Below are 49187 nucleotides of genomic sequence, written 5' to 3'. Positions count from 1 at the left end.
GAGATCGAGCAGGCGCTGACCGGGGCCGACATGGTCTTCGTGACGGCGGGAGAGGGTGGCGGTACCGGAACCGGCGGGGCGCCCGTCGTGGCACGCATCGCGAAGTCCATCGGCGCCCTCACCATCGGTGTCGTGACCAAACCGTTCTCCTTCGAGGGTCGCCGTCGCCAGAGCCAGGCCGAGGCCGGCGTCTCCAAGCTCAAGGAAGAGGTCGACACCCTCATCGTGGTGCCGAACGACCGTCTCCTCGAGATCAGCGACCGCGGTATCTCGATGATCGAGGCGTTCGCCACGGCCGACCAGGTACTCCTCGCCGGTGTGCAGGGCATCACGGATCTCATCACGACCCCCGGTCTCATCAACCTCGACTTCGCCGACGTCAAGTCCGTGATGCAGGGAGCAGGCTCCGCGCTCATGGGCATCGGCTCCGCTCGCGGTGCAGATCGCGCGATCAAGGCCGCAGAGCTGGCTGTGGAGTCCCCGCTCCTCGAAGCGAGCATCGAGGGTGCGCACGGCGTTCTGCTGTCGATCCAGGGTGGTTCCAACCTCGGTATCTTCGAGATCCATGACGCGGCAGACCTCGTCAAGGAAGCCGCTCACCCCGAGGCAAACATCATCTTCGGTACCGTCATCGACGACACGCTCGGCGACGAGGTGCGCGTGACCGTGATCGCAGCAGGCTTCGACGGCGGTGAGCCCTCGCTGCGGCTGGACCCGATGGTCGTCTCCCGGCCCTCGACGACTCCGCTCCCCGAGGTGGCGCTCGACGAGGAGACGGACAACAAGCCTGAGCCGGTCAAGCCCGAGCCGATCCAGCAGCGCGTTCCGACCACCAGCATCGAGCCGGCTTTCGCGGACGACGACATCGACATCCCTGAATTCCTGAAGTGACCTCTCCGGTCGACGGCCCTGGGCTCGCACCTCTGGCTACGCGGCTGTCGGCGATCGATGACAGGATCGCCGCAGCCGCGCAAGCCGTGGGACGCAATCACGACGAGATCACCAGGATCGTGGTGACGAAGTTCCATCCGGCGTCGCTGGTGCGTGATCTGCACGAGCTCGGAGTGCGCGACGTCGGCGAGAACCGTCAGCAGGAGCTGTCGGCGAAGGAGAGCGAGCTCACCGAGCTGGATCTGCGATGGCATTTCATCGGCCAGGGCCAGACCAACAAGGCGAGTGCGATCCGACGGAGCGCGTCAGTCGTGCATTCGGTCGATCGCGACCGCTTCGCCGACGCCCTGCACCGCGCGGCCGATGATGACGATCAGCTCGATGTGCTGGTGCAGATCAACCTCACCGACGATCCCGGCCGCGGGGGAGCGGCGCCGGCGCAGGCGGTCGCTCTCGCGGAGCACGTCCTCTCGCTGCCGTCGTTGCGCCTGCGCGGCGTGATGGCGGTGGCGCCGCTCGACGAGGAGCCTGCCTCCGCCTTCGCACGATTGCACGGCATCGCGGAGAGCGTCCGTGCGATCGACCCTTCGGCATCGTGGATCTCTGCCGGGATGACGGGGGACTTCGTCGAGGCGATCGCCGCCGGCGCGACACACCTGCGGATCGGTTCCGCAATCACCGGCCCCCGGCCTGACCGGGGTTAACCTGTGAACAGACCAGCCCGACACGTTCGAACCGGAGGACACGATGGGTAACCCACTGAAGAAGACCATGGTGTATCTCGGCCTCGCCGACGAGGAAGAGGTCTACGAAGAAGAAGCGCAGGCGCCCGCCCGCGCTCACCGCGAACGCGATCGTGACCGCGAGGAGCCGGCACCGGCCCCCGTCACGCCGCTTCGCCGCCCCGTCGCCGTCCGCCAGCCGTCTGCAGGAGCCGTGAACGAGATCCTCACCGTCCACCCGAAGCAGTACCGTGACGCCCAGTTGATCGCGGAGAGCTTCCGCGAGGGTGTCCCGGTCATCATCAACCTCTCGCAGATGAGCGATGCCGATGCGCGTCGCCTCATCGACTTCGCGAGTGGGCTCTCGCTCGGCCTCTACGGCCGGATCGAGCGCGTGACCTCGAAGGTGTTCCTGCTGTCGCCGGAGAACATCGCGGTCTCGGGTCACGGGGGCATCGCACACGCAGACGCCGAGTCTGCGAGCTTCGACCAGTCGTAGCCCGTGCAGCTGGTCTCGGTCCTCGCGAGCATCGTTCATCTGGTGCTCCTCCTGTACGTCATCGTGCTCTTCGCGCGGCTGATCCTGGACTACATCCCGATGTTCAATCGGGAATGGAGGCCCAAGGGCTTCGGCCTCGTCGCCGCCGAGGCGGTCTACACGCTCACCGATCCCCCCATCCGGTTCTTCCGACGGATCATCCCGCCGCTGCGGATCGGCTCGCTGTCGCTCGACTTCGGGTTCGCACTCACACTGCTGATCGTCCTGATTCTGATGAACATCGTCCGACTGTTCGTCCGCTGAATCACCGGCGTGTCCCGTGTTCCGGCTCCGGTGAGTTCCCGCTCTCTGAGTGTCGTGACATCGCGGCACCGATGCGCGGGGGCTATGCTGGCACCCAGGTGCGCGCCCCGGGTTCGCGCCACATCACGACCACGCCATACATCGATACTGGCAATCGAACTCATCGAAAGAGGAGCCACCCATGGCACTTACCCCGGATGACGTCGTCACCAAGCAGTTCCAGCACGTCCGCTTCAAGGACGGCTTCGACCCGGACGAGGTGGACGACTTCCTCGACGAGATCGTCATCGAGTGGCGCAAGGCTCTCGAGGAGAACGTCGAGCTGAAGGCCAAGCTGGCCGCGTACGAGTCCGGTGCTGCCCCTGAGGCCGCCGCTCCCGCTGCCGAGGCCCCCGCCGCAGGTCCTGTCGCCGAGGCTCCGGCAGAGCCGGCTCCGACCGGATCCGCGACCGCCACCGCCGGCATCATCGAGCTCGCGCAGCGTCTGCACGACGAGCACGTGGCCGAGGGCGAGGCCAAGCGCAACCAGCTCATCTCCGAGGCTGAGACCGAGGTGGCTCGCATCCGCACCGAGGCCGAGGCCAAGCAGCGCGAAGAGACCGCACGTCTCGAGCGCGAGCGCAACACGCTTGAGGCTCGGATCACCGAGCTCCGCAACTTCGAGCGCGACTACCGCTCGCAGCTGCGCGGCTACATCGAGGGCCAGCTCCGCGAGCTCGACGAGAAGTCGACCTCCACGGACTCGACCCCTGTCTCCGCGATCGGTCTGTAAGGCGCCCTCTTGTCAGGACGCCGTCCCCTTCCTCGGTCGGCGGCCGGCGCGATCGTTGCGATTCTCGCAGCGCTCGTGCTGGCCGCCGATCAGTTTGTGAAGTACCTCACCATCGAGAACCTGCCCTATCAGGAGCCGGTCCCCGTGCTCGGCGAGTTCCTTCAGCTGTATTACGTGCGCAATCCCGGAGCTGCTTTCTCGCTCGGGTCCGAAGTCACGTGGATCTTCACCATCGCCCTCGCGGTCGTGGCAGGCGTGATCGTCTGGAAGGCATTCGGTCTGAAGTCCCGGCTGTGGGCTGTCGTTCTCGGTTGCCTTCTCGGCGGAGTGCTCGGCAATCTCAGCGACCGTCTTTTCCGCGAGCCCGGCTTCCCTATGGGACATGTCGTCGACATGATCTCGATGCCGTGGATGATGCCGGCGATCTTCAACGTCGCGGACGTCTTCATCGTGACGGGGATGATCTCCGTGGCGCTGCTCGTCGTGGTCGGCCTGCGCTTCGACGGGACGCGGGAACGCGATCACCAGCTCGTGCAGACCGAGGCCGAGGCCGAGGCTGCAGCGGCGGTCGAGGCGACCGACACCGATGACGACATGGTCGACGCAGCCGACGCGGCGCCCCTGCGAAAGGTCGATGACGACACGCCTTCGGAGGGCGCGGCACCCGCAGCGGAGGGACGTTGACCGTGGAGTCGCGGTCACTGCCTGTACCCGACGGTCTCGACGGCTCGCGTGTCGATGCTGCCCTGGCGAAGCTGATGGGTTTCTCCCGCACCTTCGCTGCTGACGTCGCCGCCGCCGGGGGAGTGCGTCTCGACGGCGTCACGCTCGACAAGTCCGATCGCTTGCGAGGAGGCGGCTGGCTCGACATCGAATGGCAGCCGAAGGAGGCGCCGAAGATCGTCCCGATCGCGGTGCCGGAGCTCGGCATCGTCTACGACGATGACGACATCGTCGTCGTCGACAAGCCGACGGGCGTCGCCGCTCATCCTTCCCTCGGCTGGGAGGGGCCCACCGTTGTCGGTGCCCTCGCCGCGGCGGGCTTCCGTGTCTCGACCAGCGGAGCGCCGGAGCGCCAGGGCGTGGTGCACCGGCTGGACGTGGGCACGAGCGGCCTGATGGTCGTGGCGAAATCGGAGCACGCCTACACGGTGCTGAAGCAGGCGTTCAAGGACCGTACGGTCGAGAAGATCTATCACGCCGTCGTCCAAGGGCACCCGGACCCGCTCGCCGGCACGATCGACGCTCCGATCGGGCGCCACCCCAATCACTCCTGGAAGTTCGCCGTCGTCCCGGATGGGAAGCCGTCCGTCACGCACTACGAGACCCTCGAGGCTTTTCCCGGCGCATCGCTGCTCGAGATCCACCTCGAGACCGGCCGCACGCATCAGATCCGCGTGCACATGGCTGCGCACCGGCACCCGTGCGTCGGCGACCCCCTGTACGGCGCCGACCCGACGCTGTCGGCGCGGCTGGGGCTCACCCGCCAGTGGCTGCATGCGCATCAGCTCGCCTTCGCGCACCCGACGACGGGTGACTGGGTGCAGTTCGAGTCTCCCTATCCCGCGGATTTCGAGCACGCTCTGGATGTGCTGCGCGGTGAATGATCCCCGTGTCTCGCCGGACATGTGTCCGTGAGGTGCGCGACACTGGGCGCATGACCATCGAGGTTCGTCCCGCGACCGATTTCGACGACGTCGCCACACTCGTCGGGCCGAGGAAGCCGACATCGAACGTGTGCTTCTGCCTGAGCTATCGCATCGGAAACAAGGAGAATGTTGCGCTGAGGGGTCAGGCCCGTGCCGATCGCGTGCGCGAACTCTGCCATCAAGATCCTCCTCCCGGAGTGATCGCGTACCTGGACGGGAAACCGGTCGGATGGGCGGCCCTCCAGCCGCGTCGGGAGACGAGCTTCGCCCGAAACCGGCTGATCCCGCACGTCGACGACCTCGACGTCTGGTCGCTGTGGTGCTTCCGGGTTCGCCCTGGGTACCGGAAGCAGGGGATCACGCATGCACTCGTCGAGGGCGCAGTCGCCTACGCGAGGGAGCGCGGAGCCCCGGCGATCGAGGGGTACCCCGTCGACAACGGCGACGAGAAGGTGAACTTGACGATGGCATACGTCGGCACTCGGTCGCTGTTCGAGAGCGCGGGGTTCGAGAGGGCCGCCGACACCCGTTCCGTGCTGGACGGGTTCCCCCGAGTCGTGATGCGGCTCGAACTCGGAGCATCGTCGACGTCGTCGAAGAAACCGTGAACCGCTCTGCGGCGCACGGCCAATACATAGCGTGACCACAGACAGCGAGATCATCCAGCGATCTCTTCAGCATCCGGCGGTGTTCGCCGAGCTCTTCGACAGACACGCGCGCGCCGTCAACGCCTTCGCCACGTATCGCATCGGCCGGCACGCGGCGGAAGACGTCCTGAGCGAGACATTCCTCGTCGCATTCCGCCGCCGAGCGGATTTCGACACGGACGTCGAGTCGGCGGCGCCGTGGCTCCTCGGCATAGCCTCGCGCCTGATCCGCCGCCATCGTGCGGTGGAAGCGAAACACTGGAGGTCTTTCGCAGCGTCCGTCTCTCAGCAGGATCATTCGTCGCTCGGAGGTCTGGACGACGCGATGTCGCGGGTCGACGCCGAGCGCGAAGTCCGATCCTTGAAAACGCGGATCGCGGCACTCGCCCCAAAGGACAGGGAGACGCTCCTGCTCTACGCGTGGCAGGGGCTGACATACGAGGAGATCGCCGTCGCACTCGCCGTACCGGTGGGAACGGTGCGATCGCGCCTGAACAGGGTCCGCACACGGCTGGACTCCACCCGAAGGATCCAGGCATTCGAGCAGCAGCAGAAGGGGGAGACCCTTGGACATGTTTGAGAAGGCCCAGCAGACCAGGCCCGACATCGACGGCGCTGAGGAGAACATCGCGGCCGCGCGAGCCGTTCTCCTGACCGCGATCGAAGGTGAGCGCAGGCCGGCACGTGCTCGAGGAGCGCGAAGGTCGTGGCTGATAGCCGCAGCCTCGCTCGGCGCGGTGGCTGCGGTCACCACCGGGGTGCTCGTGATGAGCGGCATCGCCGCGCCAGCCCCCGCACCGACGGTGGAAGCGGTGCCGACACGTGCGCCTGGTCCCGAGCTCGTGCCGAGCCGGGTGCCGACCCCCACAGCCACTCCGATGACAGGGCCTGAGGCGCTGCTGGGAGCTGCGAACTCCGCGGCGGGATTCGCGCCGCCCCAGCTTGCTCCCGGGCAGTATCAGCGCCGTGCTTGGACGACGGAGTCGTTGGGCGTGTTCGACGCCGATCTCGATACAGCCGGGCAACCTGGCTACAGTGTCTCGCGAGCTGCGGCGTCGAGTGGCTGGGTGATCAGTCGCAGTGGCGCCGACTACTCGCCTGCAGATCTGCGTTCGCAGTGGTACGGAGAGTGGGGCGCTCCGGTCGCAGGCAGCGTCTACGGCGATCAGACGCAGGGGCATGCGGAGCAGAGTGCGGCGATGCAGGGCTACGGGCCGGCCGTCTCGTTGTTCGCCTCGGCCGCCCCCCGGTTGTCCGAGGGCGGCGTCGAAGACGTCCTGTGGTTCTTCGAGTCGATGCCACGTGACCCCGACGCCATGATCGGCTGGATCCGCGACTACCTGGGCCCGGACGAGCAGGGCTGGGCCGATGGAAAGGTCGGGTGGCTTATCATCGGACTGCTCTCGCACAACGTCGGGGACCCGGAGCTGCGGGCGTCGATGTACCGCGCACTCAGCTTGCTTCCCGGGTCGACGGTGGGTGCCGAACTCAACGGCGAACGGGTGGTCACGTTCGACTCGCAGCTCGGCTCGTCCGAGACTGCGGAGACATCGCTGAGGCGCTACACGGTGACGATCGAGATGGCGACGGGGCTCGTGACCGAGATCACCGACACAAGTTCGGTCGGCGAAGGGGTGATCCCGAGTGACGTGCCGGATGTCCGGATGACCTTCGAGACGAGTGTGGTCGATACCTTGCCGTGACGAGTCTCGACGGGGCCCCGCCACCGACCTCCGGTGTCGGGGCCCCGCCGTAGACTCGAAGGCATGGCATCCGACTCTTTCGTCCACCTGCACGTGCACAGCGAATACTCGATGCTCGACGGTGCGGCGAAGATCAATGCGATGACCCAGGCGGCTGCCGAATACGGCATGCCCGCGATCGCCGTCACCGATCACGGCAACACCTTCGCGGCCTTCGAGTTCTACAACGCCGCACGAAACGCCGGCATCAAGCCCATCATCGGGCTCGAGGCGTACATGACCCCCGGTACCCACCGCAGCGACAAGACTCGCGTGCAGTGGGGCTCGCCCGACCAGAAGAGCGATGACGTCTCGGGTTCCGGCGCGTACACCCACATGACGATGTGGAGCCAGAGCACCGAGGGCATGCACAACCTCTTCCGCATCAGCTCGAGATCGAGCATGGAGGGGTACTACTTCAAGCCGCGTATGGACCGCGAGCTGCTCCAGACCTACGGCAAGGGACTCATCGCCACGACAGGCTGCCCTTCGGGGGAGATCCAGACACGTCTGCGACTCGGACAGTACGACGCGGCACGCGCGGCGGCGGCCGAGTTCCAGGACATCTTCGGCAAGGAGAACTACTTCGCCGAGATCATGGACCACGGCCTGTCGATCGAGCGGCGTGTCATGACCGACCTGCTCCGTCTGTCGAAGGACCTGAACATCCCCCTGGTCGCCACCAACGACTCGCACTACACGCACCAGCACGAGGCCGACGCACACGAGGCTCTCCTGTGCGTGCAGTCTGGGTCGACGATGGACGACCCCAACCGGTTCAAGTTCGACGGCGACGGCTACTACATCAAGACAGCGGCCGAGATGCGGCAGCTCTTCCGAGACCACCCGGAAGCATGCGACAATACGCTGCTGATCGCCGAGCGGTGCGAGGTGGAGTTCAACACCTCCGCGAACTACATGCCGCGATTCCCGGTGCCGGACGGCGAGACCGAGGACAGCTGGCTCATCAAAGAGGTCGAGGCGGGGCTCCACTACCGCTACCCGGGTGGCATCCCCGACAAGGTGCGCAAGCAGGCCGAGTACGAGACCGGCATCATCCTGCAGATGGGGTTCCCCGGGTACTTCCTGGTCGTCGCCGACTTCATCAACTGGGCGAAGGACAACGGCATCCGGGTCGGTCCCGGCCGTGGCTCCGGTGCCGGATCGATGGTCGCGTACGCGATGAGGATCACCGACCTCGATCCGCTCGAGCACGGACTGATCTTCGAGCGATTCCTCAACCCCGACCGTGTATCGATGCCCGACTTCGACGTCGACTTCGATGACCGGCGCCGTGGCGAGGTCATCGACTACGTGACCGAGAAGTACGGCTCCGAGCGCGTCGCGCAGATCGTCACGTACGGCACCATCAAGTCCAAGCAGGCGCTGAAGGACGCCGGGCGCGTGCTCGGGTTCCCGTTCAGCATGGGAGAGCGTCTCACCAAGGCGATGCCCCCGCCCGTGATGGGCAAGGACATGCCCCTCGACGGCATGTTCGACTCGGCGCACCCGCGGTACAAGGAGGCGAGCGAGTTCCGCACCTTGATCGAGACCGATCCGGAGGCGAAGACCGTCTTCGACCGTGCGCTGGGTCTCGAGGGCTTGAAGCGTCAGTGGGGAGTGCACGCCGCCGGTGTGATCATGTCGTCCGACCCGTTGCTCGACATCATCCCGATCATGCGCCGTGAGCAGGACGGCCAGATCGTCACGCAGTTCGACTACCCGTCGTGCGAGTCGCTCGGTCTGATCAAGATGGACTTCCTGGGGCTCCGCAACCTCACGATCATCTCCGACGCGCTCGACAACATCCGCACCAACCGAGGTGAGGAACTCGACCTCGAGCACCTCGGCCTCGACGACCCGGGCGTTTATCAGCTGCTCGCCCGCGGAGACACCCTCGGTGTGTTCCAGCTCGACAGCCCGCCCCTGCGTTCCTTGATGCGGCTGATGAAGCCCGACAACTTCGGCGACATCTCGGCACTCATCGCCCTGTATCGTCCGGGGCCCATGGGCGCCAACTCGCACACGAACTACGCCCTGCGCAAGAACGGCCTGCAGGAGATCACTCCGATCCATCCCGAACTGGAAGCGCCTCTCGCCGAGATCCTGCAGGAGTCCTACGGGCTCATCATCTACCAGGAGCAGGTCATGGCCATCGCTCAGGCGGTCGCCGGCTTCAGCCTCGGACAGGCAGACATCCTCCGTCGTGCCATGGGCAAGAAGAAGAAGTCCGAGCTGGACAAGCAGTACGAGGGTTTCGCCGGCGGTATGAAGGAACGCGGCTTCGGCGAGGCGGCGATCAAGGCCCTGTGGGACATCCTGCTGCCCTTCTCGGACTACGCGTTCAACAAAGCGCACTCCGCCGCGTACGGCCTGGTGTCGTACTGGACCGCATACCTCAAGGCGCACTATCCCGCCGAGTACATGGCGGCGCTGCTCACCAGCGTCGGCGACTCCAAGGACAAGATGGCGCTGTACCTGAACGAGTGCCGTCGGATGGGCATCAAGGTGCTCCCGCCCGACGTCTCCGACTCGATCAACTTCTTCGCCGCCGTGGGCGACGACATCCGCTTCGGCCTCGGAGCCGTGCGCAACGTCGGCAGCAACGTCGTCGAGGGCATCGTCAAGGCCCGCAAGGACGAGCGCTTCACTTCGTTCCATCACTTCCTCGAGAAGGTTCCTCTGCACGTCTCGAACAAGCGCACCGTCGAGTCCCTGATCAAGGCGGGCGCGTTCGACTCCATGGGAGACACCCGTCGCGCGCTGTACGAGGTGCACGAAGACGCGGTCGAGGCGGCGGTCGACCGCAAGCGGAACGAGGCCCAGGGGGCGATCGGCTTCGACTTCGACAGCCTGTACGACGGGACCGAAGAGGTCGCGCCGGCCAAGGTCCCGGCCAGACCCGAGTGGGTCAAGAAGGACAAGCTCGCGTTCGAGCGGGAGATGCTCGGGCTCTACGTGTCAGACCACCCTCTCGCCGGACTCGAGGTACCGCTCGCGAAGCATGCGTCGATCTCGATCAACGATCTGAACAACTCCGAAGACCTGCAGGACGGCGACCAGGTGACGGTGGCCGGACTCGTGACCAGCGTGCAGCACCGCGTGGCCAAGGCGAGCGGAAACCCGTACGGCATGATCACCGTAGAGGACTTCAATGGTGAGGTCACCGTGATGTTCATGGGAAAGACGTACACCGAGTTCCAGCACACGCTGCAGCAGGACGCGATCCTCGCCGTGCGCGGGCGCGTGTCCAGGCGCGACGACGGGCTCAACCTGCACGCGCAGTCGGCGTTCGCTCCCGACGTGGGCTCTTTCGACGCGGCCGGTCCGCTGGCACTCGTCCTCGCCGAGCAGCGGGCGACCGAGCGGGTGATGATGGAACTCGCGGAGGTGCTCCGGCGCCACAACGGAGACACCGAGGTGGTGCTCCGCGTGCACCGGGGCGGCACGGCGAAGGTCTTCGAGGTGCCGATGCCCGTCAAGGTGTCCGCGGATCTGTTCGGTGACCTCAAGTCGCTGCTCGGGCCCACCTGTCTGGGGTGAGCGGGGTAGGATCGTGAGCCGTCGGCAGCACGACGAAACCACCCGTCGAGCCCCGTGACGAAAGGACCACGCATGAGCACGGATCTCCCCGAAACGGATCCTGAGGACGAGGTCTTCAGCGACGACGACGGTGTCCTCTACGACGAAGAGGTCACGCCGGAGTTCGGAATCCTCGGGTTCACGCTGCGCGAGCTGCTGATCGTGGGCGTGTGGCTGCTTTCGTTCGTGTTCTCGTTCTTCCCGCTCATCGGCGACCTCTCGCTCTGGGGCGTCGGAATCCAGTGGGTGCTTCCGATCGCGCTGCCCACCGTCGCCGTGTTCCTTCTGGTGCTCCGCCGATTCTCGCCCGACGGCATCCGCCGGGTCGGCTCACTCGGCATCGATCAGTTCGCCTCTGTCGCGTTCTCCGTGTCCGCCGTGGTCTGGATCGGCAGCCTGTGGCTCGCGATCTCCGCGCTCGTCTCCGGTGGCGTCTGGACCCTTCCGTGGAACGGAGTCGCCCTGGCCATCACCTCTGTGGCGCTCGTCGTCCTCACGGTGTTCGCCCCGATCATCCCGGGTCTCAAGGAAGACTTCCACGGGCGTCTCGTGACGCTCGCACACCGCAATGCGAACCCCGTTCGTCCCGTGATCGCGCGGCCGCGTCCCGAGCCCGCGATCACCGACACGGTCGAAGAGCCGTCGCGCGTACCTGCGACCTCCGACGAGCTCGAGGTGTCTGAGGAGTCCGAGACGCAGACCGACGTCATCGTCGACAGCTCGGCTCTTCCTCTCGTCATCGACCGCGATGTCGAGCTGTCGGGCCACCAGGCCACGGACGAGATCGCTCGCTTCGACCTCGCCGAGCAGGTGCCGCTCACGGCACACGCGTCCGGTGGCGGGATCGGCACCACGCCGGAGGAGTCCGACGAGGACTACGTTCCCTCGTACTCACGTCGCTCCCGCAACCAGGAGCCGGAGATCGTCTCGGATACCGGGAGCATCGAGTCGCTGCTCGAGACAGCGGCGACGTATGAGACGAGCACGGCCGAGGAAGAGCCGGAGCCGCTGATCCTGGAGGGCGTCACGGACGCCGACCTCGAGACGACGAATCCCCGAGCGACGGCGCCCGCAGCCCAGCCGTTCTGGATCCTCGCGCCGTCCGAGCGCGACGTCCACGACGAGCGTGGAGAGCCGCTCTTCCGCATCGGCCCGAGCGCGTGGGCTCTCGTGATCGAGGACCGTGGGGGTGCGTTCGTCGTCCGACATGACGACGGACGGATCGGCTACCTCCACGACATCTCCGACATCACGAAGGGTTGACAATGCGCACGATCGATCTGCGAGGGCGCGAGCTCTCGCCCGCGGGCATGCTCGCCGCCGTCCCCAGGGCAACGCAGGCCAGAGCCGAAGCGCTGGACACCGCAGCGCGCATCGTCGACGACGTGCGCGAGCGCGGTGAGGCGGCTCTTCGGGAGCAGGCCGAACGATTCGACGGAGTCACGGAACACGCAGTGCGCGTGCCCGCCGATCACCTCATCACGGCGTTGGAAGAGCTCGCGCCGGAGGTGCGGAGTGCGCTCGAGGAGGCGATCCGTCGCGTGCGCCTCGCGTCGGCAGCCCAGGTTCCCGCGACGCAGGTGACGCACATCGGGGAAGGGGCCGTCATCACGCAGCGCTGGCAGCCGGTGCACCGCGTGGGGGTCTACATCCCCGGCGGCAAAGCCGTGTATCCGTCGAGCGTGATCATGAACGTCGTGCCGGCACAGGTCGCCGGTGTCCAGGAGATCGCCCTGGCATCGCCGCCGCAGTCGGACCAGGGCGGACGAATCCACCCGACGATCCTCGCGGCGGCCGCGTTGCTGGGGGTGACCGAGGTGTACGCGATGGGTGGCGCCGGCGCGATCGGCGCGCTGGCCCACGGAGTGTCGTCGCTCGACCTCGACCCTGTCGACGTCGTCTCGGGTCCGGGGAACAATTACGTCGCTTCCGCCAAGCGCGCCGTCGCCGGCGTCGTCGGAACGGACTCGGAAGCCGGGGCCACGGAGATCCTCGTCGTCGCCGACGCCCACGCGGATCCTCGGCTCATCGCCGCAGACCTCGTCAGCCAGGCGGAGCACGACGAGCAGGCATCGGCGGTGCTCGTGACTGACGCGGCGGATCTGGCCGAGAAGGTGGCCGCCGAAGTGGAACGCATCGCCGCCGGCACGCGCCACAGCGAACGTGTCGCGGCCGCGCTGTCGGGGCCGCAGTCCGCGATCGTCCTCGTCGACGATCGCGACATGGCCACCGCCTTCAGCAACGCCTACGCACCGGAGCACCTCGAACTCCACCTCGTCGACGCCGAGCAGGCTGCCGCGGCCTTCACCAGCGCCGGGGCCGTGTTCGTCGGCGACCAGACCCCCGTCAGCCTCGGGGACTACATGGCAGGCAGCAATCACGTCCTGCCGACTGGAGGGCAGGCGCGCTATGCCCCGGGTCTCGGCTCGTACACCTTCCTTCGCCCGCAGCAGGTGATCTCCTACGACAGAGCTGCCCTGGCGGCTGTGCGGGCTGGAGTCGTCGCCCTGGCCGAAACCGAGGTGCTTCCTGCCCACGGCGAAGCGATCGAGGCGCGTTTCACCGCGTAGGATCGGTCAGATGCACTGCCCCTTCTGTCGACACCCCGATTCCCGCGTCATCGATTCACGCACCAGCGACGACGGACTCTCGATCAGGCGTCGTCGACAGTGCCCGGAGTGCGGTGGCAGGTTCACCACGACGGAGACGGCGAGCCTCAACGTCATCAAGCGTTCCGGGGTGATGGAGCCGTTCAGTCGGGAGAAGGTCATCACGGGCGTGCGCAAGGCGTGCCAGGGACGTCCGGTCACCGAGGGAGACCTCGCGGTGCTCGCTCAACGCGTGGAAGAGGCCGTGCGGCAGACCGGCGTCTCGCAGCTCGACACGAACGAGATCGGTCTGGCCATCCTGGGACCGTTGCGCGAGCTTGACGAGGTCGCGTTCCTGCGGTTCGCCAGCGTCTATCAGGCGTTCGATTCGCTCGAGGACTTCGAGTCCGCCATCACCGACCTGCGCGCCGACCACACGAAGCGGGAGTCCGCGGAGCGGTAATCTGGCAGGGATGTATCCGCTGCTCTTTCGCGCTGTCCTGTCGCGCTTCGACCCCGAGTTCGCCCACCACGCCGGCATGGCGGTGATCCGTGTGCTCGGGGCGCCTCCGTTCTCCTGGGCGACGCGGGCTCTCACTCGACCGGATCCGTCGCTTCAGGTCGAAGCCCTCGGTCTCACCTTCCCCTCGCCGTTCGGTGTCGCTGCGGGGTTCGACAAGAACGCGGTGGGCGTGCGGGGACTCGCCGCGCTGGGGTTCGGGCACGTGGAAGTGGGCACCGTGACGGCGATCCCTCAGGAGGGAAACCCCAAGCCGCGGCTGTTCCGTCTCGTCGAAGACCGGGCCGTGATCAATCGGATGGGCTTCAACAACGCGGGAGCGGATGCCGCCGCTCGTCGACTCGCGCGCCTGCGGCGTGGCGCGCCCGACACGATCATCGGCGTCAACATCGGCAAGAGCCGTGTCGTCGACGTCGAAGACGCGACCGCCGACTATGTGGCTTCGGCGACGCGCCTCGCTCCGCTCGCCGACTATCTGGCCGTCAACGTGTCGTCACCGAACACGCCGGGGCTGCGCGGCCTGCAGGCTGTCGAGACGCTCGCGCCGCTTCTTCGCGCGGTCAGGGAAGCCTCCGGCAGCACGCCACTTCTCGTGAAGATCGCGCCTGACCTCCCGGATGATGAGATCGCGGCGATCGCTCGGTTGGCCGTCGCCGAGGGGCTGGCGGGGATCATCGCCCACAACACGACGATCAGTCGAGCCGGGCTGCGTACGGATGCGGCGACCGTCGAGGCCGCGGGAGCGGGTGGGCTCTCCGGGGCGCCGCTGAAGAAGCGGTCCCTCGAAGTGCTGCGCGTCGTGCGCGACGCGGTTCCCGCAGATTTCTGCGTCATCGCGGTCGGGGGAGTGGAGACCGCTTCGGACGTGCAGGAGCGCATCGACGCAGGTGCGACGCTCGTGCAGGGCTATACGGCGTTCCTCTACCGCGGCCCGTTCTGGGGTCGCGAGATCAACAGGGGACTGCTCAGGCGGGGTACTGGCCGCGCTTGACCTGCGGCTTCGGCAGACGCATGAAGCGCATCTGCAGCGCGCGCATCGCGGCGTACCAGCCGAGGCCGCGCTCGAGTCGGTCCTTGCCGAACTTCGCCGCCGCCTTGCGCTTGACCCGCATGCCGAGCAGGATCATGCCGCCGATCGCGATCACGAGGTAGCCCATCATCACGATGTAGGCGTAGAAGGAGATGGCCGTGTTCGCCGGCACCAGCGAGGCGAGGATGACCAGCACCATCACACCCATCACGAACTCGGCCGGGTGCCACCCCGCGTCCACGTAGTCGCGGACCCAGCGGCGCTGCGGGCCCTTGTCGCGAACCGGGAGGTACTTCTCCTCACCGGCGGCCAAGCCTGCCTGCGCGCGGGCACGGCGCTCATTGAGCTCCGCCTTGGCCGCCGCCTTCGCCTCTTTGGTGTTGGCGACGAGGGGCCGGCGACGAGCTGCCTCCTGCTCCGCACGGCTCGGCGTCGCGCGCCCCTTGCCGACGGAGGTCGTCTCGGGTGCGTCGTCGTTCGTGGAAGGGGAGGTAGGGGTAGTGGACACGGAGTTCCTCGGTTCGCCGGTGGGGGATCACCTTAAGATTACTCGCATGACCTCTCCTGTTCCTCACCGTGAGTCCGACGCCGCCGTCCTCGAGGCGGTGGCGACCGGGATCCCCTCTGCGCTGTCGGATCTCGGCCACCTGGTGCGCATCCCCGGCATGGCCTGGCCGGCGTTCGATCAGACGCAGCTGGAACGCAGCGCAGAGGCTGTCGCCGCGCTGGCATCCGGCACCGGTGTGTTCGACGAGGTGCGCGTGCTCCGCGCCGCGATCCCCGGGACAGACGAGCAGGGACAGCCGGCTGTGCTCGCCACGCGTGCCGCGCGCAACGGCAAGCCGACGATCCTGCTCTACGCCCACCACGACGTGCAGCCTCCGGGGGATGATGCCCTGTGGGAGACTCCGCCGTTCGAGCCGACGGTGCGTGACGGGCGTCTCTACGGCCGTGGGGCGGCGGACGACAAGGCCGGCATCATGTCGCACATCGCCTCGATCCGCGCGGTCAGCGAGGTGCTGGGCGACGATCTCGACCTCGGCATCGCGATGTTCATAGAGGGGGAGGAGGAGTACGGCTCCCGCTCGTTCGCGCAGTTCCTCTCCGACAATAAGGACGCTCTCCGCGCGGACGCGATCGTCGTGGCGGACTCCGGTAACTGGGACTCCGTGACCCCGGGGCTCACGGTCTCGCTCCGTGGCAATGCGCGCTTCACGATGCGTGTGCGCACCCTCGACCACGCTTCGCACTCCGGCATGTTCGGCGGCGCCGTGCCCGATGCGATGATGGCGACTGTCACACTGCTCTCCACACTGTGGAACGCCGACGGTTCGGTCGCGGTCGAGGGCATGACCGAGCGGGACGCTCCCACTCCTGAATACACCGAGGCGACGCTGCGAGACGAGGCGGGTCTGCTGCCCGGCACCACGCCGATCGGCGGCGGCACCATCCTCAGCCGGATCTGGAACAAGCCCTCGGTGACGGTCATCGGGATCGATGCCACCAGTGTGGCGGCGGCCTCCAACACCCTGCTCCCCGAGGTGACGGTGGTCATCAGCGCGCGGGTGGCACCGGGCCAGACCGGCAGGGAGGCCTACGACGCTCTCGAGAGTCATCTCCGCGCGCACGCGCCGTTCGGAGCAGACCTCACCTTCTCCGACATCGACCTCGGTGACGGCTTCCTCGTCGACACCAGCGGCTGGGCTGTCGCCCTCACCCGCGACGCCATGCGCGACGGCTACGGGGTGCCTCCCGTAGACCTCGGAGTGGGCGGCTCGATCCCGTTCATCGCGGACCTCGTGCGGGAGTTCCCCGACGCGCAGATCCTGGTCACCGGTGTCGAGGACCCGCACTCGCGCGCACACAGCCCCAACGAGTCGCTGCATCTCGACACCTTCCGCCATGCGGTCGCGACCGAGGCGTTGCTGCTCGCCCGCATGAATGACGAAGAACGCGGAGCCGTCTGAGATCAGCGGCGGTAGAATCGTCCGAGAAGCCGTGCACCCGCGGCCCGTCACAAGGAGCGACATGAGCGACACCACACTCTCCCCAGAGACCACCCGCGCACACGGCGTCACCCTGACCGACGCTGCTGCCACCAAGGTGAAGAACCTCCTGGAGCAGGAGGGCCGCGACGACCTGCGGCTGCGCGTTGCCGTGCAGCCGGGCGGATGCTCGGGCCTGATCTACCAGCTGTACTTCGACGAGCGCTACCTCGAGGGTGACGAGACCGTCGACTTCGACGGCGTGGAGGTCATCATCGACAACATGAGCGTCCCGTACCTCGACGGTGCGGCGATCGACTTCAAGGACACGATCTCCGAGCAGGGCTTCACGATCGACAACCCCAACGCGGCGGGAAGCTGCGCCTGCGGCGACAGCTTCCACTGATCCCGCGCCGTGCACACGGCCGCCGTCACCGCTGGTGACGGCGGCCGTTCTGGTTTCACTACCCGCGTGGATGGCATGAATCAGGTGTGAGGTTGCCCTAGACTTGGGTGTGCTCTGTTCGCGATCTGAAAGGTGCATCGTGCCCTCGAAACGCAGCCTTCGTTGGGCCGCCCTCCCTGTGGGAGTTGCGGCAGCCTTGGCCCTGGCGGGATGCTCTCCCACCGAGCTGAACGGCTTTCTTCCGGGCTTCGTGGAGGGTGGTCCCGCAGCCACCAACCAGACCGAGCGCGTCTCGTCGCTCTGGGTCAACTCCTGGATCGTGCTCCTCGCGGTCGGCATCATCACCTGGGGCCTGATGGCCTGGGCTGCGATCGCCTACCGCCGCCGCAAGGGCCAGACCGGCCTCCCGGTGCAGATGCGCTACAACATGCCGATCGAGATCTTCTACACGATCGTGCCGCTCATCCTCGTGCTGGGCATGTTCTTCTTCACGGCTCGCGACCAGTCCGAGATCGAGGCGAAGTGGGACGACCCCGACGTCGAGATCACCGCGATCGCGAAGCAGTGGGCCTGGGACTTCCAGTACGACGGCGAGGAGGAGGACAACTCCGACGCCGTCTGGACGATGGGCGTCCAGGCGCAGCCCGACAAGGACGGCAACATCGACCAGGCACAGCTGCCGACCCTGGTGCTGCCTGTCGACAAGAAGGTCACGATCAACCTTCAGTCGCGCGACGTCATCCACTCCTTCTGGATCATCGACTTCCTGTACAAGAAGGACATGTTCATCGGGAAGGACAACTCCTGGTCGTTCATCCCGACTCGAGAGGGCGAGTACGCCGGCAAGTGCGCCGAGCTCTGCGGTGAGTACCACTCCATGATGCTCTTCAACGTGAAGGTGGTCTCCCAGAGCGACTACGACGCCTACGTGGCATCGCTCGAGGAGAAGGGCAACACCGGCGACATCACCGGTGCGTACGACCGTCTCGCGAACCTGCCGGGGACCACCCCGAAGACCGACACCGAGGAAGGAGGGGAGTAAGCCATGTCGACCACAGAAGCTCCCCGTACCGACGAGTCCCCCCGCTCGCGTCCCAGCACTCTGCCCGCACGCCAGGCCGCTCTCATGAGCTCCTCGCGCGTCGAGCAGAAGGGCAACATCGTCGTCAAGTGGATCACCTCCACCGACCACAAGACGATCGGGTACATGTACCTGATCGCGTCGGTGATGTTCTTCCTCCTCGGCGGTGTGATGGCTCTCGTCATCCGCGCAGAGCTGTTCGCGCCGGGCATGCAGATCATCCCGACGAAGGAGCAGTACAACCAGCTCTTCACGATGCACGGCACGATCATGCTGCTGATGTTCGCGACGCCGCTGTTCGCCGGGTTCGCCAACGCCATCCTGCCGCTGCAGATCGGTGCCCCTGACGTCGCCTTCCCGCGTCTGAACGCCTTCGCCTTCTGGCTCTTCCTCTTCGGCTCCACGATCGCCGTCGCCGGCTTCCTGACCCCGCAGGGCGCGGCCTCCTTCGGATGGTTCGCGTACCAGCCGCTGGCGGGAGCGTCGTTCTCGCCTGGCGCAGGTGGAAACCTCTGGATGGTCGGTCTCGGCATCTCCGGTTTCGGTACCATCCTCGGTGCCGTCAACTTCATCACCACGATCATCACGATGCGTGCGCCCGGTATGACCATGTGGCGCATGCCGATCTTCTCGTGGAACACGCTCATCACGAGCCTGCTCATCCTGATGGCGTTCCCGGTGCTGGCCGCGGCCATCTTCGCTGCTGCTGCAGACCGTATCCTCGGTGCGCACATCTACGACCCGGCCAACGGCGGAGTCCTGCTCTGGCAGCACCTGTTCTGGTTCTTCGGACACCCTGAGGTCTACATCATCGCGCTGCCGTTCTTCGGCATCGTCTCCGAGATCTTCCCGGTGTTCAGCCGCAAGCCGATCTTCGGATACAAGACCCTCGTCTACGCGACGATCGCCATCGCGGCGCTGTCCGTCGCCGTGTGGGCTCACCACATGTACGTGACGGGCTCGGTCCTGCTGCCGTTCTTCGCTCTGATGACCATGCTCATCGCTGTGCCGACGGGTGTGAAGATCTTCAACTGGATCGGCACGCTCTGGCGAGGTTCGGTGACTTTCGAGACGCCGATGGTCTTCGCACTCGGCTTCCTCGTCTCGTTCGTCTTCGGTGGTCTGACGGGTGTCATCCTCGCGGCTCCGCCGCTGGACTTCGCCCTTTCCGACTCGTACTTCGTCGTCGCCCACTTCCACTACGTGGTGTTCGGAACCGTGGTGTTCGCCATGTTCGCCGGCTTCTACTTCTGGTGGCCCAAGTGGACAGGACGCATGCTGAACGAGCGTCTCGGCTACGTGCACTTCTGGCTGCTGTTCATCGGCTTCCACATGACGTTCCTCATCCAGCACTGGCTGGGTGTCGACGGCATGGTGCGTCGTTACGCCGACTACTCGGAGGCCGACGGCTGGACCTGGCAGAACCAGGTGTCGACGATCGGTGCCATCATCCTCGGCGCCTCGATGCTGCCGTTCTTCCTGAACGTCTGGATCACGGCACGCAAGGCTCCGAAGGTCACGGTCAACGACCCGTGGGGCTACGGCGGATCGCTCGAGTGGGCGACGTCCTGCCCGCCGCCGCGACACAACTTCACGTCGATCCCGCGCATTCGCAGCGAGCGTCCTGCGTTCGACCTGAATCACCCGGAAGCTGCGGAGTTCGCCACGACGGCTCCCGGCGAGCGAGAGGCCCACTAAGTCATGCGCGACAACGTCATTCTCTGGTGGATCCTGACGGCGTTCTTCGCCCTCGTCGGAGTCGTCTACACCGGCTGGCACATCCTCGCCACGCCTAACGACGACTTCGCCATGCGGGTCGAGTGGGTCGGCACGGTCGCCCTGTTCTTCGCCGCTTTCATGGCCGCGATGATCGCGTTCTACCTCGACCGCACCCACAAGGCCCAGCGCGGCGAGCTGCCGGAGGACATCCTGACGTCGGACATCGACGACGGTGACCCGGAGCTCGGCGAGTTCAGCCCGTGGTCGTGGTGGCCCATCGTCCTGGCCGCATCAGCCGGTGTCTTCGTGGTGGGCCTGGCAGTCGGCCACTTCCTCCTCCCGATCGGGCTGGCGATCTTCGTCGTCGCGATCGTCGGTTGGGTATACGAGTACTACCGCGGCAACTTCGCCCGCTGATACCGCGTATCGAAAGAAGGCCCTCGGATCCGTCCGGGGGCCTTCTTCCTGTGTAGCGACAGCCGTGTTCAGGCGCGGGTGCGGATCCGAGCGATTCCGGTGAGCGGATCCACCGGGCGATGATGCACGCCATCGGCGTCCTCCACCGCGTACCCTTCCCTGACCCAGTACTCGAAGCCGCCGATCATCTCGCGCACCCGATAGCCGAGGCGTGCGAACTCGAGCGCACCCTTCGCACCCGCATTGCACCCAGGGCTCCAGCAGTAGACCACGACATCGGTGTCCGCAGGGATCTCCCTCGGGGCACGGGAGGCGATCTCGCTGTAACGCATGTGTACGGCGCCGGCGACGCGCCCCTGAGCCCATGCCTCGTCCGAACGGACGTCGATCACCACCAGGTTCTCACCGGCCTTGATTGCGGCATGGACGTCGCTGGAGTCGGTCTCGTAGGTCAGTTTGGCCTCATAGAAGTCGGTGCGATCGATCATTCCCTCAGCCTAAGGAGCCGATGCGAGACGTCGACAGCGGAATCCCGTCTCGTGACGTGCGAATGCGGTCACATCCTGCCCACGAATCGCAGGAGGCCTGTTCCGCTCCCGCAATTCAGAGTGATGCAGTCATCTGCACGCGCGGACCATACTCGAAGAGACCGAGCGCGGATTCGACCTCGACGAGCTTCCGGAGCAGCGGAGTGTCCGGATCGCTCGCGACGAAACCACAGGAGCTGTAGAAGGGGGCATTCCAGGGCACATCCACATACGTGCGGAGCGTGATCTCTGCGTACCCGCGGTTCCGTGCCTCCGTGAGAGCAGCCTTGACGAGCTCACGACCGATTCCCCGGCGCCCGTATGACGGAAGCACGGAAAGCTGTTCGAGGTGCGCATGACCATCGATCTCCAGCACGTGGGCGAACCCGACGACAGGGGGCTCGACTGCTGCGTCGTCGGTGTGCTCGGCAACCAGCACGAACCCCGGCGACGACGTGCGTTCGACCGCGGGCGTAGGGGGAGGCCAGTCGACCGCGCCGAAACGGTCGACCAGCAGCGCATCCGCGGCGATCTCGATGCGTTCGGTGGCGGTGTCGTCGTCAGGGGTGGCCGGACGGATGACGATCTCCATGTTCAAGCAGCCAGGATCAGTTGGCCGAGGTCAGTCGGCCACGGCGGCGATGGCCTCGATCTCCACGAGCTGGTGGTCGTATCCGAGCACCGTGACGCCGAGGAGGGTGCTGGGGACGTCGTGCGCGCCGAAGGCGGCGTGGACCACATCCCAGGCGGTGACGAGGTCGGCCTGGGACGAAGAAGCTACCAGTACTCGTGTGCTGATGACATCGGTGAGGGACGCGCCGGCGACGTCGAGCGCTTCCTCGAGGGTCTCCACGCACCTGGCTGCTTGTGCCGCGTAATCGCCGGGCGCGGCGGTCGAGCCGTCGTCGTTGAGCGGACACGCGCCCGCAAGGAAGATGAGACGTGATCCGGACGGGGCTGTCGCGGCGTAGGCATAGGGAGCATCGGCGAGGGAAGTGGCTCGGATCAGTTGGACGGCGGAAGACATGGTTCGATCCTCTCATTCGGCAACAACGATGAAGGCCCCGTCCGCGTGGACGAGGCCTTCATCAGTGGGGGAGCGGCGACTACTCGCCGTCCTCCGACTTCTTGCGGGGCTTCTTCACCGGCTCGGTCGCGATGACCGTGCTGGGGGTGTTGGGCGTCTCGTCGACGTGCGTCTCGTCGACCGTGAGCGGGGCGTCGGGGAATCCTGCACGCTCATGCGCGCCCTGGATCTCCGCAGCCTCGGTCTCGTCGTTCTGAGCCGTGACGTGGTGCTGGTGAGCATCCGCGGCCTCGACCTCCGCCTGGGTGAGCGGCGCCAGACGGTCCTCGAAGAACCAGCGCGAGATCGAAGAACGGAGGTTCTCCGTCCACGGGATGCGACCCTTCGCGTTCGGACGCACCACGAGCGGCTCGTAGGTGTCGACGTCGATGAGCTTCCAGCGGTCGTACTTGTCGACAGGCTGGTGCACCTCGATGAACTCGCCGCCGGGGAGGCGGACGATGCGGCCCGACTCGTAACCGTGCAGGACGATCTCGCGGTCCTTCTTCTGCAGCGCGATGCAGATGCGCTTGGTGATGAAGTAGCCGAGGATCGGTCCGAGGAAGAGCAGCGCCTGCAGCGTGTGGATGACGCCTTCCATCGTGAGCATGAAGTGCGTCGCGATGAGGTCGGACGATGCAGCGGCCCACAGCACGGCGTAGAAGACCACGCCGGCGACGCCGATCGCGGTGCGGGTCGCGGCGTTGCGCGGACGCTGCGCGATGTGGTGCTCGCGCTTGTCGCCGGTGACCCATGCCTCGATGAAGGGGTAGATCGCCACGGCCACGATGAACAGACCGAGGACCAGAACCGGCGCGATGATTCCGAAGGACCAGGTGTGGTTCAAGAAGACGATGTCCCAGTTCGACGGAGCGAGACGCAGGGCGCCATCCGCGAAGCCGATGTACCAGTCCGGCTGCGTGCCGGCGGAGACGGGGGAGGGGTCGTACGGGCCGTAGTTCCAGATCGGGTTGATCTGGAAGAAGGTCGCGATCAACACGATGGTGCCGAAGACGATGAACAGGTAGCCGCCCATCTTGGACATGTAGACCGGCATCATCGGGTAGCCCACGACGTTGTCGTTCGTGCGGCCGGGGCCGGCGAACTGCGTGTGCTTGTTGATGATCATCAGCATGAGGTGCACGACGATCAGCGCGATCACCAGCATCGGCAGCAGCAGGATGTGCAGCGTGTAGAGGCGGCCGACGATGTCGGTGCCCGGGAACTCTCCGCCGAACAGGAGGAAGGAGGTCCACGTGCCGATCAGGGGGAGGCCCTTGATCATTCCGTCGATGATGCGGAGACCGTTACCCGAGAGCAGGTCGTCGGGCAGCGAGTAGCCGGTGAAGCCCTCGGCCATCGCGAGGATGAAGAGGATGAAACCGATCACCCAGTTCAGCTCGCGCGGCTTGCGGAACGCACCGGTGAAGAACACGCGGAGCATGTGCACGCCGATGCCGGCGATGAACACCAGAGCCGCCCAGTGGTGGATCTGGCGGACCAGAAGGCCACCGCGCAGGTCGAAGGAGATGTGCAGGGACGACTCGAGAGCCGCGGACATCTCGATTCCACGCATCGGCGCGTAGGCGCCGGTGTAGTGGGTCTCGACCATCGACGCCTGGAAGAAGAACGTCAGGAAGGTTCCGGAGAGGAACACGACGACGAAGCTCCACAGGGCGATCTCGCCGAGCATGAACGACCAGTGGTCGGGGAAGATCTTGCGTCCCAGCTCCTTGACGAAGCCGGAGAGGCTGGTGCGCTCATCGATGTAGTTCGACGCGGCACCGACGAAGCGACCGCCGAGGGGCGCCTTGGTGTCCTTGTCCTCTTTGGACAGCGTTGCGGTGCTCAATGGCGCTCCCAGAAGCTCGGGCCGACGGGTTCCGTGAAGTCGCTGCGTGCGACCAGGTAGCCCTCGTCATCGACGGTGATGGGCAGCTGCGGCAGCGGACGTGCCGCCGGGCCGAAGATGACCTTTGCGTGGTCCGTGACGTCGAACTGCGACTGGTGGCACGGGCACAGCAGGTGATGTGTCTGCTGCTCGTACAGTGCCACAGGGCAGCCGACGTGCGTGCAGACCTTGGAGTAGGCGACGATGCCGTCGTACGACCAGTCCTTGCGGTCCTCGGCCTCGATCAGCTGCTCGGGACGCAGGCGCATCATCAGCACGATGGCCTTGGCCTTCTCCTCGAGGTAACCGTCGCTGTGGCTGAGGGTGGCGAGCTCTTCCGGGATCACGTGGAAAGCGGAGCCGAGCGTGACGTCGGCCGCGCGGATCGGTGTGCCGTCGGGGTCGCGCACCAGGCGTGCTCCCTCTTCCCACATGGTGTGCTTGAGAAGCACGACCGGATCTCCCGCAGTGGGGTCATCCGGTGTGGAGTGCGGAGCCAGTCCGCGGAAGAGCGTCACGCCAGGGATGATCGAGGCGACGATCGCGGCGAACAGCGAGTTGCGGATCATGGTGCGACGGCCGAAACCGGACTCCTCGTTCGCGTCCGAGAAGGCCTTGATGGCCGCCTCACGCGTGGAGTCCTTGCCGCGGGTCGGGTGGCGGTGCTCGATGAACTCCTTGTCGGACATGAGCGCCTTGGACCAGTGGATCGCACCGATGCCGAGGGCCAGCAGCGCGAGAGCGATGCCGAGACCGATGAAGAGGTTGTTCTGACGGATGTCGATGAGCGCGCCGCTCTCGATCGGGAACAGCATGTAGGCGGCGACCGCCCAGATGCTCCCGGCGAGCGAGAGGTAGAACAGCGTGTAGACAGTGCGGACAGCGGCCTTCTCTGCGCGCGGGTCCTTGTCGGTCATCCGCTCGCGGTGCGGCGGAAGCCCGGGGTTCTGCACGGGATCGCTGACTGCGACACCCAGCCCTGGAGAGGGCTGGTAGGCCCTGTCAAGAGCCTGCGAGTCGTCGTCGTGTGCCATGGTGCTCCTCGTACGTTCCTCTTCGATGATTAAGCGTCAGTTGGACTTCGCCGTGATCCACACGGTGACGGCGACGAGCGCGCCGATACCGAAGATCCACACGAACAGGCCCTCGGAGACCGGTCCGAGCGAGCCGAGCGAGAATCCACCGATCTGCACGGACTGCTGCTGGAAGAGCAGTGCCGAGATGATGTCGCGCTTGTCCTCGTCGGACAGGTTCATGTCGCCGAAGACCGGCATGTTCTGCGGGCCGGTGACCATTGCCGCGTACATGTGCAGTGCACTGGTCTCGCCGAGACCGGGAGCGTACTTGCCCTCGGTGAGCGCTCCACCGGCTGCGGCCACGTTGTGGCACATCGCGCAGTTGACGCGGAAGAGCTCCGCACCGTTGGAGACATCGCCCTTGCCGTCGAGGATGTGGTCCGACGGGAACGTCGGGCCAGGAGCCTCGGACTGGACGAAGGCGGCCATGGCGAGGATCTGGTCCTCGGTGAACTGCGGTGCCTTCTGCGGAGCCTGCGGGCCCTGCATCTGCAGCGGCATGCGGCCGGTCGACAGCTGGAATTCGGTGGCCAGCTCACCCACGCCGTACAGGCTGGGGCCGTTGGCGGTTCCCTGCAGGTCGAGACCGTGGCAGGTGGCGCAGTTGGCGGTGAACAGCTTCTTGCCGTCTTCCACCGTCAGCTGCGAGGTCGCAGCCGACTGGGTGTCGGTCGCGGCGAACGCGGCGGTCGCTCCGGCGTACACAGCGCCGGTGATCATGAGGCCTGCTCCGATGAGCGCGGCCGCCGCCAAAGGGCTGCGACGACCGCTGGAACGGCGCTTCTTCTCTCGTGCCATCTCGGGGATCAGCTCCGCTCTTATTTCAGGAAGTAGATAACGAGGAACAGCACGATCCAGACGACGTCGACGAAGTGCCAGTAGTAGGACACCACGATCGAGGAGGTCGCCTCCTTGTGCCGGAAGTTCTTGACCGCGTAGGCGCGGCCGATGACGAGCAGGAACGCGACCAGGCCACCCGTGACGTGCAGGGCGTGGAAGCCCGTGGTCAGGTAGAACGCGGAGGCGTACGAGTCGGCGCTGATCGGCATGCCTTCAGCCACCAGCTGCGCGTACTCCCAGACCTGGCCGGAGACGAAGATGGCGCCGAGAGCGAAGGTGAGGAAGAACCACTCGACCATTCCCCAGCCGAACAGACGACGGCGGCCGGCGCCGTTCTTCTGTCCCTTGCCGATCTTGTAGGGCTGCAGGTCTTCTGCCGCGAACACGCCCATCTGGCACGTGAACGAGGAGAGCACCAGGATCGCAGTGTTCACTGCGGCGAACGGGACGTTCAGCAGCTCGGTCCGGTCCGCCCACAGCTCCGGAGAGGTGCTGCGGAGGGTGAAGTAGATCGCGAAGAGTCCCGCGAAGAACATCACCTCGCTGCCGAGCCACACAATGGTGCCGACAGCTACCGGGTTGGGCCGCTTAATCGTTCTCGCCGCCGGGGCATACGTCGCTGAGGTCGTCACCCCTCCATTATGGCCGATCCGCGGGCGTGATTCTTGCACCTGCGGGCCCAGGATTGCCTGAGTTCGACTTAGGGGACCCTAAGAAAACACTGCGAATAGCCGGTGAATCCGCGGGAAACAAGGGATGGGCGCTGATCGCACGTCCGCCCGGAAGCATCTGCATGTTTTCTCCGCGCCGATAGGATCGCACACATGGCTGATTCCCTGACCTGGTCCGACGTGCTCACCTCTCTGTTGGAGCGCCGCGATCTCAGTGTGTGGGAGTCGACGTGGGCGATGCGCCAGATCATGCAAGGGAGTGTCACCGAGGCTCAGCTCGCCGGCTTCCTGGTCGCACTTCGGGCGAAGGGGGAGACGATCGACGAGATCGTCGGCTTCCGTGACGCGATCCTCGAGGCCGCGGTGCCTCTTCCCGTCTCTCCTGACGTGCTGGACATCGTCGGTACCGGCGGCGATCGCGTCGGTACGGTGAACGTCTCGACCACCGCGGCGATCATCATCGGTGCCACCGGAGTGCCGGTGGTCAAGCACGGCAACCGTGCCGCGAGCTCGGCGTCCGGCTCCTCCGACGTGCTCGGAGCTCTCGGTCTCGAGCTGTCGCTCGATCCGTCGTCGGTCTCCTCCATCCTCGATCGCACCGGGATCACGTTCGCCTGGGCGGGGGCCTTCCATCCCGGGTTCAGGCACGCCGGTTCCGTCCGCGCCGAGCTCGGCGTTCCCACGGTCTTCAACATGCTCGGACCGCTCTGCAACCCGGCCCGCGCGGAGGCCAATGCGGTGGGCGTCGCACAGATCGAGCGCGTTCCCCTCATCACCGGTGTGTTCCGAACGCGTGGCGCGACGGCGCTCGTCTTCCGAGGGGATGACGGGCTCGACGAGCTGACCACCACGGGGCACAGTCGCATCTGGGAGGTCACGCGCGGAGACATCCATGAGCACGATCTCGACCCGCGTGATCTAGGCATCCCGATCGCCGACCTCGCGGACCTGATCGGAGGGTCACCGCAGCACAATGCAGAGGTGCTCAGGCGAACCCTCGCGGGCGAGACGGGCGCGGTGCGGGACATCGTGCTCCTCAACGCCGCCGCGGGCATCGTCGCCTTCGAGCTCTCCCAGGACGCCACACAGGTGCAGCGACCGATCCTCGAACGCCTTCGTGAGGGATACGACAAGGCAGCGGCTGCGGTGGACGACGGCCGCGCCCTGGCCAAGCTCGACCAGTGGATCTCGGTGAGTCGCGAGCTGGCTGCACCGAAGGAGTGACCGTGGATCCCGTCGACGCGCTACTGGAGATCGCATCTCTGCTCGAGCGCGAGCGGGCCTCCCGGTATCGGGCGAAGGCGTTCCGGCAGGCGGCGGCGACGCTGCAGGACCTTCCCGAGGGCGTCCGCGCCGACCCCACGCGGCTGCGCGCGGCGAAGGGGATCGGGGAGTCGACGTTCGCGGTGATCCGGCAGGCTCAGGCCGGGGAGGTGCCGGAGTACCTGGTCGAACTGCGCGGCGATGTCGAGCCGGAGCGGGTATCCGTGCTCCGATCGAAGCTGCGCGGTGATCTCCATGCGCACACTGACTGGTCCGACGGCACCACGCCCATCCCGGTGATGGCCGCGGCAGCGCGTGCGCTCGGGCACGAGTATCAGGCGATCACCGATCACTCGCCGCGACTTCGCGTGGCACGTGGGCTTTCCGCCGAACGGCTGCGGGAGCAGATTCCCTTGGTGCGCAATGAGTCCGGTGAGGGCTTCACGCTTCTGGCCGGTATCGAGGTCGACATCCTCGAAGACGGCACTCTGGACCAGGAGGACTCTTTGCTCGGCGAGCTCGACATCGTCGTGGCGTCCGTGCATTCCAAGCTGCGCATGGACGCACGACCGATGACCGCGCGGATGATTGCCGCGGTGTCGCATCCGCGGGTGAACGTGCTCGGCCACTGCACCGGGCGATTGGTGCAAGGAGAGCGGGGGACCCGCCCGCAGTCGGTGTTCGATGCGACTGCGGTCTTCGCCGCGTGCGCCGAAAACGGCGTCGCCGTCGAGATCAACTCCCGCCCCGAGCGGCAGGATCCACCGGACGAACTGATCGCGATCGCCCTCGAGGCGGGATGCCTGTTCTCCATCGACTCGGATGCGCACGCACCAGGACAGCTCTCTCTGCTCGATCACGGCGCCGAGCGCGCAGAGCGTGCAGGCGTTCCCGCCTCGCGGATCGTCACGACGTGGGGGCTTTCCCGACTGCTCGCCTGGGCGGAGTAGACGCAGCGGCCCCGAGAACGATCAGGACGCGAGGGCGGCCTTCGACACAGCGGCGACCGCGCGCGTCATGGAGCCGCCGAGATTCCACTTCTCGGCCAGGGTGTTCGCCGCGTCGACCTCCGAGGGGTCGAGCACGTGGAGTGGAACGTCCGGCGCAGTGATGGGGAGGGACCTGGCCACCGCGACCACCGTCGGAGCCACGTCGAGGTAGGCGGTCGCTGCGAGGATCTTCGCGCGTACCCCGGCGCTCATGCCTTCTCCCGTCTCGGCAGCGGCGCGGATGCCCTCGAGGTCGGAGTGCGCCTGCAGGAGCGTCGCGGCGGTCTTGTCTCCGACACCGGGGACGCCGGGGAGGCCGTCGGAGGAATCGCCGCGCATCGTGGCGAAGTCGGCGTACTGGGAGGGGAGTACCCCGTACTTCGCGACGACCGTCGCGTCGGTCACGACTTCGAGATTGCTCATGCCACGCGCGGTGTAGATCACACGCACATCGCGGGCATCGTCGACGAGCTGGAAGAGGTCGCGGTCGCCCGTGACGATGTCTACCGGCATCGTGGCGTCGGTGGCCAGGGTTCCGATGACGTCGTCGGCCTCATGGTCGGCGACACCGATGATGGGGATGCCGATCGCAGCGAGCGTCTCGCGGATGAGGGGGATCTGCGCTTCGAGCGGGTCGGGTACCTCTTCGACATCGGGCCCATTCGCGATGACCTCGACGACGCGGTGCGTCTTGTAGCTCGGGATGAGATCTACGCGCCACTGCGGCCGCCAGTCGTCGTCCCAGCAGGCGATGACGTGCGTGGGCTCGTAGAGCGTGACGAGCTTGGCGACGATGTCGAGCAGACCCCGCGCCGCGTTGATCGGAGAGCCGTCCGGCGCGGTCACCTTGTCGGGGACGCCGTAGAACGCACGGAAGTAGAGGCTGGCGGTGTCGAGCAGCATGAGGCGATCGGTCACGAGCACAGTCTGACACGGGTCTCCGACCCGGCACCGGCCCCCTGCGTCGGCGGCGTGGCCCACCAGCCGTGGATGAGACGATCCTGGGTGTCGTGACACACAGGAGTATGAATGCTCTCCCTCGAACGCTGTCCGCTGTGATCCTGGGCGGGGTGGTGCTCGCCGGAGTCCTGGCCGGCTGTGCAGCATCTGCGGGCACATCCCCGGCTCCGGAGTCGACATCCGGCCCCGACGCATCCGATGCCTCGTACGCGCCGCGGGCGGCGTGGCTTGATGCGACGTCGTTCGTGCTGAAGACGTGGGGCGACGCATGCTCACCGCAGATCGGCGACCTCGTGGCGGGGGAGCAGTCGCTGGAGATCGTGCTCGTCGCCGGGCCGGACCAGGCGTGCGCCGCTGTGCAGACGGCGCACGGCCTGTACCTCGGCCTCCCTGCCGGGTTCGACTCCTCCCGCCCTGTCGAGCTGACCGTGACCGAGGTCGGGGGAGAGAAGGCCGAGCTCACCCTGCCGGCACTCGCAACGGGGGAGATCATCCCAGCCGATCGGATGTCGCGGCAGACCCCGGCGGCGGCGTGGATAGACGCGCATGAGCTCGCGATCCTCACATGGGGCTCGTCCACCTGCGTGCCGGCCTCGGGAACGCTGGAAACCGTGAATGCGAAGGAAGGGATCATCCGACTGGAGCCGAGTGCGAACGAGGTGTGCACGATGGACCTGGTCCCGCAGATCACCTTCGTGCCTGCGGAAGGCATCCAGGACGACGCCGTCCTGACCCTCGAGGGCTTCGTCGATGCCGACGGTGCTGCGGCGGTCGTGACTGCCGTGCGATAGCGCGCCTGTCGGTCCGGCTCAGCACCCCGGTGCTGTCGGTCTCTGCTCGCAGGTGTGGGCCACGAGGGCGGTGTGCGCTTCGAAGATGCGTATCTCCCGAGCCGGGCCAGGAATCGTGAGCTGCCCGGTCACCGGGAACCAGCCCCCGCCGAGATCGACCTCTGCGGTGTAACGCACGGTGACGTGGGCCCGGTAGGTGCCGCGCTCGTCATAGGTGTGACTCGTCGTGGTGGGCGTGAACGGTGCCTGGCCGAGCGCTGACCAGGTCTGTCCGCCTGTGCTCGAGGTCGCGGAGGTGCCGTCGCCGTGCACGAACTCATACCCGACAGGCGTGAACCGCACGGTGAGAACCGTGCCGAACAGCGATCCTGAGCGAGTGTGCACCGCTGCTGCAGCGACGAAGTTCGTCGGCATGCCGGCGACGCCGAGGTTGTCGGGCTCTCCCACATTCGCCACGGGATCGGGCGCGAACTGTGCGAGGTCGTCGATGGTGATGGTCGGGGCGGCAGTCGCGTCCTGCGCGGGATCGGTCGGCGGCTCCTCATCGGACACCGCGCGGAAGCACCCGCGGGAGCTGTTCCAGTCGTCGAGGCAGGAATCGAAGTCGAACTCGTGCACGGGGAATCCGGGGCCGGAGGGGGAGGGCGGAGCGTCTCCTCGGGGCGAGCCGCTGTGGGGTGTACCGGAGGAGGGTTGCGTCTGGGTGCCTGAGATCACCACAGTTCCTGCGTTAGTCGACGCCCAGGCCCCATCAAATCCAGCTTGCGGAGGGGGTGGGTCTGGGGGCCCGAGCACAACGACGGAGGCTCCGAACAGGAGCAACGAGGCAAATGGCCGGGAGATCACCCGCATTGGAGGTTCTCTGTTTGAGTGGTCGATGAGATAGCGAGTTTGGTGTCCGTATCGGCTACGACGAACACGATCTCGATCGACTGACGCGGCGGTCGATCCGCCGGGACCGCGGAGGAGCCGTCCGCGTTAGACAACTGCACCTCCGACACGTCGAGACAAGTGCGCGCTGTGACAGTGGCATGCGCGTACTCGATCGGAGTAAAGGCATCAAAAGCGGAGGAGCCGCTCCGAGTGATTCCTGCGGCATAAAACTGGCTGTAGTTCTCACGGGCGGACGCGAGCGCTTCGCCCGTGAGCCAGTCAAAGACTTCTGCAAACGAAGATGGGTCGGTGAGATCGGTGCTGTTCGTCGCGTCCGCATACTCGGTGAACGTCTCCTCCGCGGCGGCATAGGCTTCTTCTTCCGAGGCGAACGCTGCGGTCGGGGTGGGCGTCGGGGCTGGCGACGGCGTGCATCCGGCGAGGACCATGACGCCGAGAACCATCGCGAAGGCGCCGAAGCGGCGGGATGTGGCGGGAGCGGGAGTCGGCGAGATCACCCCGTCACGGTAGTCGGAAGCGCCACGAGCCCGCGGGAGTTATCCACAGTCGGTCGGTCCGCCGAATCCGACTCCTGCTGTATCAGAACTTCTGATAGCCTTAACCGTCACTCGTGGCGTGCATGCGCATGCCCTCGTGGCGAGAAAACCAAAATCCAACTGCTGTGAAGCATGCTGTCGGCCGTGCGCGGTCTTTGCCTCTCAGCCCGAGTCTCCATTCAACAAGGACAACCCACTACATGACTACCGCAACGACCGCCCCGGCCACCAAGCAGGTCGCCATCAACGACATCGGATCTGCTGAGGACTTCCTGGCCGCGGTCGAGAAGACCCTGAAGTTCTTCAACGACGGCGACATCATCGAAGGCACGATCGTCAAGATCGACCGCGATGAGGTCCTCCTCGATGTCGGCTACAAGACCGAGGGTGTCATCCCCTCGCGTGAGCTCTCGATCAAGCACGACGTCGACCCCAACGAGGTCGTCGCTGTCGGCGATCTGGTCGAGGCCCTCGTTCTCCAGAAGGAGGACAAGGAAGGCCGTCTGATCCTCTCCAAGAAGCGCGCACAGTACGAGCGTGCCTGGGGAGACGTCGAGAAGATCAAGGAGAACGACGGCGTCGTCACCGGTACGGTCATCGAGGTCGTCAAGGGTGGACTCATCGTCGACATCGGACTCCGCGGCTTCCTGCCGGCCTCGCTCATCGAGCTGCGCCGCGTCCGCGACCTCACGCCGTACCTCGGCCAGGAGATCGAGGCCAAGATCCTCGAGCTCGACAAGAACCGCAACAACGTCGTCCTGAGCCGCCGCGCGCTGCTCGAGCAGACGCAGTCGGAGTCGCGCACCACGTTCCTGAACAACCTGCACAAGGGTCAGGTCCGCAAGGGTGTCGTCTCGTCGATCGTCAACTTCGGTGCGTTCGTCGACCTGGGTGGCGTGGACGGCCTCGTGCACGTCTCCGAGCTGTCCTGGAAGCACATCGAGCACGCCTCCGAGGTCGTCGAGGTGGGCCAGGAGGTCACCGTCGAGATCCTCGAGGTCGACCTCGACCGCGAGCGCGTCTCCCTGTCGCTGAAGGCGACGCAGGAGGACCCGTGGCAGGTCTTCGCCCGTACCCACGCGATCGGTCAGGTCACGCCGGGTAAGGTCACCAAGCTCGTTCCGTTCGGTGCGTTCGTCCGCGTCGCAGACGGCATCGAGGGCCTCGTCCACATCTCCGAGCTCTCCAGCAAGCACGTCGAGCTGGCCGAGCAGGTCGTCTCCGTCGGCGAAGAGGTCTTCGTCAAGGTCATCGACATCGACCTCGAGCGTCGTCGCATCTCGCTGTCGCTGAAGCAGGCCAACGAGTCGGTCGACCCCAACGGCACCGAGTTCGATCCGGCCCTGTACGGCATGCTCGCCGAGTACGACGAGAACGGCGAGTACAAGTACCCGGAGGGCTTCGACGCCGAGACCGGTGCATGGAAGGAAGGCTTCGACGCCCAGCGCGAGGCATGGGAGCAGGAGTACGCTGCAGCCCAGGCTCGCTGGGAGGCGCACAAGGCTCAGGTCGTCAAGGCGGCCGAGGCCGAGGCTGCGGCCGGCGAAGACTTCGGCGGCCAGTCCTTCACGAGCGAGGCTGCCGGCGCCGGCACCCTCGCCGACGACGAGGCTCTCGCCGCTCTGCGCGAGAAGCTCTCGGGCGGCAACGCTTAAGCAGCATTCTGAAACGGGTCGTCACCTCGCCTTCGGGCGGGTGTGGCGGCCCGTTTCGCATGTCCGGACCGCGGCTGCCCGCCCGTGACGCAACATTACGACCGCATTCGTAACAGGCCACGCGCTCGGCCAGCATGGGCATATGACCACCCTGCTGCCGGCGCCGCATACGACCGATGCCTCTGCGGCGGCCGGTGCAGCGCAGGAAGTGCGGCTCGAAGGTGTAGAACGGTCCTTCCCTCTCGCGCGGGGACGCCGCGACGTCCTGCGCGGCGTGGACCTCGAGGTCTCCGCCGGAGAGATCGTCGCCGTCGTCGGGCCTTCCGGCTGCGGAAAGTCGACGCTCCTCCGTCTGGTCGGCGGTCTGGACTCCCCGACACGGGGCGCCATCCGCCTCGAGGACACACCCGTAGCGGCGGTCGACGACCGCACCGCCGTCGCCTTCCAGGAGCCACGACTGCTCCCGTGGCGCACGATCGCCCAGAACGTCGAACTGGGCCTGCCGCGGGGCACCGCGCGCCGCGCGGGACGCGATCGTGTACGAGAACTTCTGCACCTGGTCGGCCTCGACGATGCCGCCGATCAGCGACCGCGAGAGGTATCCGGCGGGATGGCGCAGCGTGCATCCCTCGCCAGAGCCCTTGCCAGGAACCCCGGTGTCCTGCTGCTCGATGAGCCTTTCGGGGCGCTCGACGCGCTCACGCGCCTGCGGATGCACGATCTGCTGCTGAAGATCCACGCCGCAGAGCCGACCACCGTGCTCCTCGTGACGCACGATGTCGAGGAAGCGCTCTATCTCGCCGATCGCGTCCTGCTCCTGCGCACGCTGAGCGCGACCCGACCTGACGAGTCATCCATCGCCCGCACGATCACCGTGCCAGGCGCCCGTCCCCGTGACCGCGCCGATCGTGGTCTCGCCGACCTGCGCGCCGAGCTCCTCGAGGGCCTCGGCGTAGACACCCACCACCGCACCGCCGAGGAGACCCGATGAGCATCACCACCCGCCGAATCATCCCTGCGATCGCCATCGCGGGGACGATGATGCTCGTGTCCACCGGCTGCGTCGCCGGAGAGAACGCTGCTGCCACCGACGCGAAGCCCACATCCGGCACGACCGAATGGTCGTCCGACACGCTGTCGATCGATTTCGCGACATACAACCCGTTGAGCCTGGTGATCCGCGACCAGGGCATCCTGGAGGACATCCTCGGAGATGACGTCACCGTGGAGTGGGTGCAGTCCGCCGGCTCGAACAAGGCGAACGAACTGCTGCGGTCCGGTTCTGTCGACGTCGGCTCGACGGCCGGCTCTGCAGCGCTCCTGGCCCGAGCGAACGGCTCGCCCATCCAGGTCATCGACATCTTCTCGCAGCCCGAGTGGGCGGCGATCGTCGTCGGACCGGACAGCGACATCACGTCGATCGAAGACCTCACGGGCAAGTCCGTCGCCGCGACCAAGGGGACCGACCCGTACTTCTTCCTGCTCCAGGCGCTCGAAGAAGGGGGCCTGTCGCTGTCGGACGTCGAGGTGCAGAACCTTCAGCACGCGGACGGTCGTGCCGCCCTCGACGGCGGTTCGGTCGATGCGTGGTCCGGCCTCGACCCGATCATGGCAGCCGCCGAGGCGGAGTCGGGCGACAAGCTCGTCTACCGCAACGTCGACTTCAACACGTACGGGTTCCTGAACGCGACCGAGGACTTCATCACGAACCACCCCGACCTCGCGCAAGCGGTCGTGGATGCGTACGAGAAGGCACGGGAGTGGGCGCTGGCGAACCCCGACGAGACGGCAGCGCTCCTCGCCGAGGTGGCAGGCATCGACATCGGCGTCGCCACCACCGTGATCCAGGAGCGTTCGAACCTCGACGTGAGCGGCATCCCGGGTGACGATCAGATCGGCGTCCTGGAGAAGATCGCGCCCGTGCTCGTCGAGTCCGGCGACGTGCAGGGAGGCAAGGAGTCGGTGGACAAGGCGCTGTCCTCGATCGTGAACGCGACGTTCGCCGAGAAGGCGGTCGGCGGCGAGTGAGCGAACTCGACCAGCGCGTGCTCGTGCCCGCGGACTCGCGGGACGCGCTCGACTTCGCCAAGGGCGAGCTCCGACGTCCGAACCGCAGCGCACGACGATCCTGGGACCGCCCCGTCGTGCGGATCGTGGCAGGGCTGCTGCTCCCGGCGATCATCCTGATCGTCTGGCAGGTGGTGACGACGAACGGACTCGTCCCGCCCTACCGTCTGCCCACACCCGTCTCGGTCCTCCAGGCAGGCATCGAGCTGGCCGAGACCGGGCAGCTCTGGACGCACATCGCCATCTCGGTGCAGCGCGTACTGCTCGGATTCGCGATCGGCTCGGTGATCGGACTCGCCGCGGCCGGTGTGGTGGGCCTGTCACGGCTCGGGGACGTGCTGCTGAGCCCGACGCTCGCCGCCGTGAGGGCTGTGCCCTCGTTGGCCTGGGTGCCGCTGCTCATCCTCTGGATGCAGATCGGTGAGGAGTCGAAGGTCACGCTGATCGCGATCGGAGCGTTCTTCCCCGTCTACACGACCGTCGCCTCGGCGCTCCGACACGTGGATCCGCAGCTCGTCGAGGCCGGGCGCTCGTTCAGCCTGCGCGGATGGTCACTGTTCCGCATCGTGCAGCTGCCCGCGGTCGTACCGTCCGTCGTGTCCGGGCTCCGCCTCGCGCTCGCACAGGCGTGGCTGTTCCTGGTGGCCGCAGAGCTCATCGCTTCCTCGATGGGCCTCGGCTTCCTGCTGACCGACTCCCAGAACAGTGGCCGTGTCGATCGGATCCTGCTCTCGATCGTGCTGCTGGCACTGCTCGGTACGGTGACCAACGGAGTCCTCGCCCTGGCAGAGAAGTACCTGCTGCGACGGTGGGTGTGAGCGTGACCGAGGCCCGACTGCAGGAGACACGCGTCTACGAGCCGTCGAACGACTTCCCGGAGGCGAACGTCTCCGGTGAGGCCTATGCGCGCGCGGCAGTGGATCCCGTCGCGTTCTGGGAGGACGCCGCTCGACGCCTCGACTGGGCGAAACCGTGGGACACCGCGCACGAGTGGGAGCCTCCGATCGGAGATGTGGTTCCCGCCGCGCGCTGGTTCGTCGGAGGGCGGATCAACGTGGCCGTCAACTGCGTGGACCGGCACGTCGATGCCGGTCGGGGAGCCAAGGTGGCGCTGTACTTCGAAGGGGAGCCGGGCGACCGCATCGCGGTGACGTACTCCGATCTGCAGCAGCGGGTCGCACGCGCCGCGAATGCTCTCGTGGCGCTCGGCATCGAGCCGGGTGATCGTGTGGTGATCTACCTGCCCGTGCTCGTGGAGACGATCGTCATCACGCTCGCCTGTGCCCGGATCGGAGCCGTGCACTCCCTGGTGTTCGGGGGATTCTCCGCGGAGGCCGTGCGCTTCCGCCTCGAGGACACCGGAGCGAAGCTGCTGGTGACGAGCGACGGACAGTTCCGACGCGGCACCGCCACCGAGGTGAAGTCGACGGCCGATGCGGCGGCCGCGGACCTCCCCGACCTCGAGCATGTGCTCGTGCTCCGACGCACGGGCCAGCAGGTGCCGTGGACCGAAGGTCGGGACGTCTGGTGGCACGAGGTGGTCGACACGGCATCGCCGGCGCACGACGCCCCGGCGTTCGATGCCGAGCATCCTCTCTTCATCATCTACACGTCCGGCACCACCGGGAAGCCGAAGGGACTCGTCCACACGTCGGGCGGATACCTCACGCAGGCGAGCTGGGCGCACTGGGCGCATTTCGACGCGAAGCCCGACGACGTGCACTGGTGCACGGCCGATCTGGCCTGGGTCACCGCGCACACCTACGAGATCTACGGTCCGCTGTCGAACGGGCTGACCCAGGTCATCTACGAAGGCACGCCGGACTCGCCGAACCGGGAGCGGCACCTCGAGATCATCGAGCGCTACTGCGTGACCGTCTACTACACGGCGCCCACGCTGATCCGTACCTTCATGACCTGGTTCGGCGCCGATCTCCCTGGGGGCCACGACCTCTCGATGCTCCGTCTGCTCGGTACGGTGGGCGAGGCGATCAACCCCGAGGCGTGGGTATGGTTCCGGAAGAACTTCGGCCGGGATGCGCTGCCGGTGATCGACACCTGGTGGCAGTCCGAGACCGGTGCCGCGATGATCGCCCCGCTGCCGGGCGTCACGCGCCTCAAGCCGGGCTCGGCCTCGGTGCCGCTCCCGGGGATCGATGCCGCGGTGGTCGATGCCGAGGGGCATCCGGTCGAACCGGGACGTTCGGGGACGCTCGTCGTGCGCCGACCCTGGCCGGGCATGGCCCGCACCGTCTGGGGTGATCCGGAGCGCTATCGCGACTCGTACTGGTCGGCCTACGCCGGTCGGGGAGAGTTCGGCGGCTTCTACGTCGCCGGCGACGGGGCGACCGTCGACATCGACGGGTACATCTGGATCCTCGGGCGACTCGATGACGTCGTCAACGTCTCGGGTCACCGACTCTCCACCATCGAGATCGAGTCGGCCCTCGTCGCTCACGACACCGTCGGCGAAGCCGGTTCAGCCGGGGTCTCCGACCCCGTCACCGGCCAGGCCGTCGTCGCGTTCGTGACGGCTTCGGGCCGGGCCGAGGTGACGCCGGCCGACCTCCGCGCTCAGGTCGCGCGGTCGATCGGCCCCGTCGCCAAGCCGAAGCACATCGTCGTGGTCCCCGACCTGCCCAAGACCCGGTCGGGCAAGATCATGCGCCGGCTCCTGGCGCAGCTCTGGGAGGCCGAGCAGGCACGAAGGCAGGGTCGCGAGGCCCTGCAGCTCGGTGACACGACGTCGTTGCAGAATCCCTGGGCCGTCGCGGACATCGCCGACGTGCTCTCCACAGCGGAACTGCGCTCTTGAACTCCGCTTCTGAATCGAGGACATCATGACCGAAGAACACCGCTTCGGATTCCGCACCAGAGCCCTCCATGCGGGGGGAACGCCGGATGCCGCCACCGGGGCCAGGGCGGTGCCGATCTACCAGACCACCTCGTTCGTCTTCGACGACGCCGCGGATGCCGGCAACCTCTTCGCCCTGCAGAAGTACGGCAACATCTACTCGCGTATCGGAAACCCGACGGTCGCGGCTCTCGAAGAGCGCCTCGCATCGCTGGAGGGTGGAATCGGCGCCGTCGCGACGGCTTCCGGGATGAGCGCGGAGTTCATCACGTTCGCGGCCCTGGTCGGAGCAGGCGATCATGTCGTCGCCGCCGCCCAGCTCTACGGTGGCACGGTCACGCAGCTCGACGTCACGCTGCGTCGCTTCGGGGTCGAGACCACGTTCGTCGCCTCGACCGATCCCGAGGACTTCGCCGCCGCGATCCGTCCGGAGACGAAGGTGGTCTACGTCGAGATGATCGGCAACCCCTCCGGGGAGATCGCCGACATCGAAGGACTCGCCGAGATCGCCCACGCGGCCGGTGTCCCGCTCGTGGTCGACGCGACGCTCGCCACGCCCTACCTCGCCCGTCCGCTCGAGCACGGCGCCGACATCGTCATCCACTCCGTGACGAAGTTCCTCGGAGGACACGGCACCACCCTCGGCGGCGTCGTCATCGAGAAGGGCGCTTTCGACTGGGGCAACGGCAAGTTCCCGCAGATGACCGAACCCGTCGAGTCGTACGGCGGCATCAAGTGGTGGGACAACTTCGGCGAGTACGGCTTCCTCACCAAGCTCCGCTCCGAGCAACTGCGGGACATCGGCCCCGCGCTCAGCCCGCAGTCGGCGTTCAACCTCCTCCAGGGGATCGAGACCCTTCCACAGCGCATAGACGCCCACCTCGCGAACGCCCGCGTCGTCGCGGACTGGCTCGCCTCGGACCCTCGTGTGGCCTACGTCACCTGGGCCGGGCTCGAAGGACACCCGCACCACGCACGCGCAGCCAAGTACCTGCCTCTCGGTCCCGGCTCGGTGTTCGCGTTCGGGGTCGCGGCGCCGGACGGTCGCGCGGCGGGGGAGACCCTGATCGAGAATCTGCAACTGGCCTCGCACCTCGCGAACATCGGCGACGCGCGCACGCTCGTGATCCATCCGGCCTCGACGACGCACCGGCAGCTCACGGAGGATCAGCTGGTCGCCGCGGGCGTGCGTCCCGACCTCATCCGCATCTCAGTCGGTCTGGAAGACGCCGACGACATCATCTGGGACCTCGACCAGGCCCTCACCACGGCGACGGGAGCGAACCGATGAGCACGACGAGTTCGGGCGATGCCTGCGCGCTGCCGGCTGTGACCGATGCGGCGACGTGTGCACTGCCCGGTGGGACTCCCGTCGCGGTCGCGGTGCCGGGGCGCACCTGGAGCGGACCGAACCAGCAGGAGCGATTCGGCCTGCTGCGACGCGCGAGGTCGATCGCGATCGTCGGGGCGTCGAACAACCCCGCCCGCGCGTCCTACTTCGTCGCGACCTACCTGCTCTCCAGCACGAACTACGACGTCTACCTGGTGAACCCGCGGGAGACCGAGATCCTCGGGCAGCCCGTCTACGCGACCCTGAGCGATCTGCCCGTCGTCCCCGACATCGTCGACGTGTTCCGACGCCACGACGACCTCCCCGGCGTGGCACAGGAGGCCATCGAGGCGGGCGCGCAGACGCTGTGGCTGCAGCTGGGCTCGTGGAACGAGGATGCCGCGGCGATCGCCGAGGGCGCGGGGCTGTCCGTGGTGATGGACCGTTGCATCAAGATCGAGCACGCGCGGTTCCATGGCGGACTCCACCTGGCCGGCTTCGATACCGGTGTGATCAGCTCCCGTCGCCAGTTGCGCGCGAGATGAGTCGCGTCGGGGCGAAGCCTAGACTGACCGCATGCCTCTCATCGCACTCACCGGCGGTATCGCTTCCGGGAAGTCGACCATCGCCCGCCGCCTGGCCGAGCACGGTGCCGTCATCGTCGACGCCGATCAGATCGTTCGCGATGTGCAGTCTCCCGGTTCGCCGGTGCTCGTCAGGATCGCCGAGACCTTCGGCGACGACGTCATCTCCTCGGACGGCTCCCTCGACAGGGCGGCGCTCGGTGCGAAGGTGTTCGGCGATGCGGGTCTCCTCGCGCAGCTCAACGCGATCGTCCACCCCGCAGTCCGTGAGGAATCCCAGCGGCGCTTCGATGCGGCCGTCCGCGGCGACGCGGATGCCGTGGTCGTCTACGACGTGCCGCTCCTGGTCGAGGCGAGGGTAGACGATCCCTGGGATCTCATCGTCGTCGCGCACGCGCCGGCTGACGTGCGCCGCGAGCGTCTCGTCGAGTTGCGCGGCATGGGTGAGGGTGCAGCGCAGGAGCGTATCGACGCCCAAGTATCCGACGACCGCCGTCTCGCGATCGCCGACGTCGTGATCGATACGTCGGGCACCGTGGAGAGCACGATCGAGCAGGCCGACGCCCTCTGGCAGCGGATCAGTTCACGGTGACGTTCGCGGGTCACACCCCGGGATCACGCGAGTACCGCCGGCTCCTCGTCGGTCTGTTCTTCGCCGGGGTCGCGACTTTCGCCCAGCTGTATTCGGCACAGGCCGTGCTGCCGCAGATCTCGGCCGAGCTCTCGGTCACGCCGGCGACGGCTGCGCTGAGTGTGTCGGCTGCCACGCTCGGCTTGGCGCTGGCCGTCATCCCCTGGTCGATGGTGGCCGATCGCATCGGTCGCGTGCCTGCCATGGCCACCGGGGTGCTCACCGCCACGGGACTGGGCCTCGTCGCCCCGCTGAGCGGAGAGATCGCCGCGCTGCTGGTCCTGCGATTCGCGGAGGGGATGGCGCTGGGGGCCGTACCCGCAGTGGCACTGGCCTATCTCAGCGAAGAGGTCGAAGTACGTCATACCGCCGCTGCCGCGGGGAGCTACATCGCCGGGACCACGGTCGGTGGACTGCTCGGGCGCATCGTCTCGGGGATCGTCGGGGAAGTGGGAGGCTGGCGGACCGGCATCCTCTCGGTCGCGGTAATGTGCGCGCTCGCCGCCGTTCTGTTCCTCTGGCTCACACCCCGCGCCAGGGGATTCGTCCCCGGTCGTCTGCGCACCGATCGAGGGCCCGGCATCCTGGCGAAGCTCATGGCGCCTCTGCGTTCACCTCTGCAGTGGGCCCTGTACGCGCAGGGATTCCTGCTGATGGGTGCCTTCGTCGCGGTGTACAACTACCTCGGGTTCCATCTCTCGGCCGCACCGTTCCTCCTTCCCGCCTGGCTGGTCACCCTGCTGTTCCTGGCATACCTGGCCGGCACGGTGTCGTCGCCGTGGGCCGGGACGCTCGCCTCGCGGGCCGGGCGATTCCTGGTCCTGCTCTCCTCGATCGGAGTGATGGCCGTGGGTGCCGCACTGCTGCTGCTTCCGGTGGCCGGCGTCGTCCTGGCCGGGCTCGTGCTGTTCACCGCCGGGTTCTTCGGCGCGCACGCCATCGCCTCGGGGTGGACGCCCGTCGCGGCCGACCCCGCCAGCAGGGCACAGGCATCCTCGCTGTACTACTTCGCCTACTACGCCGGGTCGAGTGTGTTCGGGTGGCTGCTCGGTCTCGTGTTCGGTTCGACGACCTGGGGCTGGTTCGTCGCCGTCATCGTCGCGATGTGCGGTGCTGCCGCGCTCGCGGCGGTCGCCGCTCTCCGTGGTGCCGAGAGCGGCCGCCCCGCCGTCTGAGAGGATCTCATCATGCAGCTGCAGTTCCTGGAAGCGTACGACCGTCAGCTCCGCACACATCCCGAGATCGCGGGGGCATCGAACGCGGCGGCGCACGGACCGCTCCTGATGGCGACGTTCCCCGGCGGACGCGGCTTCGTCACGTATGCCGAGCTCGGCGACGTGGATGCGGACGACGTCGCGCTGTTGGTCGACGCGGCGGCCGACCACTTCGCGGGGCGTCCGGAGGTGAGGTCGGTCGAGTGGAAGACCCGCGGTCACGATCGTGCCCCCGGCCTGCACGACGCTCTTGTCGCTCGCGACTTCGTGCCGGAGGAGCCGGAATCCATCATGATCGGTGAGGCACGCCCGCTCGCGCGGCACGTCGACGTTCCTGAGCACGTCAGGATCAGGCGGAGCCGTAGTGATGCCGACGTGTTCGCGGCGGGTGAGATGCAGGGCCGCGTCTTCGATGACCCCGACTGGCGTTCGAGGTCGGAGGAGCTCGTCGTGCACCTGCGCGAAGACCCTTCGGCGGAGCTGTGGATCGCTGTCGTGGACGACGAGGTGATCAGCGCCGGGAGGCTCGAGCCGGTGGCCGGCACCGAGTTCGCCGGTCTCTGGGGCGGTGCGACGCTCCCGGAGTGGCGAGGCCGCGGCATCTACCGCGCTCTCACGGCGGAGCGGGCGCGCTCGGCTATCGCGCGTGGGGTCCGCTACCTCCACTCCGATTCCACTGAGTTCTCGCGCCCGATCCTGGAGCGGTCGGGACTGGTGAAGGTGTCGACGACAACGCCGTACGTGTGGACTCCCGTGCGAGGCTGATCCTGCGCGACGGCCTCGATGTCGGAGGGGCGGCATACGCTGGAGGTATGCAACCCACGCGCAGTGTCCGCCCCTTCGAGGTCATCAGCGAGTATGAGCCGGCCGGAGACCAGCCGAAGGCCATCGCCGATCTGGCGGCGCGCATCAATGCCGGTGAGACAGACGTGGTGCTTCTCGGCGCGACGGGTACCGGCAAGTCCGCCACGACGGCCTGGTTGGTCGAACAGGTCCAGCGTCCCACGCTCGTGCTCGCGCACAACAAGACCCTCGCCGCCCAGCTCGCGAACGAGTTCCGCGAGCTCATGCCCAACAACGCGGTCGAGTACTTCGTCTCGTACTACGACTACTACCAGCCGGAGGCGTACGTACCGCAGACCGACACCTTCATCGAGAAGGACTCCTCGATCAACTCCGAAGTCGAGCGACTGCGGCATTCGACGACCAACTCGCTGTTGAGCCGACGCGATGTCATCGTGGTCTCCACAGTGTCCTGCATCTACGGACTCGGGGCGCCGGAAGAGTATCTGCGGGCCATGGTCGCCCTCCAGGTGGGGGAGCGCTATGACCGCGATGCGCTCATCCGTCAGTTCATCGCCATGCAGTACAACCGTAACGATGTCGACTTCTCGCGGGGCAACTTCCGTGTGCGCGGAGACACCATCGAGATCATCCCCGTCTACGAAGAGCACGCCATCCGCATCGAGCTGTTCGGTGACGAGATCGAGGCGCTGTACTCGCTGCATCCGCTGACCGGCGAGGTCATCGAGAAGCTCGACGCCGTGCCGATCTTCCCGGCATCGCACTATGTGGCCGGTACCGACGTCATCCAGCGCTCCATCGGCACGATCGAACACGAGTTGGAAGAGCGCCTCGCCGAGTTCGAACGTCAGGGCAAGCTCCTCGAGGCGCAGCGTCTGCGCATGCGCACGACCTTCGACCTGGAGATGCTCCAGCAGCTGGGCTTCTGCTCCGGCATCGAGAACTACTCGCGTCACATGGACGGTCGCATGCCGGGCGAGCCTCCGCACACGCTGCTCGACTTCTTCCCCGACGACTTCCTGCTCGTGATCGACGAGTCGCACGTGACGGTGCCGCAGATCGGCGCGATGTACGAGGGCGACGCATCCCGCAAGCGGACGCTGGTCGACCACGGGTTCCGTCTTCCGAGCGCGATGGACAACCGTCCGCTGCGCTGGGACGAGTTCAAGAACCGCATCGGACAGACGGTGTACCTCTCGGCCACTCCCGGGAAGTACGAGATGGGGATCGCCGACGGCGTCGTCGAGCAGATCATCCGCCCGACCGGCCTCGTCGACCCGGAGATCGTGGTGAAGCCGTCGAAGGGGCAGATCGACGACCTGCTCGAGGAGATCCGCGTGCGGGTCGAGCGCGACGAGCGTGTGCTTGTCACGACTCTCACCAAGAAGATGGCCGAGGAGCTCACCGACTTCCTCGGCGAGCACGGTGTGCGTGTCCGCTACCTGCATTCCGATGTCGACACGCTGCGCCGCGTCGAGCTGCTCAGTGAGCTGCGCGCTGGCGTGTACGACGTTCTCGTGGGTATCAACCTCCTGCGCGAGGGCCTCGACCTTCCAGAGGTCTCCCTTGTGGCGATTCTCGACGCCGACAAGGAGGGGTTCCTGCGCTCGGGTACGTCTCTGATCCAGACCATCGGCCGTGCGGCACGAAACGTGTCCGGTGAAGTGCACATGTATGCCGACAAGATGACCGACTCCATGACGAAGGCGATCGAGGAGACCGACCGACGTCGGGAGAAGCAGGTCGCGTACAACAAGGAGAACGGCATCGATCCGCAGCCGCTCCGCAAGCGCATCGCTGACATCACCGAGGTGCTGGCCCGTGAAGGTGCAGACACGGCGGAGATGCTGTCGGGTCGTGGCCGCGCGACGGGCAAGGGCAAATCGCCGACGCCCAACCTGCGTCGTACCGGGATCGCCGCCGAGGGCGCGCAGCAGCTCGAGGCCACCATCCAGGATCTGTCCGACCAGATGCTCGCGGCTGCGGCGGAGCTCAAGTTCGAGCTCGCCGGGCGTCTGCGCGACGAGGTGCAGGATCTCAAGAAGGAACTCCGCGCCATGGAGCGCGCCGGACACGCGTAAGCGGGGACCAACGATGGACGCTGCGGGGAACGAGCTGGCGGATCGTGTGCGCGCGTTGCTCGGAGCAGACACGGAGATCGAAGAGCGGCGCATGTTCGGCACGAGAGCGTTCCTCGACGACGGGCACATCCTGGTGGGCGCGCGTCCTGGGGGAGTGCTGCTGGTCCGTGTGGCGGATGAGGACGGCGCCGCGCTGCTCACCGAGCCAGGCGCGGCACGCGCAGTGATGGGGGCGCGCACCATGAGTTCGGGGTGGCTCGACGTTTCGCAGACGGCGATCGAAGACGACACAGCGCTCATGTTCTGGCTGGATGTCGCTCGAGAGTCCGCCGTTTCGAGGGCGGAGAGCTCGGAGCAGGGCTGACACGGATCCCCGCGCTCTCAACGATCGCGTGCCAGGGCGCGGACGGCCGCTCGCCCTAGGGGCAGTGCACCAGCGTCTTGGGTCCGGAGCGGTCGATCTCGTGCTGCGTCATCGGAGCCCCGCAGAGAGGGCAGGCGCGTTCGGCCCGCTCGGCCGCGCTGGGTGGGGGCGTCTTCTCGTACGGGCCGACGGAGGCGGGTCCTGCGAACCGGATGAGGTTCGTGTTCACCCAGGAGTACAGTCCTCCTGCTTCGCGGATGCGAGTGCGGAGGGGCGGGCGGTCGGAGTCCTGTGCCATGTTGATTAGTGTACTAACTATTAGTGCAGATGTATAGTCTCCCTTGTGACCCCCACCGACGACCTGCTCCGGCTCGAGAACCAGCTCTGCTTCGCCCTGGTGACAGCGGCGCGCAACGTCGTCGCCCTGTATCGACCGATCCTCGAGCCACTCGGCCTGACGCACCCGCAGTACCTCGTCATGCTGGCGCTCTGGGAACGAGCTCCTCGCACGCTGAATGACCTGGCCGTCGACCTGGCCATGGAGCCCGCGACCGCATCCCCGCTGGTGAAGAGGCTCGAGGCGGACGGGCTGGTCGCGCGTCAGCGAAGCACCGAGGACGAGCGGCGACTCGAGATCACTCTGACGTCGGCGGGCGCTGCGCTACGCGAGCGCGCGGTGGAGGTTCCGCACCAGGTGATGGCCGCGGTCGGTATGGGAATCGACGAGATCGCGGCGCTCCGCGACGGTCTGGGCCCGTTCGCCGGGCGCCGTCCCGACCTCGGCTGACCTGTCGTCGGCGTCCGGCTCTGCCGGAGGTGATGGCGGTCCGGGGGAGACGCAGCCCCTAGGGTGGGGGCATGTCCCGCTCCGAGCCCTCGGTCCCGGTGCATGAGACTGCCAGGTCGAATCGCCCACGGATGCTGCTGCTTCCGCTCGTCGCGATCGCCGGCTTCTTCGCGACGATCATGTTCGCTGCAGCGGCGCAGGGGCTTCCGCAGTTCGGGGGATGGCTCGCCGATGCCGAACCACGGGCCGGCGAGGGCACGGGGCCGACGGCGCCGGCGGAGACCGCACCCCCTCCGATGGATCCACCGGAGGACTCTCCGCTGCTCGCGATCATCGGATACGTCCTCGCCGCGCTCGTCCTCGCCGCCGTGCTCGCGATGGTGTTCTTCGGCGCCCGCCTCCTGATCCGCTACCTCGTCGGCCTCTGGCGCGACCGTCCTCTCGCGCGCCGAACGGCGTCGGCCTTGGATGCACACGTCGTCGCAGTGCCTGCAGCCGGGGGCGACCCGGACGAGGCGACGATCCGGCGCGGCATCGCGGAGGCGCTGCGGACGGTCGATGACCGGTCCCGACCCGGCGACAGCATCATCGCGGCGTGGGTGGGGCTGGAGGAATCCGCGGCGGATGCCGGTGCGGGGCGCGGTGTCAACGAGACGCCCTCAGAGTTCACCGTGCGCATCATCGGCAGACGCGCCGGGATCACCGACGACGTCGTCACCCTGCTGGGCCTCTACGAACGCGTCCGCTTCGGCGGTCACGATGCCAACGAAGACGATCGTGCCCGAGCTGCCGAGTGTCTTCGCGGCATCCAGGAGGGGTGGCGATGAAGAGACAGGTCCTCGTCGTGAGCGTCGGTGTCATCGGCGCCGCGGGCGTCCTCCTCCTGCTCGGACAGCTGGGGTTCCCCGAGCCGTTCGTGCTCGCCTGGATGATCCTCGCCCTCGCGGTGGTCTTCGCCTGTCGTCAGGAGTTCATCGAGGTCGGACCCGAGTGGCCTCCGGAAGCGCCGAGCCGCAGTTCGCACGGCTCTGAGGTCTCCCGCATGGCATGGGCGATCAACACCCGCACGGGGGTCGCCGGCCACGTCGTCGTGCGTCGCGTGCAGGCGGTGCTGCGAAGACGCCTCGCCCTGCACGGTCTCGACCTCGAGGACCCCGCACAGCACGCACGCATCGACGCACTCCTCGGCGAGGGGGTGCGGGACGCCCTGCACCGTCGCGAAGTGCAGCGCACCGACATCGAGATGGTGCTCGATGCGATCGACAGAATCCCCAACGACATGGAGGAGCCCGGATGACCAGCCAGGAGACCACGCAGATCGCCGAGACCGGGCGTCGGGTGCTCGACAGCGTCCGTGGAGCCGTCGTCGGGATGGACGAGCCTCTCACGATCGCCCTCGCCGCGATCCTCGCTGGCGGCCATGTGCTGTTCGAAGACGTCCCGGGCCTCGGCAAGACACTCGCCGCGCGGAGCCTGGCTTCGGCGCTCGGCCTCGACTTCCGACGTCTGCAGTGCACCCCTGACATGCTTCCCGGGGATGTCACGGGCTCCTACGTCTACGCACCGGCCACCGGCGAGTTCGTGTTCCGGCCGGGGCCGATCTTCACCGGATTGCTCCTTGCCGACGAGGTGAACCGCACTACGCCGAAGACGCAGTCGGCGATGCTGGAGGCGATGGCGGAGCGTCAGGTGACGGTCGAGGGCAACAGCTTCGCCCTGCCGCGTCCCTTCCATGTGATCGCCACGTCGAATCCCATCGAGTACGAGGGAACGTACACGCTTCCCGAGGCGCAGCTCGACCGCTTCATGGTGCGGCTCGCGGTCGGCTACCCCGTGCCGGAGGACGAGACCCGCATCATCCTCGACCGCGTGAGACGGCAGAGCCCGGATGCCTCCGTCGAGTCCGTCGTCGACGGAGCAGGGCTCCTCGCGATCCAGGCGGCGGTCGAACGGATCCACGTCGATGCCGATGTCGCGAGGTACTGCGTCGAGCTGACGAGGGCCACCCGGGACGCGGCGCACGTCGCCGTCGGCGCCTCTCCTCGGGGATCACAGGCTCTCGTCCTGCTCGGCCGAGCGCTCGCCGCCCTGGATGATCGCGACTACGTCCGACCGGACGACATCAAGCGCATCGCGGGGTCCGTCCTCGCTCACCGACTCACGCTGACGCCGCAGGCCTGGGCCCAGGGAGTGGATCCTCGTTCCGTCGTCGCGACGGTGGTCGACGTGACTCCGGTTCCTCCGACAGTGGCTGCGGTACGGTGACAGAGTCGGTCCGCGTCACGGCGCGCTCGCATGTGCGCTGGAGTCGGACGCCTGTGATCGCGATAGGACTCGCGGGTTCCGCGATCGTCGCAGCCGCCGGCCTCGTGTTCTCTCGGCCCGATGTGGTCGGTATCGGTCTCCCGCTCGCACTGGCGACGGTGTGGGTACTGCTGCGCCGTCCCCACGACGGCGTGCTGTCGATCGAGCTGCGGGCACGGCCGGAGGGTTCCGCCCCTTCGTCGGATGTGGTGGGGGCGGTGGGCGCCGACCTCGACACCGGCTGGCTCCAGGTCGCGGTCGACCAGGAGGAACGGCGGTCCGGGGTCGCCGACGTGTTGCCGGGGCGCTCCATCCTGACATCGCGCAACCGGCTGCAGCACTCTGGTCCTGTCGAGCTCCTCGGCGTGACGGCCCGAGGAGTGGCTCTCGACGGCGCCTGGGTGTCGGAGCCGGCACCCCGCGTCGCGCTGGAGTGGCACACGCCACCGAGGCAG

At 67.0% G+C, this 49187-nt stretch carries 51 protein-coding genes and 1 pseudogene; 40 read left to right on the top strand and 12 right to left on the bottom strand.

Going from position 1 to position 49187, the window contains the following annotated elements; genetic code table 11:
* From DSP71_RS01985 to DSP71_RS01915, 15 genes are all read left to right on the top strand, one after another.
* Positions 1-891 (top strand): cell division protein FtsZ (locus DSP71_RS01985; protein WP_258546209.1); only part of this gene is annotated, 891 nt, incomplete at its 5' end.
* Positions 888-1595 (top strand): YggS family pyridoxal phosphate-dependent enzyme, encoded by a 708-nt coding sequence (locus tag DSP71_RS01980; RefSeq protein ID WP_082738595.1) that lies wholly within the window; start codon positions 888-890, stop codon positions 1593-1595. The genes DSP71_RS01985 and DSP71_RS01980, both read left to right, overlap by 4 nt.
* A 43-nt stretch (positions 1596-1638) precedes the next feature.
* Positions 1639-2112, top strand: coding sequence for a cell division protein SepF (locus DSP71_RS01975; RefSeq protein ID WP_046749318.1), 474 nt, complete (start codon positions 1639-1641; stop codon positions 2110-2112).
* A gap of 3 nt (positions 2113-2115) precedes the next feature.
* Positions 2116-2415 (top strand): YggT family protein, encoded by a 300-nt coding sequence (locus tag DSP71_RS01970; protein ID WP_046749317.1) that lies wholly within the window; start codon positions 2116-2118, stop codon positions 2413-2415.
* Positions 2416-2596: 181 nt separating this feature from the next.
* Positions 2597-3187, top strand: coding sequence for a DivIVA domain-containing protein (locus DSP71_RS01965; RefSeq protein WP_113680229.1), 591 nt, complete (start codon positions 2597-2599; stop codon positions 3185-3187).
* Between the two features lie 9 nt (positions 3188-3196).
* The gene (gene lspA, locus DSP71_RS01960) at positions 3197-3871 is read left to right on the top strand and encodes a signal peptidase II (RefSeq protein ID WP_082682713.1); all 675 of its coding nucleotides are present in this window, start codon (positions 3197-3199) and stop codon (positions 3869-3871) included.
* Between the two features lie 2 nt (positions 3872-3873).
* Positions 3874-4794, top strand: coding sequence for an RluA family pseudouridine synthase (locus tag DSP71_RS01955; RefSeq protein ID WP_046749314.1), 921 nt, complete (start codon positions 3874-3876; stop codon positions 4792-4794).
* 50 nt (positions 4795-4844) lie between these two features.
* The gene (locus DSP71_RS01950) at positions 4845-5444 is read left to right on the top strand and encodes a GNAT family N-acetyltransferase (protein WP_113680244.1); all 600 of its coding nucleotides are present in this window, start codon (positions 4845-4847) and stop codon (positions 5442-5444) included.
* A 31-nt stretch (positions 5445-5475) separates the two neighbouring features.
* Positions 5476-6063 (top strand): RNA polymerase sigma factor, encoded by a 588-nt coding sequence (locus DSP71_RS01945; protein WP_113680228.1) that lies wholly within the window; start codon positions 5476-5478, stop codon positions 6061-6063.
* Positions 6056-7186 carry a hypothetical protein gene (locus tag DSP71_RS01940; protein ID WP_058632805.1) on the top strand — a complete coding sequence of 377 codons (1131 nt, stop codon included), beginning with the start codon at positions 6056-6058 and terminating at the stop codon, positions 7184-7186. Before DSP71_RS01945 ends, DSP71_RS01940 begins: the two co-directional genes overlap by 8 nt.
* 63 nt (positions 7187-7249) lie before the next feature.
* Positions 7250-10768: a DNA polymerase III subunit alpha gene (gene dnaE, locus DSP71_RS01935; protein WP_058632806.1), complete on the top strand. Its 3519-nt coding sequence runs from the start codon at positions 7250-7252 to the stop codon at positions 10766-10768.
* 72 nt (positions 10769-10840) lie between these two features.
* Positions 10841-12070, top strand: a complete 1230-nt coding sequence (locus tag DSP71_RS01930) for a hypothetical protein (RefSeq protein ID WP_113680227.1) — start codon at positions 10841-10843, stop codon at positions 12068-12070.
* Between the two features lie 2 nt (positions 12071-12072).
* Positions 12073-13377 carry a histidinol dehydrogenase gene (gene hisD, locus DSP71_RS01925; protein WP_113680226.1) on the top strand — a complete coding sequence of 435 codons (1305 nt, stop codon included), beginning with the start codon at positions 12073-12075 and terminating at the stop codon, positions 13375-13377.
* 10 nt (positions 13378-13387) lie between these two features.
* Entirely contained in the window at positions 13388-13858 is a 471-nt protein-coding gene (nrdR, locus tag DSP71_RS01920) for a transcriptional regulator NrdR (RefSeq protein WP_046749305.1), read from the top strand.
* 10 nt (positions 13859-13868) lie between these two features.
* Positions 13869-14906 (top strand): quinone-dependent dihydroorotate dehydrogenase, encoded by a 1038-nt coding sequence (locus DSP71_RS01915; RefSeq protein ID WP_113680225.1) that lies wholly within the window; start codon positions 13869-13871, stop codon positions 14904-14906.
* Here the strand turns inward: DSP71_RS01915 and DSP71_RS01910 are convergent.
* A complete protein-coding gene (locus DSP71_RS01910; RefSeq protein ID WP_113680224.1) occupies positions 14881-15453 on the bottom strand; it encodes a DUF3043 domain-containing protein in 573 nt (190 codons plus the stop codon). The genes DSP71_RS01915 and DSP71_RS01910 overlap by 26 nt on opposite strands.
* 46 nt (positions 15454-15499) lie before the next feature.
* Between DSP71_RS01910 and DSP71_RS01905 the strand changes: the two genes are divergently transcribed.
* The 5 genes from DSP71_RS01905 to DSP71_RS01885 all read left to right on the top strand — a co-directional run bounded on the left by DSP71_RS01905 (position 15500) and on the right by DSP71_RS01885 (position 20553).
* Positions 15500-16912 carry a dipeptidase gene (locus DSP71_RS01905; protein WP_113680223.1) on the top strand — a complete coding sequence of 471 codons (1413 nt, stop codon included), beginning with the start codon at positions 15500-15502 and terminating at the stop codon, positions 16910-16912.
* A gap of 61 nt (positions 16913-16973) precedes the next feature.
* Entirely contained in the window at positions 16974-17336 is a 363-nt protein-coding gene (gene erpA, locus DSP71_RS01900) for an iron-sulfur cluster insertion protein ErpA (RefSeq protein WP_017830247.1), read from the top strand.
* A gap of 139 nt (positions 17337-17475) precedes the next feature.
* A complete protein-coding gene (gene coxB, locus DSP71_RS01895; RefSeq protein ID WP_046749301.1) occupies positions 17476-18378 on the top strand; it encodes a cytochrome c oxidase subunit II in 903 nt (300 codons plus the stop codon).
* Between the two features lie 3 nt (positions 18379-18381).
* Positions 18382-20115 (top strand): cytochrome c oxidase subunit I, encoded by a 1734-nt coding sequence (gene ctaD, locus DSP71_RS01890; protein ID WP_171011008.1) that lies wholly within the window; start codon positions 18382-18384, stop codon positions 20113-20115.
* A gap of 3 nt (positions 20116-20118) precedes the next feature.
* Positions 20119-20553 (top strand): cytochrome c oxidase subunit 4, encoded by a 435-nt coding sequence (locus tag DSP71_RS01885; RefSeq protein ID WP_046749300.1) that lies wholly within the window; start codon positions 20119-20121, stop codon positions 20551-20553.
* Positions 20554-20621: 68 nt separating this feature from the next.
* Here DSP71_RS01885 and DSP71_RS01880 read toward each other — a convergent pair whose 3' ends face one another.
* The 7 genes from DSP71_RS01880 to DSP71_RS01850 form a co-directional block, all read right to left on the bottom strand.
* The gene (locus DSP71_RS01880) at positions 20622-21041 is read right to left on the bottom strand and encodes a rhodanese-like domain-containing protein (protein WP_113680222.1); all 420 of its coding nucleotides are present in this window, start codon (positions 21039-21041) and stop codon (positions 20622-20624) included.
* A 115-nt stretch (positions 21042-21156) separates the two neighbouring features.
* Positions 21157-21672 (bottom strand): GNAT family N-acetyltransferase, encoded by a 516-nt coding sequence (locus tag DSP71_RS01875; protein WP_113680221.1) that lies wholly within the window; start codon positions 21670-21672, stop codon positions 21157-21159.
* A 30-nt stretch (positions 21673-21702) separates the two neighbouring features.
* Positions 21703-22107: a RidA family protein gene (locus DSP71_RS01870; RefSeq protein WP_046749297.1), complete on the bottom strand. Its 405-nt coding sequence runs from the start codon at positions 22105-22107 to the stop codon at positions 21703-21705.
* A gap of 79 nt (positions 22108-22186) precedes the next feature.
* Positions 22187-23998 (bottom strand): cytochrome bc complex cytochrome b subunit, encoded by a 1812-nt coding sequence (locus DSP71_RS01865; RefSeq protein ID WP_058632813.1) that lies wholly within the window; start codon positions 23996-23998, stop codon positions 22187-22189.
* Positions 23995-25071: a ubiquinol-cytochrome c reductase iron-sulfur subunit gene (locus DSP71_RS01860; RefSeq protein WP_046749295.1), complete on the bottom strand. Its 1077-nt coding sequence runs from the start codon at positions 25069-25071 to the stop codon at positions 23995-23997. Before DSP71_RS01860 ends, DSP71_RS01865 begins: the two co-directional genes overlap by 4 nt.
* A gap of 36 nt (positions 25072-25107) precedes the next feature.
* A complete protein-coding gene (locus DSP71_RS01855) occupies positions 25108-25911 on the bottom strand; it encodes a c-type cytochrome (RefSeq protein ID WP_058632814.1) in 804 nt (267 codons plus the stop codon).
* A gap of 20 nt (positions 25912-25931) precedes the next feature.
* Positions 25932-26489, bottom strand: coding sequence for a heme-copper oxidase subunit III (locus DSP71_RS01850; protein ID WP_227751204.1), 558 nt, complete (start codon positions 26487-26489; stop codon positions 25932-25934).
* Between the two features lie 288 nt (positions 26490-26777).
* On the opposite strand from DSP71_RS01850, the gene trpD reads away from it, so the two are divergent.
* Both trpD and DSP71_RS01840 read left to right on the top strand, forming a co-directional pair.
* Positions 26778-27848 carry an anthranilate phosphoribosyltransferase gene (gene trpD / locus DSP71_RS01845; protein ID WP_046749293.1) on the top strand — a complete coding sequence of 357 codons (1071 nt, stop codon included), beginning with the start codon at positions 26778-26780 and terminating at the stop codon, positions 27846-27848.
* Between the two features lie 2 nt (positions 27849-27850).
* Complete coding sequence (locus tag DSP71_RS01840; RefSeq protein WP_174799765.1) at positions 27851-28837, top strand: PHP domain-containing protein; 987 nt, start codon at positions 27851-27853, stop codon at positions 28835-28837.
* Positions 28838-28858: 21 nt separating this feature from the next.
* Here DSP71_RS01840 and DSP71_RS01835 read toward each other — a convergent pair whose 3' ends face one another.
* Positions 28859-29794: a 5'-3' exonuclease gene (locus DSP71_RS01835; protein ID WP_058632820.1), complete on the bottom strand. Its 936-nt coding sequence runs from the start codon at positions 29792-29794 to the stop codon at positions 28859-28861.
* Positions 29795-29901: 107 nt separating this feature from the next.
* Between DSP71_RS01835 and DSP71_RS01830 the strand changes: the two genes are divergently transcribed.
* A complete protein-coding gene (locus tag DSP71_RS01830) occupies positions 29902-30627 on the top strand; it encodes a hypothetical protein (protein ID WP_113680219.1) in 726 nt (241 codons plus the stop codon).
* Positions 30628-30645: 18 nt separating this feature from the next.
* Here DSP71_RS01830 and DSP71_RS01825 read toward each other — a convergent pair whose 3' ends face one another.
* Positions 30646-31245, bottom strand: a complete 600-nt coding sequence (locus DSP71_RS01825) for a hypothetical protein (protein WP_257022307.1) — start codon at positions 31243-31245, stop codon at positions 30646-30648.
* Between the two features lie 224 nt (positions 31246-31469).
* Positions 31470-32018 (bottom strand): hypothetical protein, encoded by a 549-nt coding sequence (locus DSP71_RS01820; RefSeq protein ID WP_113680217.1) that lies wholly within the window; start codon positions 32016-32018, stop codon positions 31470-31472.
* 239 nt (positions 32019-32257) lie between these two features.
* On the opposite strand from DSP71_RS01820, the gene rpsA reads away from it, so the two are divergent.
* The 12 genes from rpsA (at position 32258) to DSP71_RS01760 (ending at position 45641) form a co-directional block, all read left to right on the top strand.
* The gene (gene rpsA / locus DSP71_RS01815) at positions 32258-33712 is read left to right on the top strand and encodes a 30S ribosomal protein S1 (RefSeq protein ID WP_046749289.1); all 1455 of its coding nucleotides are present in this window, start codon (positions 32258-32260) and stop codon (positions 33710-33712) included.
* A gap of 142 nt (positions 33713-33854) precedes the next feature.
* Entirely contained in the window at positions 33855-34703 is an 849-nt protein-coding gene (locus DSP71_RS01810) for an ABC transporter ATP-binding protein (RefSeq protein ID WP_046749288.1), read from the top strand.
* The gene (locus DSP71_RS01805) at positions 34700-35740 is read left to right on the top strand and encodes an aliphatic sulfonate ABC transporter substrate-binding protein (protein ID WP_113680216.1); all 1041 of its coding nucleotides are present in this window, start codon (positions 34700-34702) and stop codon (positions 35738-35740) included. Before DSP71_RS01810 ends, DSP71_RS01805 begins: the two co-directional genes overlap by 4 nt.
* Positions 35737-36597, top strand: coding sequence for an ABC transporter permease (locus DSP71_RS01800; RefSeq protein WP_058632237.1), 861 nt, complete (start codon positions 35737-35739; stop codon positions 36595-36597). The genes DSP71_RS01805 and DSP71_RS01800 overlap by 4 nt, the downstream gene beginning before the upstream one ends.
* The gene (gene acs, locus DSP71_RS01795; RefSeq protein WP_113680215.1) at positions 36588-38594 is read left to right on the top strand and encodes an acetate--CoA ligase; all 2007 of its coding nucleotides are present in this window, start codon (positions 36588-36590) and stop codon (positions 38592-38594) included. The genes DSP71_RS01800 and acs overlap by 10 nt, the downstream gene beginning before the upstream one ends.
* 25 nt (positions 38595-38619) lie before the next feature.
* A complete protein-coding gene (locus DSP71_RS01790; protein ID WP_058632239.1) occupies positions 38620-39924 on the top strand; it encodes an O-acetylhomoserine aminocarboxypropyltransferase/cysteine synthase family protein in 1305 nt (434 codons plus the stop codon).
* The gene (locus tag DSP71_RS01785; RefSeq protein WP_082682659.1) at positions 39921-40508 is read left to right on the top strand and encodes a CoA-binding protein; all 588 of its coding nucleotides are present in this window, start codon (positions 39921-39923) and stop codon (positions 40506-40508) included. Before DSP71_RS01790 ends, DSP71_RS01785 begins: the two co-directional genes overlap by 4 nt.
* Positions 40509-40539: 31 nt before the next feature.
* Entirely contained in the window at positions 40540-41139 is a 600-nt protein-coding gene (gene coaE / locus DSP71_RS01780; RefSeq protein ID WP_058632240.1) for a dephospho-CoA kinase, read from the top strand.
* The gene (locus DSP71_RS01775) at positions 41136-42353 is read left to right on the top strand and encodes an MFS transporter (protein ID WP_113680214.1); all 1218 of its coding nucleotides are present in this window, start codon (positions 41136-41138) and stop codon (positions 42351-42353) included. The genes coaE and DSP71_RS01775 overlap by 4 nt, the downstream gene beginning before the upstream one ends.
* 12 nt (positions 42354-42365) lie before the next feature.
* Positions 42366-43157 carry a GNAT family N-acetyltransferase gene (locus DSP71_RS01770; protein ID WP_113680213.1) on the top strand — a complete coding sequence of 264 codons (792 nt, stop codon included), beginning with the start codon at positions 42366-42368 and terminating at the stop codon, positions 43155-43157.
* Between the two features lie 47 nt (positions 43158-43204).
* Positions 43205-45277 (top strand): excinuclease ABC subunit UvrB, encoded by a 2073-nt coding sequence (gene uvrB, locus DSP71_RS01765; RefSeq protein WP_046749425.1) that lies wholly within the window; start codon positions 43205-43207, stop codon positions 45275-45277.
* A gap of 13 nt (positions 45278-45290) precedes the next feature.
* Positions 45291-45641: a TfoX/Sxy family protein gene (locus tag DSP71_RS01760; protein WP_218867902.1), complete on the top strand. Its 351-nt coding sequence runs from the start codon at positions 45291-45293 to the stop codon at positions 45639-45641.
* A gap of 55 nt (positions 45642-45696) precedes the next feature.
* Here DSP71_RS01760 and DSP71_RS01755 read toward each other — a convergent pair whose 3' ends face one another.
* Positions 45697-45939 carry a hypothetical protein gene (locus tag DSP71_RS01755; protein ID WP_105724504.1) on the bottom strand — a complete coding sequence of 81 codons (243 nt, stop codon included), beginning with the start codon at positions 45937-45939 and terminating at the stop codon, positions 45697-45699.
* 45 nt (positions 45940-45984) lie between these two features.
* Between DSP71_RS01755 and DSP71_RS01750 the strand changes: the two genes are divergently transcribed.
* The 5 genes and pseudogenes from DSP71_RS01750 to DSP71_RS01730 form a co-directional block, all read left to right on the top strand.
* Positions 45985-46428 carry a MarR family winged helix-turn-helix transcriptional regulator gene (locus DSP71_RS01750; protein WP_058632243.1) on the top strand — a complete coding sequence of 148 codons (444 nt, stop codon included), beginning with the start codon at positions 45985-45987 and terminating at the stop codon, positions 46426-46428.
* 71 nt (positions 46429-46499) lie between these two features.
* Entirely contained in the window at positions 46500-47255 is a 756-nt protein-coding gene (locus DSP71_RS01745) for a DUF4129 domain-containing protein (protein WP_113680212.1), read from the top strand.
* Positions 47252-47725 carry a YeaH/YhbH family protein gene (locus DSP71_RS01740; RefSeq protein ID WP_218867903.1) on the top strand — a complete coding sequence of 158 codons (474 nt, stop codon included), beginning with the start codon at positions 47252-47254 and terminating at the stop codon, positions 47723-47725. Before DSP71_RS01745 ends, DSP71_RS01740 begins: the two co-directional genes overlap by 4 nt.
* Positions 47722-48693, top strand: coding sequence for a MoxR family ATPase (locus DSP71_RS01735; RefSeq protein WP_113680210.1), 972 nt, complete (start codon positions 47722-47724; stop codon positions 48691-48693). The genes DSP71_RS01740 and DSP71_RS01735 overlap by 4 nt, the downstream gene beginning before the upstream one ends.
* Positions 48690-49187: pseudogene (locus tag DSP71_RS01730) on the top strand (DUF58 domain-containing protein); the annotation flags it as partial. The gene DSP71_RS01735 and the pseudogene DSP71_RS01730, both read left to right, overlap by 4 nt.

The sequence above is a fragment of the Microbacterium sp. H6 genome (assembly GCF_003314775.1).
GTDB classification, from domain to species: domain Bacteria; phylum Actinomycetota; class Actinomycetes; order Actinomycetales; family Microbacteriaceae; genus Microbacterium; species Microbacterium oxydans.
This window is presented reverse-complemented; position numbering and strand designations above follow the sequence as displayed.

Excerpts from the sequence above, each read along its gene's own strand:
- DSP71_RS01975 (WP_046749318.1), top strand. The coding sequence starts at position 1,639 with ATGGGTAACCCACTGAAGAAGACCATGGTGTATCTCGGCCTCGCCGAC.
- DSP71_RS01965 (WP_113680229.1), top strand. The coding sequence starts at position 2,597 with ATGGCACTTACCCCGGATGACGTCGTCACCAAGCAGTTCCAGCACGTC.
- DSP71_RS01950 (WP_113680244.1), top strand. The coding sequence starts at position 4,845 with ATGACCATCGAGGTTCGTCCCGCGACCGATTTCGACGACGTCGCCACA.
- DSP71_RS01940 (WP_058632805.1), top strand. The coding sequence starts at position 6,056 with ATGTTTGAGAAGGCCCAGCAGACCAGGCCCGACATCGACGGCGCTGAG.
- dnaE (WP_058632806.1), top strand. The coding sequence starts at position 7,250 with ATGGCATCCGACTCTTTCGTCCACCTGCACGTGCACAGCGAATACTCG.
- DSP71_RS01930 (WP_113680227.1), top strand. The coding sequence starts at position 10,841 with ATGAGCACGGATCTCCCCGAAACGGATCCTGAGGACGAGGTCTTCAGC.
- hisD (WP_113680226.1), top strand. The coding sequence starts at position 12,073 with ATGCGCACGATCGATCTGCGAGGGCGCGAGCTCTCGCCCGCGGGCATG.
- nrdR (WP_046749305.1), top strand. The coding sequence starts at position 13,388 with ATGCACTGCCCCTTCTGTCGACACCCCGATTCCCGCGTCATCGATTCA.
- DSP71_RS01915 (WP_113680225.1), top strand. The coding sequence starts at position 13,869 with ATGTATCCGCTGCTCTTTCGCGCTGTCCTGTCGCGCTTCGACCCCGAG.
- DSP71_RS01905 (WP_113680223.1), top strand. The coding sequence starts at position 15,500 with ATGACCTCTCCTGTTCCTCACCGTGAGTCCGACGCCGCCGTCCTCGAG.
- erpA (WP_017830247.1), top strand. The coding sequence starts at position 16,974 with ATGAGCGACACCACACTCTCCCCAGAGACCACCCGCGCACACGGCGTC.
- ctaD (WP_171011008.1), top strand. The coding sequence starts at position 18,382 with ATGTCGACCACAGAAGCTCCCCGTACCGACGAGTCCCCCCGCTCGCGT.
- DSP71_RS01885 (WP_046749300.1), top strand. The coding sequence starts at position 20,119 with ATGCGCGACAACGTCATTCTCTGGTGGATCCTGACGGCGTTCTTCGCC.
- DSP71_RS01880 (WP_113680222.1), bottom strand. The coding sequence starts at position 21,041 with ATGATCGATCGCACCGACTTCTATGAGGCCAAACTGACCTACGAGACC.
- DSP71_RS01875 (WP_113680221.1), bottom strand. The coding sequence starts at position 21,672 with ATGGAGATCGTCATCCGTCCGGCCACCCCTGACGACGACACCGCCACC.
- DSP71_RS01870 (WP_046749297.1), bottom strand. The coding sequence starts at position 22,107 with ATGTCTTCCGCCGTCCAACTGATCCGAGCCACTTCCCTCGCCGATGCT.
- DSP71_RS01860 (WP_046749295.1), bottom strand. The coding sequence starts at position 25,071 with ATGGCACACGACGACGACTCGCAGGCTCTTGACAGGGCCTACCAGCCC.
- DSP71_RS01855 (WP_058632814.1), bottom strand. The coding sequence starts at position 25,911 with ATGGCACGAGAGAAGAAGCGCCGTTCCAGCGGTCGTCGCAGCCCTTTG.
- DSP71_RS01850 (WP_227751204.1), bottom strand. The coding sequence starts at position 26,489 with ATGTTCTTCGCGGGACTCTTCGCGATCTACTTCACCCTCCGCAGCACC.
- trpD (WP_046749293.1), top strand. The coding sequence starts at position 26,778 with ATGGCTGATTCCCTGACCTGGTCCGACGTGCTCACCTCTCTGTTGGAG.
- DSP71_RS01830 (WP_113680219.1), top strand. The coding sequence starts at position 29,902 with ATGAATGCTCTCCCTCGAACGCTGTCCGCTGTGATCCTGGGCGGGGTG.
- rpsA (WP_046749289.1), top strand. The coding sequence starts at position 32,258 with ATGACTACCGCAACGACCGCCCCGGCCACCAAGCAGGTCGCCATCAAC.
- DSP71_RS01810 (WP_046749288.1), top strand. The coding sequence starts at position 33,855 with ATGACCACCCTGCTGCCGGCGCCGCATACGACCGATGCCTCTGCGGCG.
- DSP71_RS01805 (WP_113680216.1), top strand. The coding sequence starts at position 34,700 with ATGAGCATCACCACCCGCCGAATCATCCCTGCGATCGCCATCGCGGGG.
- DSP71_RS01790 (WP_058632239.1), top strand. The coding sequence starts at position 38,620 with ATGACCGAAGAACACCGCTTCGGATTCCGCACCAGAGCCCTCCATGCG.
- DSP71_RS01785 (WP_082682659.1), top strand. The coding sequence starts at position 39,921 with ATGAGCACGACGAGTTCGGGCGATGCCTGCGCGCTGCCGGCTGTGACC.
- coaE (WP_058632240.1), top strand. The coding sequence starts at position 40,540 with ATGCCTCTCATCGCACTCACCGGCGGTATCGCTTCCGGGAAGTCGACC.
- DSP71_RS01770 (WP_113680213.1), top strand. The coding sequence starts at position 42,366 with ATGCAGCTGCAGTTCCTGGAAGCGTACGACCGTCAGCTCCGCACACAT.
- uvrB (WP_046749425.1), top strand. The coding sequence starts at position 43,205 with ATGCAACCCACGCGCAGTGTCCGCCCCTTCGAGGTCATCAGCGAGTAT.
- DSP71_RS01760 (WP_218867902.1), top strand. The coding sequence starts at position 45,291 with ATGGACGCTGCGGGGAACGAGCTGGCGGATCGTGTGCGCGCGTTGCTC.
- DSP71_RS01755 (WP_105724504.1), bottom strand. The coding sequence starts at position 45,939 with ATGGCACAGGACTCCGACCGCCCGCCCCTCCGCACTCGCATCCGCGAA.
- DSP71_RS01745 (WP_113680212.1), top strand. The coding sequence starts at position 46,500 with ATGTCCCGCTCCGAGCCCTCGGTCCCGGTGCATGAGACTGCCAGGTCG.
- DSP71_RS01740 (WP_218867903.1), top strand. The coding sequence starts at position 47,252 with ATGAAGAGACAGGTCCTCGTCGTGAGCGTCGGTGTCATCGGCGCCGCG.
- DSP71_RS01735 (WP_113680210.1), top strand. The coding sequence starts at position 47,722 with ATGACCAGCCAGGAGACCACGCAGATCGCCGAGACCGGGCGTCGGGTG.